Raw genomic sequence first — 55,757 nt, forward strand, 5'->3', positions numbered from 1 at the left:
GGCGGGGCAGGTCGGGCCGGGGTCGCGCGGGCCGCCGGCGAGGCTGTGGACCGTACCAGAGGGCTCCGGAGCTGCACAGCTCCGTGCCACAGAGTGGCAACTAGTCCTATATGCAGCCCACTTCGGGCGATGGCCGCTGAGATGGCGTTCGGCCACCCGGACGGGGAGATCAGGACGACGGCGTTCGGGAGGCGGTCCTTGACGGCTTGGAGCACCCACCGTCAGGTACTACGCGGCCATGACGACGAGCCCCCGCTGCTGGCCACCGCCCATGCCGGCGCATGTATCGGCACTGCCGTCGGCACGTGGCTTCCCCTAAGCTGGCGGGCCATCAGGTGCACATCCAAGGCAGGGCGGAACAAGAGATATGCGCGGCCTCACCGAGGCGAACCTCAAGACGCTGGCCGGTGCCCGTTCCTTCGAGCGTGGGCGTGGATACGTCGACGCTGTCTCCGGGGTCGAGGTCGGTGACGGCTGGGTCACCGCGAGCGTTCACGGTACGGAACGGTACGAGGTGCAGCTGACGCTGGAGGGAGCCGGCGGGTTGTCCGGTGAGTGCGACTGCCCGTACGGCATGGAGGGCAACTTCTGCAAGCACCTGGTCGCCCTCGGGCTGACAATGCTCGCCCAACGGGAGAGTCTGCCGCGGCAGCGGAAGGCGGCCCGGGACCGTGCACAGGACCTCGATGGGTGGCTGTCCGCGCTGTCCAAGGACGAACTGCTCGCTCTGGTGCGGGAACAGATCGGCGAGGACCCGCAGTTGCGGCGCCGTATGGAACTGCGGGTCGCGAGCGCCCGAGGGGATCTCGCCACAGTCCGAGCCCGTATCCGTGATCTGCTCGACATCGGCGCCTTCGCACAGTACGGGTACGTCGAGTACGCCGATGCCCGCGCCTATGCCGATCAGGCAGGGCAGGCAATTTCCGCGATCCGCGGGCTCACCGGTTCCAGCCGTGCGGTGGACGCGATCACTCTGGCGCGTGAGGCGATGCGACTGCTGGCCGAGGCGGTCGAGAGCGTCGACGACTCCGACGGCCGGCTCGGCGAGGTCGGCGCTGACCTCGCCGCCGCGCACCTCGACGCGTGCCGCGAGGCGCACCCCGACCCGGAGGAACTGGCCCGCTGGCTGGTCGGCCACGCGCTCGGCGACATGGACGACGGCCTCACCGATCTTGATCCGCTCGACTACGAGGACATCCTCGGTGAAGAGGGAATGGCCGTTCTGCGGAGGCTGGCGGTCGAGGCATGGCAGGGCAACCGCCGCGGCTGGGCGGAGAAGTACCTGATGGAGCGTCTGGCCAAGGCGGGCGGTGATGTCGACGCGGTGATCGCCGTGCACGCGGCCGACCTCTCGCCGAACGGCCATACGCACCTGCTCATCGCCCGCGAGCTGGACACCGCCCGGCGCCCCGACGAGGCCCTGAGCTGGGCGGAACGCGGCATCGGGGAGGCCAGGGATGCCCGGGAGCTCTCCGCCGTCGACACCGCACTCATCGACTACCTGTGCGACCGCTACGCACAGGCGGCCCGGCACCCCGACGCCGTCGCCCTGCGCCGTGACCACTTCAGCGCCCGCCGCTCCCTGCTCACGTACCAGCAACTGCGCGCCGCCGCGCGTGCCGCAGACTGCTGGCCTGCCGAGCGCGAGGGCGCACTGACCCAGCTGCGGACCGACACAGGGCGGTGGCAACAGGGTCCGTACGGCAGGTCCGTCCTGGTGGACGCCCTGCTCGACGACGAGGACGTCGATGCCGCCTGGCAGGCCGCCACCGACACCGGCGCCCACGACCGGCAGTGGCTCGCCCTCGCCGACCAGGCCCGGGCCACCCGTCCCGCCGACGCGCTCGGCGTCTACCTGCGCCTGGCCGAGCCGCTGACCCGGGAGACCGGCAACACGGTCTACGAGCGGCTTGTCAGCCTGCTGCTGAGCATCCGGGACTGCCACCGCCGCCTGGGCACGCCGGACGATTTCACCGGGTATGTCACCGTCCTGCGCACCGCCCAGAAACGCAAGCGGAACCTGATGCGTCTGATGGACGAGCACAGTCTGTGAGCCACGAGACGGTGCTTTTGCAGCTTGAGGCTGGCGGCTTACTTGGACTCGACTCGTCCGAGCGGGTTGGGGTCGGCCGTCAGCGCGTCACGCGCCGCCTGCCAGGCGGAATCCCCGGGGTAGAGCTCGGAGCGGAGGTAGGCGCAGGTGAGCCGCTGAACTGTGGACACTCGTTCGGGGTTCTCGTCCGTGGTCTCGGCGACGTCGTATCCGGCGACTCCGCCGAGCCCGTGCTCCGCGTCGAACAGAGTGAGCAGTGATTTGGGGCCGGGGGAGAGGAAGTACGGGTCGGTGTGCCAGTCCGGGCCACGGACCGTCAGGTGGGCAGAGCTGTCCTTGTCGCCGGCGACCACGAGCGCGGGCGTTGTCATCGTGGAGAAGTCCGTGGTCAGGAAGAACGAATAGTTCTCGGCCACGAACTCGGTGACGGCATCACCGCCCCGGCCGGGCGCGGCAAGCAGTACACCCGCCTTGATGCGGGAGTCGGCCAGGTTCGCTTCCGTACCGTCGTCGGGATCGGTGAGCCGGGCGCCCAGTAGCAGGCTCGCGGTGTGCCCGCCCATCGAGTGCCCGGCCACGGCGACCCTGCTGGGGTCCAGGCGCCCGAGGAGTTGCGGGACGGCGGCCTCGATCTCGTCGAGCCGGTCGAGGATGTGCTGCATGTCCTCGGCCCGTGATCGCCAGTACAGAGGCGCCCCGGGGGTATCGGGATCCAGGCTCAGCGTCCTGGAGCTCAGATGGGTGGGCTGGATCACGACGAAGCCGTGCGCCGCCCAGAAGTTGGCGAGGGGAGCGTAGCCGTTCAGTGAGGAGAGGTGGTTCGAGTAGCCCTGGCCGTGCGAGAGGAGGATGACTGGCAGATCGTTCCCGGTCACGGGCGCGGAGACTCGTAGCTGCAGGTCCACGGCCCGGCCGGGAGTCGGCAGCACTACCGGACTGACCGAGAGGACGGGAGTGGGCGAGCTGGAGGGGTCGGCTGTGTAAGCCGGTTCAGTCATGGTGCGTGTCCTTTTCGAGGGCCTCTGCCTCTGCTGCCGGTCTCATTCGGCCGGCGGCGGGGGAGGCGGTCAGGAGCGTCCGGCTTCAGCTAAGCTGAACCGGAGCGTTGTTCCGATTAATATACGGAACAGTGTTCCGTTTCGTCAATGGCCGTCGGAAGGAGAGCACTGTGTCCCCTGAAAGCCAGTCCGGGGAGGTGCCGGCCCGAAGCAAGCGGGCCGACGCGGTGCGCAACCAGCAGACGCTGCTCGCCGCTGCCGCTGAGGTGTTCGTCACCTCCGGCGTCGACGCGCCGATCCGTGAGATCGCGGCCAGGGCGGGCGTCGGGATGGGGACGATCTACCGCCACTTCCCGACTCGGGCTGATCTCGTCGTCGCCGTCTACCGCCACCAGGTCGAGGCATGCGCCGAGGCCGGCCCGAACCTGCTGGACAGTGCCGGCTCCCCGCTCGCGGCACTCCGTCAGTGGGTCGACCTCTTCGTGGATTTCCTGGTCACGAAGCACGGACTCGCCAACGCGCTGCAATCGGACAGCAGCGGCTTCGAGGCGCTGCACGCCTACTTCCTCGACCGCCTGGTGCCCGTCTGTGAGCAGTTGCTCGACGCCGCGGTCGACGCCGGTGAAGTCAGGCCCGGTACGCACGCCTACGAACTGATGCGCGGTATCGGCAACCTCTGCATCGGACGTGACAGTGATCCCCGCTACGACCCCCGCCGATTGGTCGAACTGCTGCTTCAGGGACTACAGCGACCGCAGTCGTCCTGAGCCACGTACTGGACCCACCCTCGGGCCGTGCTGGCGAGCCCGGACGTTGGACCTTCCTGCCGTTTGGTCCTGGCGCTGGTCCGTCCTGCCGTTCGCTCCGTCCTGGCGTCGAGCGCCCGTGCCGTCAGTCGGAGACAACGTGGAGGATCGCCGTGCCGTCCTCGCCGGTCGTGGCCTGGATCACCACCGCGCCGGGCTGGGGGCTCGGGCGGGTGGCGTTCACCAGGCCACCGCAGGAATGGTCGCCCCCGTTGCTGCGGAGGACCGTGATGCACCCTTGCCCGGTTCCGGTCGCTCCACCCTTGGACTGGCTGTGGCCCGACCGCACCGTGTATTCGACCTTGTTCGCGCCGACCTCGGTCACGGACAGCGTCGCCGGACCGGCCGGGCCCTGGAAACGGATCGTCACCGGCTCGGATACCGCGATCTCGCAGTTGCCATCCGCGCAGGCGCCGACACCACGCCCGTCCGCCGCCGACACCGGTGGCTCCCCCGAAGAGGGCTGCCCGGAAGGGGACTTGGAGGTCCACCAATTGGGTGAGGACGCCTCGTCTCCCTCGTCCGGGCTGCAGCCGGTCATCGTCAGGGCGACCAGTGCCGCGACCACGATGCCCGTTCCCCACTGATACGAACGCTCTCCTCGCCGCCTGCGTGTCGATGTCGTCGTGGTCATGGTGCTTCCCTGCCATTCCGGCGTGCCTGGTTCGGTGTTCAGCGGCCAGTCTTCCCTCTTGCCAGCGGCGTCGGGCGCTGCGACAGCAGGAAGGACAGGGACGTACACCCAGGAGGGTGAACCGGCGGCGATACTGTCGTGAGTGAGGCAACGGCTCTCCGGGCAGATCGTGCCGGTCGCAGCCTCAGTCCTCAACAAATTGCTGTGAACAGCACGTTCCCAACAGACCCTAGCCCGCCCTCTCCTCCATGCCGTGAGCGATCGACCGCTCACGGCCCCAGGCGGCCAGTGGCTGGAGTGCGTCGTTGAGGCGCCTGCCGTCGTCGGTCAGCGAGTACTCGACGCGGGGCGGCACCTCGTCGTAGGAGACGCGGTGCACGATGCCGTCCGCCTCCAACTCGCGCAGGTGCGACGCCAGCACCTTCTCGGTGATCCCCGGAAGCAGCCGCCGCAGCTCGCCGAAACGGCGGAAAGGCTGCTCATGGAGCGCCCAGAGGATCAGCACCTTCCACTTGCCGCCGATGACCTCCATCGCCATGTCGATCCCGCAGACGTGTCCGTCCGGTGCGCCCGGCCGGTTCAGCGTTGCCATACCCCACCCTTCCGCATCCGTCGGCACCCTTCCGACGTGCTCGCTAACCCCAAGGTAACCACCCACTCCGAAGTACGTACTTGATCATCTCCGGGCCTGTGACCAGCCTGATCGGCATGACACAGAACACCGTTGAGAAGACCAGGACCTCCGTCACGATCCTCGGCCTCGGCGCGATGGGCACCGCGCTGGCCCGTACCTGGCTTGCCGCCGGCCACCCGCTCGCCGTCTGGAACCGCACCCCGGCCCGCGCCGCGGTGCTCGCCGCCGAAGGCGCCAGGGCCGCTGACAGCGCCGCCGAAGCCGTCGCAGCGAACAGCCTCGTCATCGCCTGCCTGCTGGACGACGCCTCGGTCGACGAGGCACTGGCCGGCACCGACCTGGCCGGCAGGGACCTGGTCAACCTGACCACCAGCACCCCTGCTCAGGCCCGCGCTCGCGCCGAGTGGGCCCGCGAGCGCGGCGCCCGCTACCTGGACGGCGGGATCATGGCGGTCCCCCCGATGATCGGCGTCCCTGAAGCCGGCGGTTACGTCTTCTACAGCGGCTCGCGGGAGCTGTTCGAGCGGCACCAGGAGACTCTGGGCGTTCCGGTCGGCACCAGGTACGTCGGCGAGGACGCGGGCTTTGCGGCCCTGTACGACGTGGCCCTGCTCAGCGCCATGTACGGGATGTTCGCCGGAGCCGCACATGCCTTCGCCCTGATCCGCAAGGAGGACATCGACCCCGCCTCGCTCGCTCCGCTGCTCGCCGACTGGCTCGTCGCGATGGCCCCGTCGGTTCACCAGACCGCCGGCCAACTGCGAAGCGGCGACTACACCAAGGGCGTCGTCTCCCATCTCGCGATGCAGGTGGCCGGTATGCCGACCTTCGTGAGCACCGCCGAGGGGCAGGGCGTGAGCCCGGAACTGCTCAGCCCCTACTTCGAGCTGATGCGCCGCCGCCTGTCCGAAGGCAGCGGCGAGGAGGGCCTGACGGGCGTGATCGACCTACTGGTGCACTGACCGATCGACCGCTTGAAGCACTGGGACGGTACCGCTCACCACGGTTCTTCGAACGTGCTGCCGAGGTGCTGGAGGAGGCCTTCGCGCTGCTCGGCCGTGGCCAGGACCATGACATCGTCGATGGACTTGGGGCGGAAATCGGGGCCGTGGTCGACGCAGCGGAAGGACCGGGGATCGTCGTCGGGGCTGAGTGCTTCGATGGCGGCCTGGGGCGCGCACATGTCGAGGTAGTCGTTCGACATCTGCTCTACGACGAAGGAGAGCTCTTTGCCGTTGCGTTCTATGTGAGAGCGCGGCCTCGGTCCTTCGAGTGCGAGCGATTGGTTTTTCGCCATGGCTTCATCCTGCCAGTCGGAGAACTGTCCCAAGGCGGCATCGTTGCCTCGTGAGCGGTGCCGGAACCGGCCATGGCGACGGTCGAGAGCATACGTTCGGGCACCTTGCGCCGACCAAAGCTGACATGCTCACACCTGGTCCCTGGTTTCCGAGTCCCGTCCCGCACACGGAAGGAACGACGGCCCGTGTTCGCACGCATGCCCCGCCGCACTCCAGGCACTCTGCTCGCCCTCACCGCCGCCCTGCTCACCGGACTGCTCGCTCTGTTGGCCACGCACCCCTCGACCGCCGCGCCGCCGGGCTCGGACGGGGCCTGGACCGGCACCTGGGCGTCCGGGGTGAGCGGAGTTCCGGCCAGTATCGACACCGTCTTCACGGACCAGACCGTCCGCCAGATCGTGCACACCAGTGTCCCCGGACACAGGGTCCGGGTCCGACTGACCAACGAGTACGGCACGAAGCCTCTGGTCGTCGGCGAGGCACGCCTCGCGCTCGGCGCCGACGGACCGACGGGCACCGAGATCGTGCCGGACAGCGATCGCGTCCTGCGCTTCGGCGGCCGCCCGTCCGTCACCCTCGCACCGGGCGAGCGGCGCTGGAGCGACCCGGTCGCCCTGCGCACCCCAGCCGCCGCGGACCTGGTCGTCAGCTTCCACCTCCCGCACCGGACGCGCGCCACGACCGTCCACTCCAGTGCCTTCGAGCGGACGTACGTCGCCGCGGGCAACGTCACGGGCAAGCCGAGCGTGGAGCCGACCACGACCACGGCGAGTTGGTACTTCCTGTCCGGGGTGAGCGTGACCGGCGGCGCCGCACGCTCCTCCCTGGTCGCCTTCGGGGACTCGATCACCGACGGAGCCGTCACGGAGACCGGCGCCAACCACCGCTGGCCGGACCTGCTGGCCGAGCGCCTTCGCCAGGACCCCGCACTGGCCCGGATCGGCGTCCTGAACACCGGCATCGGGGGCAACCGCCTGCTGCGCGACCCGAACCCGCCCACGGGCAATCCGGCCGAGACGTTCGCCGCGTACTTCGGCGAGGCCGGTCTCAAGCGCTTCGACCGCGACGTCACCTCCCAGCCGGGCGCCCGCTACGCGATCGTCCTGATCGGCGTCAACGACCTCGGCCACCCTGGGAACATCGCCCCCGCCGATGAGGAAGTCACGGCCGCGGACCTCATCGCCGGGTACCGGAAGCTCATCCAGCGCGCCCACGATCACGGGCTGAAGATCTTCGGCGCCACGATCCTGCCCTTCGAGGGCGACACCCTGAACTTCTACACGCCCGGGCGGGAGGCGGCCCGGCAGACCGTGAACCAGTGGATCCGCACCAGCGGCGCCTATGACGGTGTCGTCGACTTCGACGCCGCGGTACGCGACCCCGAGCACCCCGGCCGACTGCTTCCGGCGTACGACAGCGGCGACCACCTCCACCCGAACGACGCAGGCATGGCCGCGATGGCCCGGGCGGTACCGCTGCACCTGTTCCGCTGATCGCTCCCAGTGCGGCGGTGGTGATGGGCGCCTCGGGGTGAGCTGCGTGGCGGGTGGCTCAGGCGGCGTACACCCTGCCCTGCTTCACGACGAAGTCTGTCGGCTGTGAGCAGCCGAGGGACGGTGTGAGCAGCAGGCTCACGGTGAGCGGGGCGGGCTCGGTGCCGGCGGTCGAGAACTGGCAGACGGCACCGGTGCCCGTGAGCGGATACCAGAACCAGCCGTTCACGTCGCCCACGGTCACGCGGTCCGACTCCTTCCAGGCGCCACCCGCCCGTGTGTAGACCTGGAGGAGCACAGAGGCGGCGTACTCGTCCTCCGTCGAACGCTGCGCGGTCAGGGTGATCTTGTAGTCGGTTCCGAGGACAGAAGAGGCGATCTGTCGTGTCTGCTGCGCGTCCGCGTCCGCGTCCGCGTTCGTGTTCGCGTTCGAGGCGCCGGCACCGGTGCCTCCGAGGACAGCTGCCATCAGGACGGTGAGCGCTGCGGCCGCGCCGCGGCGGGCGTGTGTGCGAGGCAAGCTCATGTGATCCCCCGTTGGAGCGAGTTGGGATGGAAGGTCGGATTGTTCCCTTCGGTGGTGAAGACGGGCGGCATGGCCCAGGGGTTGTACGGCTACCGGTCGGCTGCTGCCTCGCAGGGAGGTGAGGTGGCGCGGGAGCCGGGTGCGCAAGTGGCGGGCTCGGCGGGGAAGCGCCACCGGAAGCGGACACCGTTGCAGTCGTCGGCGAGGTGACGATCGGATTCGGGGCCGAACAGGATCAGCAGGCCCCAAGGGCGTTGAGGTCCCATCAGGCTCCGGGCACGGAAACATCCGCGGCTTGGCCGTTTGCTCGATCCCCGGCCCTGCACGATGTCCTGGGGTATGCGCCGCCGGCGTCCCCGTGCCGTGCCTGGCACGGCCCGTTTCAGGTGCGTGGCGGTTCCAGGGTTGCGGGGGTGGGGCCGTCGGGGCGGACGGTGATGCCGTACAGCGTCTTCGTGGGGGTGGAGTGGAAGGCCACCGTGTGCACCGGAAGCAGGTGTTCGAGAAGGACGGTCGATTCACGGAGCGCGAATTGCAGACCGAGGCAGGCGCGGGGACCGAGGCCGAAGGGGTAGTAGGCGCCTGGGTGGGTGGGTCGGCTGTCCGGGGTGATGAAGCGACGCGGGTCGAAGTGCTCGGGGTCTGGCCACAGTTCGGGATCGCGATGCGTGAGGTACGGGCTGATCAGGATGTCGGTGCCCGCCTCGACCGCGTAGCCGCCGGCGAGGATGTCGTCCTCGGTGGCGTGGCGGGGCAGGATCCAGGCGGACGGGTAGAGCCGGAGCGTCTCGTGGACCAGGGCCTGGATCGCCTGGCGGCGTTGTGCCGAGCCTTCACCACCGGCGGTGAGAGCGTGTTCGCGGGCGGCCGGGTGCCGGTCGAGGAGTAGATAGAGCCAGGTCAGGGTGGTGGCGGTGGTCTCGTGCCCGGCCACGAGCAGAGTGACCAGCTCATCACGGATCAACCGGTCGGTGTACTCGGGGCGTTCGTTGGCGGCGTCGATCAGGACGTGCAGCAGGTCGGGGCCGTCGGGGCCGACCGCCCCGCTGCGGGCGGCCTCGATGGCGTGCCGGGCGATCGCATCGATCCGGGCGAGATCGGCGGCGACGGCGTCGTGGGCGTCGGTGACATCAGCGGGCAGAGTGGGAAGGGCCGCCGCCACCGTTGCCACGGCGCCCACTTCGCGCTCGGTTTCGTCGTCGAGAGGGTGCCCGGTCAGGGCGCGCCAGATGGCGTCCAGGGCGAAGCTGCGCATCTCCTGCCCGACATCGAGGGTCTGCCCGGTACGGGCGTACTCGCCCCAGCGCCCGGCGGCGGTCCGGGCAGCCTCGGTGATCCGCTGTTCGTAGCGGCGCATTCCCGTACCGGTGAACTGGGCCTGCAACAGGCGGCGTTGCCGTTTCCACGCCGCACCGCCGGCAGCGAGGACACCGTCGCCGATCAGTAGACGGGCACGGTGGGAACGCTTGACATACCGCTCCGGGTGACGGGCGAGTACATGTTGGACCGCCTGCGGCTCGGTGACGAGAACAGTGGGGGCCGGCCCGAGACGGAACGAGACGACGACGCCGAACCGCTCGCGCACCTGGGACAGCAACTCGACCAGTTCGCCTCCCTGTGAACGCCACCGCTCCACGAGCCCCGGCTCGGCTTCGGGGACCGGCCGCTCTGTTCCGGGAACGTCACGAAAGGAGTCGGGAGTGGCTTCGGGGTTCATGCTCTTCTCCTGGTCAACCGCTGGGCTCGGCCGTAACGGAGCGCTGGCACCACGGACTGAGCGCTGGCACCACGGACTGTACGGGAGTAGCCACATCTGGTGACAGTCTGCCTCTGGGCGGTCGCAGTCCGGGCGTGCCTGGATTCCGCAGCCCCTGAGCCACGCGGCCGGACCCTGGAAGAACAACGGCCATGAGCGTCGCGGGCGGTGAACAGCGGCGGCGGGAGGGGACCGGGGCGGGTCCCGTGGGCCGTGCCGCCGCTGTCACCAGGTGGGCTCAGCAGCGCTTGTTGGAGTGGCCCGAGACGGGTGCGGGGTCGCCGGCGGCCCGTACGGAGCCCGTCGCGGCCGTGCACTCGGTGACTGTGCTGGTGCCGTTGGACCAGAACTCCTGGGCGGTGGTGTTGGTCCAGGAGCGCTTCCCCAGGATCTCGTCCCGCGAGTAGCTGTAGACGGCGGCGGTGACGTCGTAGTCTCCGGCGATGTCGCGGAAGCTCTGCCAGACCCAGACGTAGCCGTAGTTCTCGGCGCAGGACGGCGAGTAGAACTGCTTGACGGAAGCGATGGTTTTGCCGCTGCGGGTGACGTAGCCGGTGGTGCCGATCTGGTAGGCGTCCGTGCACACCCCGGCGGCCTGCGCCCGCGTGCTTGCCGGGTTCCCGGCCGGGGACGGCGCGGTGGACGTGGCCGCTTTGGTGGCGGGTGAGCCAGGAGCGGGCGCGGGGCCGGTTCCGGCGGAGGCGATTCCGGCCGGGATGAGCGCGAAGGCGCAGCTCAAGGCTACGGCGGCGGTCTTCAGGTAACGCATGGTGAGATCCCCCTGGTGTGGTGTTGGCCAAGGCGCAACGTCCGTGGCGGGAAACACGCAAATACGTCGTGCGTGGTCGGCGCAGGTCCAAGTTGCGCGAAGCGGCGGTTTCCGGATGACCGGGAATGCTTCGGACATATGGTGAGACCTGCGGGGCGGCCGAAGGGTTGTACACGATGACGTGCGCCCGCTCCTCGCAACGGTGCACGACGCCGCGACCCTCAGGGTGACCGAGGGGTCCGTCTGGGACTGAGGGAGCCCGGCGGCGGTGTCGTGCGGGCCCTCGTCGCCACCAGGCCACTGCCACACGCCGCCACCGCCACACGCCGCCGCTACAAGTGGCGCGCCGACGAACACCAATCTCACCCCATGACGGCCCATCAGCTCCCGACACTCGGGAACAGGCTCCTGACCAGCGCTGACAGCCAACTTCAACTGGAGTACTAGGAGTTCTGCAGTGCCTTCAGCAGGGCTACGCCGTCGGGTACGCCCCAGCCGGTGACGGCGTCGTACCCGGCTGTCACCGGGTAGCCCATCGCCGGCGGATGGGAGCGGTTGTCATGGCCGGTCGCGATGTCGCGACAGGCGGCCCGCGCGAGAGGACGGCCGTTGGAGCCGCTCCGGTAGAGCAGCGGCGTGAGGAATCGCTGCTGCTTGCTCGCCGGCAGCGAGGCGTTGACGCGGGCGATCATGGAAGCCCACACTGGGGCGGCTGCGCTGGTGCCGCCGTTGGGGGCGGGTTTGCCCAGCAGCGTCAGGTCGTACCCGGGTGGGCCGGCGAGTGCCGCCACGTCCGGCACGACCCGCCCCTTGATGCCGTCCGGGTTCAGAGAGTCCACCTGGATCTGCTGTTGCCACTCAGGGCGTTGGACCAGGGCGCTGACGCCTCCTCCACTCGCGCCGGTGCCGCCGACCGTGTTGGTCCGGTGACCGGGCGCCTGCCACCAGGCCACCTCCTGGCCGGACGTGTCGATCATCGTGCCGCCGACACCCAGTACGAACGCGCTGACGCTGGGGAAGTCGGCATGCGCCCGCCCGTCCGCCAGCCCGTCCCCGCATCCGTCGTCGCCGGAGGCGACACAGACCGTGATGCCGAGCTTCGCCAAACCTTCGAGGCGCTTGTCGATCTCGGCTGGGCCGATCTGTGCCCAGTCGGGATCGTCCTCCGGGAAACCCCAGCTGACGGAGAGGCACACCGGCCTGTCGGCGATGACCTGGTCGAGCAGATCGATCCACCCCTTCTGGCTGAACGGGGCGAAGTAGACCGAGATCTGGGCCTCCGGGCAGAGACCGGCGATAATCTGCACATCCATCATCACTTCGGGCAGACCCTCTGCCGCGTCCCGCATCTGCTGGGCCGGCAACTGCCGGAGGGCCTGAAGGCTTCGCGGCGGGTTGTAGCCCAGAGGCACCACGGTGACCTGGGGCGTCGGCAGGTTGTGCCCGGTGCAGAAGGCCTGCAGATCGTCGTCGAAGTAGCCGCCGGGAAACTCGGCGATGCCGATCTTCTGCCCCTCCCCGTGGCCGGCCGGGAAGTTGTACTGCTTTTCGAGATCGTCCGGTGTGAACGTTCCCATGAAGCCCGAGCCCTTGGTGACGGCGCGCCGGGCCACCCGCCGCTGATCCAGCCCGAAGACACCGGTCACGATTCCGTCGAGTTCGGCCGGGATCTTCAGCTCGCCCTCGCGGCCGCGGAACTCGCCCTGCTCGGCACTGCGGTAGATGCCGAGGTCCGCGTGGAAGGCGGCATTCATGGCGGACACCGAGCCGCTCGCCTCGATGCTGCCGGGCTGCAGCCTGACGTCGTCGACGGTGAGGCCGTACCGCTCGAGTACCGTCTTCGTCTTCTCGGCGTCCTCGCGCCGCTCGTTCGGGACCCCCTCGGTGGCCACCTTCCCGCGCAGGGAGACGGTCACTTTCACTGGCGCCTCAGGGTCCGCGTCCCTCACCCGGGTCGCGTCGGCCTTGGCCGGGCGGGCGCTCCCCACCAGCACCCTGTGCTGTTCACTCATCGTCATCTCCTCGGTGCTGACAGGTCTCGAGCAAGCCGACGGTGGGGTGCCTGTACCGCACTCGGCAGCCGCGCTCGCATCGCGCTTCGATCCGGACTGGCTCAGCGGAGACCGTTGTCTCCGGCGGAACCAGCAGGGGCACACCATCCGTATCCGGACGACGCCGGAATCACATGCCGGGAGCGGCACCGGCCACCTGGATAGGGGCATCGCTTGCTCGGGATGGAGTACGCGGGATGGAGTACGGGCCGGGGGTCGTTCCGCCAGAGGAGTACGGCGCCGTCAGCCCCCGGGAACCAGTGGGGTCATGCATGGAAGGCGTCAGAAGCCATCTACGCCCAGTTCGGTGATGCCTGCGTAGAGCCAGCTCCACACCATGCCGCCGGGCGTGTTCGGGTCGAGGAGGCCCGGGGCCAGTTCGTCGATCTCATCAAGGAACACCCGCGACACTGCCTCCTGGTCCTCCTCCACCGGATAGGGGTGCCAGCAGGCGTTGCTGTAGCGGTAGATGGCCTCAAGGACGCGAGTGAAGACATCGAGGTCCGGCGCGAGCGGCACCAGCACCTGGTTGGCCGGACCGTCCAGCCGGCTCCAGATGTGCACGGACCCGTCGTGACGGTGCAGATACAGCTCGCCATAGTCGCACACGGCGAAGGCGATCAGGTCCTCGGCGGTCACACTGGGCCATGAACCAGTTGGCCGGCCGCCACCACGCCCACACGGTTCGCCACGGCATCCCCGGTTCGGCCGTCGCGATCCGCTCGGCGTACTCCTCATGGCCGGTTGCCTTGGCCGCGAAGTGCAGCCAGGAGGCGAACTCGGCCGGCGTCACATCCGCGCCGCCGAAGATCGCTTCGGCTTGCAGGAAGACCTCGTGCCCCACACTCTCCGCGCCGTTCGCAGCGGCGATGTGATCCCGCACCGCCGCGCGATCAGCGGTCAACAGCCGTGCAGGGTTGGCCAGTCGTCCAGATCCTCAATCACACGGTCATCCTGTCACCGGCCGCCCACTGGCCTTGAACACGGCCACAATTCCAGGTATTGGCAGGGCCGAGATGTAGCTGACTAGGCGGATTGGCGTGCTGGGGGGCGCGTGGCATGGCAGGCGCGCTGGTATGTGGTGGAAGTGCGCCGGAGGTACAGGGGGTGTGACGCAGAACACGGCGGGATTGTGGAGAGTTGTTCGCCACGTCCCTCGGCCGGATTACGCCTGGCCAGAGGGATACGGAGGGTCACTAGCAGCGCTTGTTGAACATTGCACAGTGCTGTCGGCTGGGGACGCTCGGTGATTTTTCTGGGGGAGGGATGAGTGATCGGCCTCGTGAATCACTTAGGTAGTGGGCAGACCCAACGGGCCATCGGCGCATGCGAGTTGGTGCCGGTTCCCTGCTGACCCTCAATGGAGAGGATCTCTGCCCATGTCCCCTGTCGACGGGAGGCTGGCGTGAGCCACGACGACGCCCTGGAGGGCGACCCGCCTTCGGAGTACGGCCTGGGGCTGTCCCAGTCGATGTTCGTGCCGCTGGATCTGCCGCTGGACTTCGAGGCCTTCTACCTCGGCCACCAGACGGCCTTCCACGCGTACGCGGAGGTCCACTTCGGCACCCGCGCGGCCGCGGAAGAGGTCATACACGAGGTCTTCCTGGAGATCCACGCCGGCTGGACGGAGCTGCTGAGCGCGGGCAACCTCGAACAGGGCGCGTGGGCGATCGTGCGGCGGGCCGTGCACGACCGCCTGGAGCTGGAGGGGCGGGCACCGGCGTTCGTCATCAACGGCCCCATCGCCCAAGCCCTGGCCGCCACCCGGGACAAGCTGCAGAAGATGGAGTCCACCAGCGGCTTGTACGAGGCAATAGCGGAGCTGCCGAACCGCCAGTTCGAGGTGATCGTGCTGCGCTACCTGCTGGGCTACCCCACCACCAAGGTCGCCTGGTTCGTGGGCATCGACGAGCGCACCGTCGGCCACCATCTGCGGCGCGGCAAGGAACGTCTGCGGATCAAGCTGGGTCTGCCCGACGACCGAAAGAAGCCGAAGAAGAAGGGAGAAGGAACGTGACTGCCACCATCGAGGCCCTGCTGGCCGACGCGCAGATTCCCGTCTCCGCCCCGCGGCGCTTCGACGTCGCCGCCGCGCTGCGCCGTCTTGCCGCGGACGCATCCCGCCGTACGCCCACCGTGGAGATCGCCCGCGCGGCGCAGGCCGGGCAACGCCTGGGCGTGGTGTGCCGGTGGGTGCTGAACGAGCCCGACGCCGCCGAACACGTCGACAGGATCGCCGAAGGGCCGGACCGCGGGCCGCTGACCGGGGAGGAAATGGATGTCGAGGGGGCCCTGGTCTTCGCCTGCCTGCTGTATCTGACCGGGCATCCGGAGTCCGCGCAGTTCTGGTGGCAGCTCGCCGCAGGCGCGGGCAGCCGCGCCGCCGCCTACTGCCTGCACCTGTACCACCTCTCCATGGGCGAGTCGCGGCGGGCGTGGCACTGGTTCCACCAGCTCACCCACTCCATGGCCGACACCGCCCCGCCGGACGCCGCGTTCATCGAGGGCCTGGAGCTCTTCGCCCGGTACGTACGTACCAACGGCTCCCGTGCGATAGCCCCGACCGGCCTGCTGGAGTGCGAGGTCGACCGGCTCGCCGCGCGCACACCGGGCTCTTCCGTGATAGTTGCCCGGCCCGACCGCCAACTGGTCGCTCGTCTACAGGAGTTCGGCGCAGGCCGCTGAGACGGCATCCACCACACGCAGTGACGGAGAGGAGAGCCGTGTCCAGCCACCGGTTCCGAGGCCATGAGCCGGACAGGGCTCCCCATCACGACGCCATCAGAAGGAGACGTCCTCCATGCACCCTAGCCGTCGACCATCGCGGAGGGGCCCGAACCGCCTCGCCGACTGCCGCACGAAGAGCGCCCGCCGTAGGAGCGCGGCGCTCAACCAGATCCTGCACGGCGCCTGCTACGCCATCGGCACCGGCCTGATCGGACTCGCTTTCCTGTGGGCCGAACGCCTCTGGTGACCGGGAGCCAACCTCCGGGGCTTGGCCCTTTCCGTTCCCGGCGTCGGGCGGCCGCGGGAGTCGGGTGCGACGGTGCTGATCTTGATCGCGGGTTGTCCCTCCGGAACGCCGGTACGCCGGTACTCCGACATGCCGGTCGCGCGGTGACACCCGGAGAGCGTCGCCGCACGACCGACATACCGGTTCACCCGTCATCGTCGCGATCGCTCACCCCGCGATCGAGTCCAACTGCTCAGCCGCGGGCCTCAGAGCCCAGAGGTCACCGCCGGGCGGCGGCTCCAATCGGGCCACGACTGCCCGCGCTTCGGGGTTTCCGGCGTCCGCCGCCGCGTGCACCACGTCGGTGGCCGCGTACCGGCGGAACTCCAGGTCCGGATGCGGCCAGGGCGCCGCCCCGGAGGCGGCGGGCAGCAGGTAGTCGACCGCCTTGAACAGGCTCTGCCCGTCGGGCCCTTCGTACGACCACAGGTCCACGCCCACGTGCCGTCCGACGGCGGCCAAGCGTACGTACGCCACCAGGGCGAAGGTCGAGTAGTGCCAGCTCCGTGTCCGGGTGAGTTCCTGCGGCTGGCCTCCGTCCGGGGCGATCTGCGCGTCGATACGTTTGGCGCGGGCGTCGAGGACGATCCGGCGCGTCAGCGCCTTGTCGCCGGTCGCATGCGCGAGGGCGGCGAGTTGCATGTCGTAGAAGGTGCCGTGGTTGTTCTTCGCGGCGCCTTCCTCCTTGCCGAAGGCGCTGTACGCCAGCCAGTCGCGGAAGTCGACGTTCCACGCGTGCATCGCTGAACGGTCCTGACGGGTCCAGCCCGGTGCCCCCGTGTTGAGGATCGCGATCGCGTCGAGGACGCTGGTGAAGGACTGCGAGAAGTCGATGATGCCGATTGCCCGGCCGTCGTACTTGCAGGGGATGAACTGGGCGTGGTTCAGGTTGGGGTTCATCCGGGTGGCCGGGTCGAGGAACCAGGTGCGCAGCACCGATGCGGCCTTCTCCGCGTACTTCCGTTCCCCGGTGTAGTACCAGGCGAGGGAGAGGTCGTACGTGGAGTCGAAGACCTTCTCCACGTCCTGACGGTCGGTTCCGGTGTCGACCTCCGGGTTGCGCTCGCCGTCGCGCTGGACGTACGGGCAGCCCCAGGGGTTGTCGGTGGTCGCGGGCTGCGAGGGCCACCAGTACGGGGCCTGGCTGAGGTAGTCGTGGACGTCACCACTGGGCGCGGGCCGCGGCTTGTCGACGACGGTCCAGGGGCCCTTGTCGAGCCAGGTGTCGGCGCGCGTGGTCAACTGCTGGAGCGTACGTCGTAGTCGGTGATCGCCGCGGTCGAGCCGGAGCTTCGTCTGCTGGAGCCGCACGCCGTCGAGGACCGTCGTCTTGGGGACCCTCGGCGCCGGGTGGGCCGAGGCGGTGGGGAGGAGGACCGCCGTGAAGGTGGCCACCGCCACCAGCAGCGCGACCAATCGAGGTCTTGCACTCATCAAGCTCTCCAATCATCTATGTGAACGGAGTTCATGAGAAAGACCGCGTGAGCGTAGGGGCAGCTGATTGCCGTTGCAATGCATCTGGCAGAAGTTCATGGATGCGTTGGTTGGTTACGTAGGTGGTAAACCGGCGCACGGAGGCACTCAGTAGCGCCCATCGAGGCCGCGCACGAGTGGGACTTTCGGGCTTCCCCGTCAGGAAGGCAGCGATCGTCCTCTTTGGGTGAGAGACCGGCCGGACGGGCTGTGAAGCGACGAGAACTTCGCCGAACGGCACCCAGCCTTCCGCCCGCCCGGTTTGCCACCGTCTGTGTGCTGCTACATCGCAGTCGTACCGCCCGGGCCGCCGGCCCGCGCGCTGGTCAGGGACCGGTGTGAAGGTATGGCGCCCACAGAGTGGGAGCCTCGGGGCGGGCGTCTCGGAGCCTGCGGACCGCCTGGCGGAGGGCAGAGGCCGCGTGGAGTGTTTCATCGGTGGTGCGCGGAGTTGCTTGGAGTGCTCGATAGAAGTCCCTTGCGACCTGGGGAGCCCGCAGATCGCTGATGGACCACTGTGTCGCGATCACATGCCGGAAGCCGGCGATGTGGAGCCCGCCGGCCAGGTGGGCGAACTCGTCCGCCAGGCGGGCGACTCCGCTGGCTGTTTCGCATGCGGAGAGGAAGGCGAGTTCCGCCGTGGTCAGTCGGAGTGCGGTCACCTCACGCAAACTGATCACGTGGTCCGTGCAGTGCAATGCGGCACCGACGAGGGAGTACTGCGATCCGTGACCGGCGAAGTGCAGCCAGCTGTGGGAAAGCAACTGTTGCAGGACGGTGTCACGAGTCGCCTCAGGACCGAGGACGGCTGTCATCGTGGGGAACTCCTCGCGCAGGGAGCCGATTTCCGATACAGCGTGACGCAGCTCGGTCATTCCTGGAGCGCTGGGCACGGCGACGCCCAACAGTTCAGTCGTGACGGAGGTTGGGCGACTGTCGGCCTCCAAGAGTGCGCGAAGCGTGGGCGCGTAGGAGCAGATGGCGCGGTCGAGCAGGTTGCTGTTCGGGGTAGGGGACGGCGTGTCCGGCTCGTCGTCCGGTGCGGCGTAGAGACCTGCGGCGTGCAGGGGGAGCAGAGTCAGGGCGCCGGTGGGGCACCACCACAGGCGAGGTTCCTGGCCCTCCGCCGGCTGGGCAGGCAGGTCCAGCTTGGTCAGGACCGGGGCTGTGATGTCGTTCCAGAGCCAGGCGAGAATGGACCGGAGGATGTTATTCCGCTCTTGTGGGGCCGTCGTCTCGGGCCCACGCAACGTGGTGATCAGCTCTCGCGCCCGGCCGTTGACCACAGGGCGGGAGATCCGCTCCAAGCGGACGAGGAGAGGGGACTCTTCCGCGTCGGCGGTCACCAGCAGGGCGTCGCAGCGGTAACGGGCGATGTTGACGATGACGACCGGACCGTTGCGCGCCGCTTCACGGAGGCGGGCAAAGGGGCGCGGACGGAGAAAGTCCGGCACCAGGGTCCTGGCCCGCTCCAGGAGGCGGTCCCATTCGGCCGCCGCTTCCCGACGACGCTGGGACTCCACTGCCGCCTGGCCCGCCGAGACGTCACGCACCTCTCCACCGGCTCCGGCGGCGCCCACTGAGTCGAGTCGGCGCCGGACTCCGTCGACGGCCCGTGCCAGGTCATCGTCCAGGGCTCGGAGTTCGTCCAGGTCCGTACGAGCATCGAAAGCCTGCGCCAGCAGGACACCACGTCCCTGTTCCAGGAGCTCCACGGCCCGTGCGAGGTCCCCACGCTCGATGGCGACAGCGGCGGCGTCCGATGCGAGGCCGTTGGCCATGGACAGAAAGTGCTCGCGGTCTTCGCGTTCCAGACCGTGCCAGGCCGCCTGGGGCAGCAGCTCGATGGCGTACTCGTAGCCCCGCTGCGCCTCCTCCCACCGCTCGTCCGCCGAGGCCACCTCGCCCCAACTCCGTGCCGCACGGAGTCGTACGCTCAGCTGGCCCGTGGGGAGCTGGGCGGCTTCCCGGAAGGCGTCGATCGTCTCGGTGACGCGCCGCGCGTCGTGGAGGACATCCCCGAGGATCACCAGACACCTGGCACGGCTCTCGTGATCGGCAGGGCATCGTGCGACGGAGACACGGCCCACGCGTACGGCCTCGTCGAGATCGCTGTCCTGACCCGTGTGCTGGTACCTCTGATGCAGCATCCCGCTGAGGTTGGAGAGGAACTTCGCCTGGTCGGGGTGGTCGTCGGAGGCCTCGTCGATGGCTTCGCGGATGGCCCGGATCGCGGCTTCCAGATCGTCATGGTTCTGCGATTCCGAGAAGTGGGCACGGATGACGATCGCGAGATTGCACAGGTTCATCGGTCGCCGATGCGACCGTCGCGGTGTCGCTTCGACCGCGAGCCGCGCTGTTTCGACGGCCTTGTCGAGATCATCGCGCTGCCCGTGGCGGCGGTAGGAGGTTCCCAGGGCGAGGCTGAGGTTCGCGAGGTACCGATCCTGGTGCGGGTCACCGGCCCGCACGGTTCGTACGGCCTCCGCGCAGACGTCGATCGAGGCCGTCAGGTCCGCCGCGTCCCCGGTGTGTTCGAAGCGGGTTCTCAGCGAGTTGCCGAGTCCGCTGAGGTGCATTGCCCGTTGCGTGGCGGAGAGCCCGCCGGATCGCGTCGCCGCGCGTTTGGTGTCGATGGCCGCGTGCAGATCGTCGAGCGCGCCGCCATGCTCGTAGCGCGCCTGGAGGGCGCTGCCCAGGTTGTTCAGCGCGATGGCCCTGTCACGTCGGCCCAGCCCGGTGCCCCGCGCGCTTTCGCGTGCGAAGTCGACCGCGGCTGTGAAGTCGGCCCCGGCTCCGGTGTGCTGGGCACGAACCCGCAGTACGCCACCGACCGCGTTGACGACCAGCGGGCGGTACGGCGCGCTCGCGGGGGTGTCCCGCTCCGCCCGCAGAGCCGCCGCCACCGCGGCTTCCAGGTCGGCGGCGTCAGTGCGGTCCTCGAAGCGGCAGCGCAGGATCTCGCTGAGGGCCGACCGCAGGAGGGAGATCGCGTCGCTGCCCTCGGCGGAGAGGGAGATGCCTCGCCGTACGACGTCCGCCGCCTCGTCCAGGTCCCTTGCTTCCGCGATGTGTTCGTCGTAGAGCGTGTAAAGGGCCATCCCCTGAGCGAGCAGCATCCTGGCGAGGGCCGGTGACGAGTCCGGCAGGCCGCGGGCTGCGAGACACAACAGGTCCACGGCGGTGCGGAGGTCGCGGGCGTCGTTCGTCCGATGGTGGCGGAGCATGAGGCAGATGGCGAGGTCCTCGTGCGTGGAGTTGTGGCGGTCGTGCTGGGGGTACTCCGCGAGAAAGCTCTCGTAGCAGGCGACCGCCTCGTCGAGGTTCGCCTGATCGTCGGTGAGTTCACCGCGTCGGCGCAATCCACCGGCGAGGCGGAGGAGATGGTCGGCGCGCTCCGGGTCGTTCGGGTCGCCCTGTTCCATGGCGTGCCGCGCGGACTCGATCAGGTCATCGAGGTCGGCGCTGACCACAGCGCTCTCCTCCTCCACCGACTGGACCCTGAGCCACAGCCCCTTGGCCAACCCTCCCCAGGCCACGGCGCGTAACGGAGCGCCCGGCTGGGACAATGCGACGGCGCTGCGGGCCATGTCGATCGACTCGTCGAGAAGGGTGATGGCGTGCGTTTCCCGGTACGTCTCCCGCAGGAGCTCCCCGAGGTGAAAGCGGGTGAGGGCACCGCTCGGATGGCCCGGGGGCGTGTCCGCCACGGCTTCGCGCGTGACGTCGAGGGCTTCCCGGAGATGCGCGGGGGCGCCGGTACGTTCGTGCCTGTGCATGAGCATCTGGGAGAGGTTGTTACGGCGGAGGGGGCGGCGTTCGTGCCCTGGGGGAGTGGCGGCAATGCTGCGGCGCCCCGCGGCGATACCCGCTTCCAGGTCGGGCAGCCGGTGGCTTGTCCGGAAGCGCTCCCAGTGAGCCAGCGCGAGATTGGACAGCTGCTCGTCAAGGAACTTGTCGCCGAACGCCTCGGTCTCCCTCACCGCGGTCGCGCTCACCTCGACCGCCTGGTCGAGCGCGGCGTGGTCTCCGGTCAGCTGAAACCATCCACGCAGAGCCCGGCCCAGCTCCGTGAGGCAGACCGGCCGGAAGGGGGAGGCGGGTGGAAGTGCCTCGACGAGGACGGACCACAGCCGTAAGGAGGTGCGCAGGGCGTCGGGGTCGCCCAGTCCCTGCCATTTCTCAAAGCTCGCCACCGCCTCCTCGACCATCTGCTGTGCCGTCGCCCGGTCGCCCTGCGGGTGTGCCATGAACAGCCCCTGTCACCGGTACTCAAGTGCACGGTCTGGCGTAATTTCCCTATGATTGCACGCGGTTCACGGCAACCGGAGACGTGAGGAGTGCCCACGTGAGCGACTGGTCGGACGCCCTGCGAGACGCACGTTTCCTGCTGGGCACGCTGTCCGGGACAGCCCTCGCGGAACCCGCGGTCTGGACGCGGCTGGAGGTGACGCTCGCGGATCTGGAGAGTGCTCTGGACGACGGGGATGCAGACCGACTCCGGCTCGCCCTGTACACGCTGGAGGATTCGCTCGCGGGTGACAGGATGCGGATGCTCGGCGGGCCGGACACCCGGACGCCGCCTCCGCCCCCGCTGGCAGACCGGCTCGACCGGCTGGTCCACCAGATCCGAGTACCCGGGGCGAGGAATGAAGGTGCCTCCGCCCCACCCGGCTCGAACGCCCCCGCCGATTCGACCGGCTCCGCGGACGACGATGCGACGTAACCGCTTCGAAGGCCAAGCCCTGATCGTCCACACCTTCGCATCCCTGGCCCGTGTCGCCGAGGATGAAGAGAATGGCATCAACTCCGTTGGGCAGATGTGGTCACGGATGTGCGACCGGCTCGGCATGCGTGACCCGGTACCCCACTACGGCTCCGCCGACCTGCCCGCACTGGCGCCCCTCGCCCAGTCGCTTCCCGCCAACGGGCGCCGACTGCTCGCGGCCCGCCAGTGCACGGGGTCGCGTCCGGCGCAGGCTTTCGCCTACGTACGCCATGACGTCATCGGCATCACGGTGGTGCTGTTCCCCACCCCCGACGTCTCCTGGAGCGATCTGCGCTCCCGTTGGGAGGCCGCAGCGCCGCCCCTTCCCGAACAGACCGTCCTCGGCACCGCCTACATCTACCGAGCGCTCGACGGTCGGCGCGCCGGGCACGGCACCGGCGGTCTGAGCCGGCTCCTTGCCTCTGTACCCTCACCGGCCGCATCGCTGGACGGGACATGGCGACGGACCTCCGACAACTACCTGATCCTGTACTCCGACCCTCCCGGGCAGGCTCCATTCGTGTGGGAGGCAGTCGCGGTGGGGCCTGCCGCGCGGGAGGACGCCTTCGACGCCTGGACCTGGCACGTTCACCGCACCGGGGCTTCGGCTCCGTTCACCCGCTATCTGGAGGGTGCGGCACGCCTGCACCACCAGGCCTCGGTACACCGTGCACACCAACACAGCTTCCATGCCCTGTGTCAGCGCCTGTCAGTTGCCTCTCAGCGATTGGCGGAACTGTGCGGCGAAGTGCTGGCCAACGAGGCGGGACCGGACGACCTGCTCATGGCTGAGGCCGCCATCAGCGCGCTGTACGTGGGCGACCAAGGGCTCAACCAGGCGCTGCGGGACCTCCGCGAAATGCGGCACTCGGTACGGATCACAGTCGACACGATGGCCGAGCTTCTCCCACCCGATCCTGTCAACGACACCGGCGGCGAACGAGAGTTGGGCCGCGGCCTCATCGCCCTCCTCGACGACGACATCTCCCACGCGGAATCGGTCAAGCAGGAAGCAGACGAAATCACCCGCACCGCGGCAGTGATAGTGCAGCAGCGTCTGCACCTCCATCAGCAGCGTACGACCGTCATCCAGGGCGCGGTGCTCGGCTCCCTGCTCATGGCGCTTGCCGCCGTTCAGACCCTGGACTACCGTCTGCCGCTGCCCGGTTCCCTGCACGCGCCGCTGATCACCTGGCTCTCTGTACTGGCCCTGTTGCTGCCTGTGCAATTGCTCCGCTGGCGACGTGCGGACGGTGGGAATCGCCGGCCGACTTGGTTCGATCAACTGTCTCTGCTCAGCGTGGGTGCGGCGACAGGCTGGCTGGGCGCATCGGTGGGGGCCCATCTCCTGGCCGACGCATCGGCCACGCCCGCGGTGAGTGGTAGCTGCGCCGTGCTCCTGGGGCTTGCCGCACTACTGGCGGACTGGCTACGCACATCGCGCGGCGCATGAGGCTGGGGTGAGAAGCCGTCTGCGGCGGCCACCGCCGGATCGCCCACGTCGCGGGCAACCACGCAGCCGTCGTCGACATCCGCAGCCGGCCTACGAGACGATCATGCGCGAGCACGGCCATGAGGACGACATCCTCGTCGAGACCTGCGACACCACCGAGGACGGGCCCCCTTCGGTCGGGGAGCCGTTGCGCTGTCGTGGTCAGTCGTCGGTGGTGGCGAGGGCGGTGCTGTACTGCTCGTCGGTGACCGGCTCCAGCCAGGTGGTGCCGTCGCCGGTGCCGTCACCGACCACGAGGGCGATGTGGGCCATGAGGTTGGTGTCGGTGGCGCCGTGCCAGTGCTCTTCTCCCGCCGGGCACTTGACGATCTCACCGGCGCTGACCCGGATGGCCTTGCCGTCGCGGGTGCCGACCAGGCCGACGCCGTCGGTGATGTACAGAACCTGACCCAGGGCGTGGGAGTGCCAGTTGGTGCGGGCGCCCGGTGTGAAGCGCACCAGACCGGCGGCCAGGCGCGACGGCTCTGCGGGGGCCTCGATCATGTTGAGGTAGACATTGCCGGTGAAGCGCTCGGCCGGGGCCTTGAGGGTGGGGGTGTCGGTGATGTGTTCCATGGCTCTTTTCCTTGAACGGGCTGGATGACGGTGGGTCGGCGGACGTGGACCGGCGGAGGACGGCGGGACCGGCGTCAGGAGGCGTTCGCGTGGGCGAGGTTCGTGCCCAGCTCGCGTGAGGCATCAACCTGTGCGAGGAGTTGCCTGGCCTTGGCCTCGACGGCTTCGAGGCAGTCGTCGCCGGCGACGAACCGCTGCGGCGGCTGCTCCAGGCCGGCGACTCCGGCGCCGGTGACGAAGAAGACCTTGCGCATGAGGGGTATCGCGCTCCATGAGGTACTGGGGGGAGGTACTGGGGGAGATCCGTGAGGTAAATGGGAGATGGGTTCAGGCTGCGGTGCGCTCGTCGGTGATCTTCTTGAGCTGGTTGATCGCGCTCATCGCGTTGGGCCAGCCCGCGTAGAAGGCCAGGTGCGTGATCGCCTCGGACAGCTCCTCGACACTCAGGCCGTTGTCCAGGGCCACCCCCAGGTGGTAGCCGAGCTGCTCGCTGCGATACAGGGCGGACAGCACGCTCACCGTGACCAGGCTGCGGTCCCGCGGGGACAGCCCGGGGCGCTCCCAGACATCGGAGAAGAGGACGTTGTTGGTGACCTCGACCAGCTTCGGCGCGATCTCGGCAAGCTCCTGGGGTGCGGATTGCTGCGGCATGGGAACTCCTCGATCAAAACGGTACGAACCGGTAAGACCCACTGTGTGGCCAAGCCGGGCTTGCGGCAGCCGCCGCTGCCTCGAATCCGGTGACACCCGACGGCCTCAACTACTGCCACTGTCGAGGAAACCGCAGGTCAACAAGGTGGAGAAGGGTCTGCCGTTACAGGTACTGACAGACCCCCCCCGCACGCACATGCACCAGGCCGCCCAGCCCGGGATGCGTGATCACTGAGCGGACACTTCGCCGGAGCCTCCGGGAAAGTCCTCGGCGTCGTCGCGAACGCACTATGGCAATGGCCGCCAAGGAGCGGTGCACCCGTCCCGGCGCCGCGGTGCACCGTCCGCGAGCTCGTAGCCTCCTCGCGGAGCCTCGTTCTCGGTCCGCAGATCCTCGGCTGTCGGCCAGGGCGCCCACCGTTTTCTTCCTCCGCGTGCTCGTCTGCCCGGTGCGGAGGGCTGCGACAGCGTGACGGCGGCATACCTCATGCCAACCCGCCTGGCGGGCCGCGGTGTCACGCCAGGGGCGTTTGGCGTCCGACCGCCTGGTTGAGCTTGTCCTCGATCCGGTCCAGTACGCGGATCATGTTGTCCTGTTCCTCTGCGGCCAGGCCGGCGGCGACGCTGTTCTCGAGTTCCGCCCACACAAGCTCGACTTCTTTGCGCAGGGCGAGGCTGGCGATGGTCGGTTCGATGATGGTGGCGCGCTTGTCGGTCTCGCTGGGACGGCGGCGGACGAAGCCGGCGTTCTCCAGCCGCTTGACCGTACGGGTCATGGTGGCGGCGTCCGAGCCGAGCAGACGCACGAGGTCCGTCTGCCGTTGTGGGCCGAGATCCCACAGCTGCATCATCACGAGCTCCTGGCCCGGATGCAGTCCCACGCGCCGCAGAAGTTGTGCGGCGAGCAGCCGGTGGAGGCGGGCCACGCGGAAGATGGCGTGGGTCATGGCCCCGGCCTGAACCGAGGGCGGCATCGGGGGGCACGCGAGGTCCGTAGGGGACTCGGCGGCCGATTCGACTCCCGAAGCCTTCGCCACGTGGCCTCACGCCCTTCCCGAGTCACTGCCTGAACAGGTGGATTCTACCGCCGACCCTCTTTCTGTTTTCGTTCGCGTTCACTAGGAACGACGAGTGCAGAAGTGACGCAGCTCACATTCGCTCGGGAATCGTCGATGCGATTTACCTGTTCGAGCAAGTAATGGCATTGTGTGATGCCGCGTAACCGATTCGAACAGGACTCGATCATGACCACGGTCTTCGACCCCCACGACCTCGGCGGCCTCCGGCTCGCCAACCGCATCGTGATGGCTCCCATGACCCGCAGTCGCGCGTACGGCCCCGGGCAGAGCCCCACCGATCTGATGGCCACCTACTACGCGCAGCGCGCGAGCGCCGGGCTGATCGTCACCGAGGGCACGCAGCCGTCTGTCGTCGGTCAGGGCTACCCGGACACCCCCGGTATCCACTCCGCCGAGCAGGTCGCGGCCTGGCGCAAGGTCACCGACGCCGTGCACGCCGAAGGCGGCAGGATCTTCCTCCAGTTGATGCACACCGGACGCGTCGGCCACCCGAGCCTGATGGGCCTCACGCCGGTCGGCCCCTCCGCGGTCAGGGCCGCGGGCCAGGTGTACACACAGGAAGGGCCGCAGGACTTCGTCACGCCGTACGAACTGACCGATGCGGAGATCACGGAGACGATCGCGGACTTCGCCGCCGCGGCGCGCAACGCAGTCGAGGCCGGCTTCGACGGTGTGGAACTGCATGGCGCGAACGGCTACCTCATCCACCAGTTCCTCGCCCCGAACTCCAACCAGCGCTCCGACGCCTGGGGCGGCAGCCCCGAGCGGAGGATCCGCTTCGCCGTCGAGACCGCGAAGGCGGTGGCCGAGGCCATCGGCGCCGACAAGGTCGGCTTCCGTATCTCGCCCGCCAACCCCTACAACGACATCGACGAGAGCGACCCGACGGACGTCGAGGCCACCTACGCCGCCCTCGTGGAGGACCTCGCCCCGCTCTCTCTGGCGTACCTGCACCAGATGGAGGCCCCCGGCGTTCGCGACCTGGTCCTGCGGCTGCGCAAGGCGTGGCCGGGCACCTTCGTCCTCAACCCCTTCACGGGGACGGAGCCCACGGGCCCCGATGCCCTGTCGCTCATCGAGGACGGCACCGCCGACCTGATCGCCTACGGGGCCCTCTTCCTGGCCAACCCCGACCTCCCCGCCCGCCTCGCCGTCGGCGGCCCCTTCAACACCCCGGACCGTGCCACCTCCTTCGGTGGCGATCACCGCGGCTACACCGACTACACCACCCTCGGCTGACCCCGTCCCCGGCTGACACCGCCCGGGTGCGGGTGCCCAGGACAAGGGCACCCGCACCCGTGGTGCACCCTCGCGCAGTCATACCCGCAGCCTGCCGTGCCGGTCCGTCGTCGCACTTCTGCGCGGCAGGCGGCCCGCATAATTGTCCGAACAAGTAAATCCCTCGGCATGACATCCGGAGACACCATGACCTTCACCTCTCGACCCGGCACCTACGGAGCCCGGCAGCCTGGCACCGCGGTGCGCTGGCTGAACAAGCTGACCATGCGGCGCATCCTCCGCAAGGGCGGCGGGAAGATGCTCGGAGGCCTGGATGCTCTCGTCCTGACGACTCTGGGGAAGAAGAGCGGAGAGCCACGTGTCTCCCCGGTGTGCTGGTTCCCCGGCGACAGCGGAAGCTGGCTCATCGTGGCCTCGGCCAACGGAGCCCCGAAGAACCCCGCCTGGTACTACAACCTGGCCGCCCACCCCGACAAGGCGCAGATCACCATCGACGGCCGAACCGTGCCCGTCACCGCCGAACAACTCCATGGCGAAGAACGCGCACGTGCCTGGCAGAAGATCGCCGACTCGTCGGCACGCTTCGCCGCGTACCAGAACAAGACCGACCGTGAGCTGCCCGTCATCCGCCTCACCCCGCGCTCCGCTTAGGCCTCGTGTCCTGGGTGAGGCGTGGGTCGGCCTGTGTGGTGAGCGAAGTGCTACGGCTCTCACGGCTCATGCCGTGCCCAGGGGCCGACTCATCTCTCGTCGCCCGTACGCCGCTTCGAGCGGAGGGTCTCCAGAAGCCGGAGCCAGATCTCGCTGGCCGTCGGATAGCTGGGGACGATGTGCCACAGGGTGGAAACAGGAATCCGGCCCACGATCGCTGTGGTCGCCGAGTGCACGAGTTCGGCGATGCCGGCGCCGACGAAGGTGGCTCCCACCACCACGTCGTCGGTGCGGTCGACGACAAGCTTGGCAAGACCTCGGTAGTCCGCGCGCATGACGTAGGTTCCGGCGAGTGCGGCGAGGTCGTACTCGACGGTTTCCACGTCCAAACCGGCGTCTCGTGCCTGCTGTTCGGTCATTCCGGCGCTGCCGACCTCAGGGTTGGTGAAGACGACTTGGGGCAGCCCGATGTGTCCGACGGCGGAAGAGGGCAGTTCGGCGGAGCCTTGTGCGCGTGCGGCGATCACCTCTCCGGCGATACGGGCCTGGTACTTGCCCATGTGCGTCAGCAGTGCGCGGCCGCACGCGTCGCCGATGGCGTACAGCCAGCTGCCGTTCACCTGCCGCAGGCACTGATGGTCGTCGACAGAGAGGTATCCGCCGGGGTGGAGGCCCACGGTGTCGAGACCGATGTCGTCGGTGTTCGGGATGCGCCCGGTGGCTACGACGACCTCGTCGGCGACCATGATCGTGCCGTCGTCGAGCGTCACGCTGACTTCCCCGCCATGAATGCGACCGTGCCCGGTGTCACGGGGATCGGCCCGCTTGACCTGAGACAGGTTGAGCCTCGGGTACAACTGCACGCCACTGTCCTGCAGGGCCTGGCCGACGAGTGCGCCTGCGAAGGGTTCCTGCCGGGCCAGCAGCCGGTCGTCGCGATACACGATCGACACCTCGCTCGCTCCCAGCCCGCGCAGCCAGGTTGCCGACTCACAGGCGACCACGCCGCCGCCCTGGACGATCACCCGACGTGGCACCTCACGCATCGTGGTCACGTCGCGCGACGTCCATGGCAGAGCTGCACGTAATCCGGGAACGTCCGGCACGGCCGGGCGGGAGCCCGTGTCGATGACCACGGCATGGTTGGCGGTCAGCGTCGTGGTTGAACCGTCCGGGCGGACCACAACCACTGTGCGCTCGCCCGCCAGCCGTCCGTAACCGCGGACGACGTCGATACCGGTGGAGAGGGCCCAGGATATTTGCGAGCTGTCGTTCAGTTGATTGATCACACGGTCACGTCGTGCGAGAACCCCGGGGGCCTCCAGGCGGGCTGACAATCCCGGCAGATGCTCAGCCGAGTCCACGACCTCGACCGGCCGCAGCAGTGCCTTGCTGGGCATGCAGGCCCAGTAAGAGCATTCGCCCCCAAGCAGGCTGTTCTCAACAATCACCGAAGACAGGCCGGAGAACTGGCTTGCGTACTGAGCGGCGTTCTCACCGGCAGCGGCACCACCCAGAACGATGACATCCCACGTTGAGCGGTCCGGATCCACAGTCGCGGCCATGCGTATCCCTCCCATCACCGCTCAGTGCCCTTCACCTGCCTGTGCCTCATGGAATGGGGCGTACGAGGGCGGCGGGCGGTCAGTTCAGGTCACGGTCCCTTCTGGCAGTTGTGCGCGTCGCCTGTGGCCACGAGTCCCGTCTGGGCGTGGGGGTGCGCCTACGAAGCACCTGGTGGGGGTTGTGTGAGCACCGGAGCAGAGTTGTTGTGGAAGCCCCTGCCATGCGGGGTGCGCGCGCCGAAGAGTTTCCTCCACGATACTGCTCTGCCACAGCAGCGCCACTCGTGCCTCAGGGCAACGTCAGTCGGCAACCGCCGTAGCTGTTCGGGCCGCAGGCTGCCCCCATGGGTGCGCACGCCCGTCGCCCAGGAGAAGGAGAGGGTCAGCTACGGCCGGCCATGACTCCGCCGTCGACGTCCCAGACCGCGCCGGTCACCCAGCCTGCCTGATCCGACAGCAGGAACGTCACAGCGGTGGCGACGTCGTCCGGAGTACCTGTACGGCCGAGCGGGTGGAAGTCGTTGAACCCGTCCAGGGCGGTGTCGACCTCTCCCTTGGGGATGAACTCCTCGTAGATGGGGGTACGCACCACGGCGGGAGCGACCGCGTTGACCCGGATGCCGTTGGGGGCGAGTTCCATGGCCAGGTGCTGAGTGAGCGAGTGCAGACCGGCCTTCGCCATCGAATACGCCGAGGACGGCGTCGCCGCGATGGCCTGGTGGGCCCACATGGAACCGATGTTGACCACCGATCCCTTCGTGCCACGGGTGATCATGTTGCCGGTGACGGTCTGGGTGATGAAGAAGAAGGCCCGGTTGAGTGCTTGGTAGCGGTCGTAGTCTTCGGCCGTGTGCTCCAGGAAGCGCTTGGGTGCGAAGACGCCGGCAGCGTTGACGAGGAGGCCGGCGTCGGCGTGCTCGTCGTTGAGGATGCTGCGCAGACCCTCAACGGCTTCGGGGTCGTTGAGGTCGGCCGTCAGGGCGGTGACCTCGCCGGGCTACCCCGGCGGCTGGGCGACGACGATCACCGTTCCGGCCAACGCCCTGATCCGCATTCCGGAGGGGCGTTCCATGGCGGAGGCCGCACCCTTCGGATGCGCGGGAGTCACCACGTTCAACGCGCTGCGCTGCAGCGGAGCCGAGCCTGGCGACCGGGTGGCCGTCCTGGGAATCGGCGGCCTCGGCCACCTGGCCGTGCAGTTCGCGGCGGCCATGGGTTTCGAGGCCGTGGCCATCGCCCGGGGCGAGGACAAGCGGAAGGATGCCCTGGAACTCGGGGCCCACCGTTACATCGACTCCTCCCAGGAAGACGCCGGACAGGCGCTGCGCGACATGGGGGGCTGTCGGTTGATCCTGTCCACCGCCGCCAGCAGTAAGCCGCTGGCAGGCCTCGTCGACGGCCTGGTGCCACACGGCTGCCTCACCGTCGTCGGCTTCGACGGCACCCCGCTGCAACTGCCTCTGGACAAGCTTCGTCCTGGCTCCCGTCCACGCACCGCCCTGGCACGACACAACGGCACTGGGGCGATCAGACCGCCATGCCTACCATTCCGTCTGCTCTGAGCACAGACGCCCAGCCGCGACCAGAGATGAAAGGAAGGCGCGCATGCCACACCCTGACGAGCGTTCCGTCGTCGTGATCGGCGCGGGCGCCGCGGGACTGGCCGCGGCGACCGCCCTGATCGGCGCCGGATACGACACGTTGTGCCTGGAAGCGCGTGACCGTCGGCTTTCCTCAGCACACTGCCGGCAGCGCCCTCTACCAGGACGCAAGCGGCACCCGCAGGTTGCCGGGCAACCCCGTCGACGGCCCAGCCCATCGTTACACCGCGGGCGCCGATGCACTGACCGACCACCTCGCTGCCGCGCTGCCCGCAGGAACACTGCGTCTGAGTTCCCCAGTGACCGGCATCGGTGTCGCCGACGGAGGCATGGCCGTGCACACCGTCGACACGGTTCACCACGCCGCCTACGTGGTGCTCGCCGTGCCGCCCGCTCTGGCCCTTGCCCGCATCGACTTCGGGGGCGCTCTTCCCTCCGAGCTCGTCGGTCCTGCCCGTGCCACCCCCGTCTGGATGGGGGCTGTGATCAAGGTCGTCGCGGTGTATCGCGAGGCGTTCCGGCGCGCTCAGGGTCTTGCCGGTGCGGCGTTCTCACGGACCGGATCGCTGCAGGAGGTGCACGACATGTCGGGCCCGCATGGCAGGCCGGCGGCTCTGTTCGGGTTCGCCCCTGCTAGCGCCGGCGGCCCCGGCTTCCGCCTGGCCGTGACCGACCAGCTCACCGAGTTGTTCGGCCCGACGGCGGCGCACCCCGACGCGTTGTACGTCCAGGATTGGAGCGCCGAGCAGTGGACGTCACCGCCCGGGGTGGAACGCCTCAACGACTACAGCCTCCTCGGGCACGCGCTGTACCGGCAGCCGGCTCTCGGAGGACGCTTGCACTGGGCGTCGACAGAGACCGCGGCCGCCGAACACGCCGGTCACATCGAAGGTGCCCTGGCCGGCGGCGAGCGCGCGGTCCGTGCCGTCCTGACCGCGGCCACCTCCGAACCCACCGTCCCCCGTCAGACTCCCACTCCGATCACACACAGGTGACCTCCATGTACGAAGTAGAAGCACTCCTGCGGGAGTACGACCGAGCCCGCGCCTACACGGACGAACTGTGGAAGGACCTCAGCCCGGACGAGGTCGTCTGGCGCCCGCACGAGAACTCCAGCGCCATCGGCTGGCACCTGGGCCACCAGGCGCACGTCGCACACTTCATGATCCGCAACCTGACCGCGGCGGAGCCCAGCCCCGACCCCGCGCTGGACGCCATCATGGACTCCGCACAGCCCGAGCAGTTCCGGGGAGCACTGCCCACCATCGAACGGCTCACCGTGTTCCGCGACACCGTCGCCGAACGCGTCCACGCACGCCTCGGCGACATCGTCGGCGGACGGGTCAAGGCCCCTGACCAGCTCAGCGTCGTCGGGACTCACCTGCTGGTCGCCCTGATCAACCACGAATACCAGCACGACCAGTGGATCGGGGAAGTCCGCTCAGAGGCTCTCGGTCACCCTCTGCCGCCCGACCCGGAGACCAGCCAGGTCACCCGCCTGGACGGATACCTCGTCCTCAGCCCCCTCGCCTGAGCCTCGCTCGTCCGACGAGCAGCCCACCACCAACACTCAGTGAAGACAGGGATCATCACGTGAGGTGCGGACGTGCGCCGCACGCGCGCCGGGGCGGCCCGGCGCAACCTTGCTGTCGGCGCCCCCCTCGCGGCCGGCGAAACTCGTACCCGCTCCCGGAGCAGACTCCAGCAGCAAGATCACGAGCTGGCGCGATCTACAGCTGGGCGTCATGTTCCGCCTCACCGGGGCCTGTTCAGGCCGGGTCCGGGCGCTCGGGTTGCGTATCGCGGTGGCCCCGTCAGGATGGAAAGCGAAAGAGATTTCGTCACAGGTTGCCGTGCGGGGCGTGTCGTATGTGCGGATTCCCCCGCGGCCGGTTCGTCGCGTACCAGGGCAGCTCTGGCCGGGCGTCAGCGTGGGGACGGGCGAAGGACGTTCAGCGACTCGCACGACTCGCACGACGCGCCCAGCGGGAGGGCGTCGGCGGTGGAAAGTATTTCCTTTCTCCTGATCGCGGTCATTCTGACCGCATTGGCCTTCGATTTCACCAATGGTTTCCACGACACCGCCAATTCCATGGCGACCTCCATCGCGACCGGGGCACTCAAACCACGGGTGGCCGTCGCCGTCGCCGGCGTACTGAACCTCGCCGGCGCCTTTCTCTCCACCAAGGTGGCCGCGACGATCTCGAACGGGCTCGTCAACGACTCCAAGGTCTCCCTCGTGATGATTTTCGCCGGTCTGGTCGGCGCGATCCTGTGGAACCTGACGACCTGGCTCTTCGGATTGCCGTCCAGTTCGTCGCACGCACTGTTCGGCGGACTGATCGGTGCGGTGTGGGTGGGAGCGGGCGGATCGGCGATCCGCTTCACTCAGTTGGTGGAGAAGATCGTGATCCCGGCGATCGCCTCACCGATCCTGGCGTGTGGGGTGGCCCTGGTCGCGACGTACCTGGCTTACAAGATCACCCAGCGCACCGCCAAGCGCAAGGTCAACAAGGGTTTCCGTGCGGGCCAGGTCGGATCGGCCTCCCTGGTGGCCCTGGCTCACGGCACCAATGACGCGCAGAAGACCATGGGTGTCATCACCCTCGCGCTGATCTCCACCGGCATCCTGGCCCACGGCTCGCAACCGCCGTGGTGGGTGGTGCTCAGCGCCGGGCTGGCGATCTCCCTGGGTACCTACGTCGGCGGATGGCGGATCATCCGGACCATGGGCAAGGGCCTGACCGACATCCAGGCCCCGCAGGGATTCGCCGCGGAGACGACGGCGACGGCGGTCATCCTTGCCTCGTCGCACCTGGGGTTCGCACTGTCCACCACGCAGGTCTGCACCGGCGGCATCCTGGGATCGGGGCTCGGCCGCAAGCTGGCCAAGGTGCGGTGGGGCATCGCCGGGCGGATCGCGGTGTCCTGGGTTCTGACACTGCCGGCCGCCGCTGCGGCAGGCGGCGTCTCGGCATGGGTGGCCGACCAGGGCGACCTGGGGGTGGCCATAGTGGCGGGAGTGGCCGTGGCCGCTGCGGTCGGCTTCTACGTCCTGTCCCGGCGCCGGCCCGTCAACCCGGACAACGTCAACGAGGTGCCGTCCCGGGAGCGCGAGCTCGCCGGCCCGTCCACCGTGTGATCACCGCAGTCCCAGAAGGAGCGCGAGATGGGCATCAAATGGGACAACCTCGTGGATGTGTCCCTCGCCAGCTTCGGCATCACGATCGTGGTGGTGGTGCTGTTCTCGCTCGGTATCGCGGCCTGGAGTCGCGCCGGCGGCCCGAGCGACGACTCGGCGGGTGGCGGACCGGCGCGGGTGGCCGCAGTGCTCTGCTTTGCCGCGTGCCTGGCGGTGGCGGCGTACGGGATCGACATCATCGTGCCCGATTAGGCGGCACAAACAGACCCGTGAAATGGAGGCGGCCACGAGCGGAGGGAGCCCCCGGACGCGCCGCGGTTTCTGGTCCTCGCCATTCAGTCCAGGTCGGACATGTCGAGTACGAAGCGGTAGCGGACCTCGTTGCGCCGGAGACGGTCGAGGGCCTCGTTCACCTGCGTCGAGGGGAGCACCTCGATGTCGGCGGTGATGCCGTGTTCGGCGCAGAAGTCGAGCATGGCGGCGGTCGCGGGCCTGCCGCCGCTACCTCCGGAGCTGAGTTTCTTGCGTCCCGCGAGCAGGTCGGTGGTCTCCACAGTGATGGATCCGAGGTGCCCGAGGTGGCTGAGCGTTCCGTCCATGGCGACCAGATGCAGGTAGGGGCCGAGGTCGTGCGGGGCGGAGATGGTGTCGATCACGACGTCGAACCGGTCGCGGGCGTCAGCCATCTGTTCCGGGTTCGTGGAGACGATGAGACCGTGGGCGCCGAGACGACGAGCGTCATCGACCTTGTCCGGTGAGCGGCTGACAACCGAGGTGTCGGCGCCGAGCGCCACGGCGATCTTGACCGCGAGATGGCCCAGGCCGCCCAGTCCCGCCACGGCGACGCGGGTCCCTGGCCCCACTCCGAGGGCGTGCATCGGTTCCCAGACGGTGATCCCGGCACAGAGGAGAGGAGCGGCCGCGGCCGGATCCAGGCCGGCGGGAAGCGGGTAGGCGAAGCGGTCGCGGACGACGTACTCGCGGGAGTAACCCCCCAGGGTGGTCGATCCGTCGTGGCGGTCGATGCCGTCGTAGGTCAGAGTCGGGAACGCGTGGCAGAAGTTCTCCTGACCGGCCCGGCACATGGCGCACTCACCGCACGAATCGACGATGTTGCCCACCGCGACCGGGTCGCCGACGGTGAAGCGGGTGACCGCAGGTCCGGCCTCGGTCACCACGCCCGTGAACTCGTGCCCCGGTACCAGGGGCCGGCCTTCTTCGCCATCCCGGGCGCCGACGGCGTGTGCGTCGGTGTGGCAGACGCCGCAGTAGTCGACCCGGACCGCGATGTCGTCGGGGCGCAGGTCTCGCCGTTCCAGTGACGTCCGCCGCAGTGTCGACGACGAGCCTTCCACCTGCCAGCCAACCGTGCTCCTCATGACGCCTCCTCGTAGACAGACTGTTCGGTCTATTGACCGTAAGCGCATCCGGCCCGTGCAGGCAAACTGACTGTTCTGTCTGGTAGCGTCGGGGCATGGCTGATCAGCCCCTGACCTCGCGTGGAGCCGCGACGTACCAACGCATCCTCGACGTGGCGACCCAGGAGTTCGCCGAGCATGGGATCGCCGGTGCGCGCGTCGAGCGGATCGTGGCCGCGGCACGCACGAACAAGGCGCAGCTCTACGCCTACTTCGGCAGCAAGGAAGGGCTCTTCGACGCCGTCTTCTTCGGCTCGCTCGAGCGGATCGTGAACGTCGTCCCGATCGACGCCACCGACCTCGCGGACTGGGCCGTACGCCTCTACGACGAGTATCTCCGCCGCCCCGACCTCATCCGACTGGCCACCTGGGCACGTCTGGAGCGACGCCCGGCCGGCCACCTGGTCGACGACCCCGACCGCCTCGACGACCGCAAGCTGCGTGCCATCGCCGAGGCCCAGGCCGCCGGTCTGGTGCGCCAAGGCGACCCGTTCGACGTGATGGCCATGGTGATCGCCATGTCCATGGCGTGGTCACCGGTCAGCAACGTCTACGCGGCGACTGCGCAGGAGCCTCCCGAACTGCACGAGCAGCGTCGAACCCTGCTCCATGAGAGCGTCCGCCGTGCCATGACGGCCGACCACATCTAGTTTTGCCCCCTCCAGCCATCTGCGTGCCCGGATGAGGGCGGCCGCGCAGCGCGAACCACACGTGCGGGAACGCGACTGGGCGACCAGGGCCCTGTTGGAGGCGACTGCGACAAGACCGCCCGCGCGTTCGACGCCGCCGCAATCACCCACGCGGTGCTGCTGATGTGGCCATCACGTGCATGGAACCCGCGGCCTGGCCGCCGGACAGTGCCTAGGAACGTCCTCGCATCGCCAACGCAACGCCTGTCCCGATCCCCGCGATCAACAGCCCGAGCCCACCGAAGATCAGCGGCAGCAGCCACAGCGAGGCGAACCCGTTGATCCGCGCGTCCTCGGGGGAGTCTGCGCGGTAGAGCACCTCGACCTGCTCACCCACCTCGTACGACGGCGGATTGGAACCCGTGGAGTCCCGGAACTCCCTCGGCGTGCCATCCGCCGACGTGAACTCGACCACCGGGTACGCCGAGGGCTTGTCGTTCCCTCGCGTCTTGCGAGATGCGCCGTTGTGGTCGTCGTTCCGCCACTCCAGGGCCACCACCGAGCCCCGGGCACGCTCCGCATCCGTCAGGAACGAGACCGACACCCCGGCAAGGATCAGCCCGATGACGAAGAACAGCGCCCCGAACGCGATCGTCCCGATCGTGATCCACCGGCGAGCGCCCTGCCCACGTACCTGAACCTTCACGATGTCCCTCTCACTTGTCCGGAGTGAGAGGGACGCTATCCCAGGCAGCCCGGTCGCCGTGCTCCCGCCCTCCGGTGATCCGGCAACGGGCCGCCGGCTGCCGTTGAAAAACGGCGCGGCTCGGTCAGGTCCGCAACCCCTTCGACCAGTTGAGCCGCCCCACCTTCGTGACCCGGCGCGCACAGCCGGCCTCCTCCCGCCGTCTGCCCGGCCCTTAATTGCCTTTCGTGCCCTGGCGAACGGGAGCTAGTGTTCGCGCAGCGAGTGACTCACGAGGAGAGAAGACATGCCCGGTCGTCCGAGCACGCGTTGACGTTTGAGGCCGTGAGCGGCCCGTCATCGCGTGCTGCCCTTGATGCGCGGCACAGCGAGCCTTCCCTTCCCGCTGCCTGAAATGGTCGGCGCACCTGTCGTGTGCCGGGTGGCGGGTCTCGTCTTCGGTCACCCGAGGGGTCCCTGTGCCGTCTTCTTCCTCCGCTGTATCCGATTCCGGTCGACCTGTTCCGTCAAGCCTGTGGCGGGACGGCGACTTCCGCAGGCTCTGGGTGGGCCAGACGGCTTCCCAACTGGGTGAACATGCAAGTCTGGTGGTTCTGCCGCTCTTCGCCGTCCTGACACTCCACGCCGGTGCCGGCCAGTTGGGCGTCCTGCGCGCGGTGGGGCAGGCGCCGATCCTGTTGCTCTCGCTCTTCGTTGGCGCGTGGGTTGACAGGTGGCGGGCCAGCACGGTGATGGTGCTGACGGACGTCGGCCGGACCCTGGCACTGGGCGCCGCCGCCGTGGCCGGCTTCCTCGGTTGGCTGGGCCTGCCCGCGCTGTTCGTGGTCGCCTTTGCCGTCGGGGCCCTGTCAGTGTTCTTCGACGTGGCATACCAGGCGTCTTTGGTACGGCTGGTGAAACGCGATCAGTTGGTGCGGGGCAACAGCGCGCTTGAGGGCAGTCGGTCCGCTGCGCAGATCGGCGGTCCCGCCCTCGGCGGCGCGTTGGTGTCCGTGCTGTCGGCGCCGATCGCTGCCGCCTCCAGCGCAGTTTTTTTCGCGCTGTCGTTCCTGTCGATCCGACGGATCGGTCGCCGCGAATCCATCCCGGAACGCTCGGAACGTCCTCCTCGGGTCTGGCGGCGGATCCATGAGGGCCTTCGCTTTGTCGCCGGCGACACATCGCTGCGGACTGTGTGCCTCGCATCAGCCGCCTTCCAGTTCTTCTTCGCGGCTGTGATGACCGTCTATCTGCTGTTCCTGCCACGGGACCTGCACCTGTCGGGCACCGCCGTTGGGCTGGCACTCGCGGCGGTGGGGCCGGGCGCGCTCCTGGGCGCGCTCCTGGCCGCCCGCCTACCGAGCCGCTTCGGACATGGCGCTGTGCTCGTGTCCGCGGCAGCACTCGGCGACGGCGTGTTCCTGTTTGTGTCTGCACTGCACGGCCCCGCTGTGGTGACGGTTCCCGCGCTCCTTACGGTCAACTTCGTCTTCGGGATCTTCAGTCAGCTGGTGAATGTCACGGTCATGGCCGTCCGGCAGACTGTTACTCCCGACGGGATGCAAGGCCGAGTGGCCGCGACGATCAACTTTGTCGGCATGGGGCTGACCCCGCTCGGCTCGCTGCTCGGCGGCTTTCTCGCGGAAGTGTGGGGGACGCGCACCAGCCTCCTGGTAACAGCCGCAGGCATGCTGCTGTCGCCGGCACTGATGGCCCTGTCCCCACTCGCCCGCCTGGGACGGACGCTTCCCGCCCCGCCGGAGACTCCGGTCCGGTCTGTGTGACGGTTTCTATCGCCGGAACAGCCGACACAACTCCATCAGCGGGTAGCCCATGGCGATATCCACGCTGCCCCCTCGGCTGCGGTCCGGCGTTCGTCGATTCGGGCTGTGGCGCGCAACACATTCTGCCTGTGTCACGTCCAGGCCACCTGCTCCCCTCTGGTGGGTGTCAGCAAGCGGGCCGAGGAGGACGGAACGATGAGCGCACAGCGGGAGAACAGCACGGCGACCGCGCACCGTGTGGTGGTTCTGGGGGCTGGGTACGCGGGCGTGGCCGCGGCCGTCCAACTCGCGGCCCGGGTCAAGGGGCGCGAGGGGGTGCAGGTGTCCGTGGTGAACGCGCAGGAGCGGTTCACCGAGCGCATGCGGCTGCACATGACGGCGACCGGGCAGCGGCTCGCCGAGCTGAGCATCCCGGAACTGCTGGAGGGCACGGGGGCGCAGTTCGTACGCGGCTGGGTGACGGCGATGGACGCGGACGCCAAGACCGTGCGGTCGACGACGACCGGGTGCTGCCCTACGACACGTTGGTGTACGGATTGGGCACTGTGGCCGACACGTCGGCGGTGCCGGGGGGCGAGGACCATGCGTACACCCTCCCGCGAGCACGTGCGGGCCCGAAGGCCGCGCTTCGCCGCCGACCGGTCCCGGCAGCGCGAGGCCACCGAGCGGTTCTTCGCCGCCGCGACCGGCGGTGACGTCAACGCCCTGATGGAACTGCTGTCCCCGGACGCCACCCTGTGGACCGACGGCGGCGGCAAGGTCCGCCAGGCCCTGCGCCCGGTGGTGGGCGCGACCACGGTGGCCGCCTGGGTCGCGGCCATCGGCACTGTCACCGCGTGCTGCCACCGGGCCCGAGTAGGGCTTCTTGGGCCGGGACTTCGCCATGAGCATCAGCTGCGAGGCGCCCTGCACACCGAGGCGGGTCGGGGCGCAGTGGCGGTACTCGTGCACGCAGTCGTGGCCCGACTGCACCACCAAGCACGTCTTCCATCGCAGGGTCCATGTGGGCCGGCTTGCGGAAAGCGCAAGATTCCTCGCCACCTTGTGCCCCTCGGCTGAGACTGGCCACACCGAAACCGAGGGAAGGAACCCGATGGAGCGCGCTGACGCGGTGAGGTACTGGGACAAGGTGTATGCGGAGCGGCCCGCGCCCGCTGATCCGCAGCCGAACGACCGCCTCGTCGAGACGGCCACCGCATTGCCCCCAGGGGATGCGCTGGACCTCGGATGTGGTGGCGGCGGCGACGCACTGTGGCTCGCGCGCCGCGGCTGGCAGGTCACAGCACTCGACGTCTCGGCCGTGGCGACCAAGCGACTTGCCCAGCTGGCGCGCTCACGCGGCCTGAGTGACCGGGTCACCGCCCAGCAGCACGACGTACGCGACTCGTTGCCCGAACGGCAATTCGATCTGGTTACCGCCCACTACTTCCACACCCCCTACGCGCAGGACAGGACAGCCATCCTCCGCTCCGCCGCCCACCTGCTGCGTCAGGGCGGACGAATCCTGGTTGTCGATCACGGATCAACAGCACCGTGGTCATGGAATCAGGACCCGGACGTGCGGTATCCGAGTCCTCAAGAGGTCGCAGCCCTGATGCGCCTTTCCCCTGCGGGGTGGACGGTCGAACGCGCGGATGCGCCACACCGGACCGCGGTCGGCCCCGACGGCCGCACCGCCGAGGTCGTCGACCACGTCCTGCTCATCCGCCGGATCCAGTGATACCGATCCAACAAGCCCCCCAGGAGAACGCCGTGCCCACCGCCTCCCGTCGCCGTGACACCCCTCCGCCCCGCACCGCGAACAGCGAAGCCGAGGTCCTGCGCGGATTCCTCGACTACCTGCGTGCCTCGATCGCCACGAAAGTCGAAGGAGCCGCGGAACCTCAAGTCCGGACGCCCGCGGTGCCCTCAGGCACGAGCCTGCTCGGACTGCTCAACCATCTGATCGCCGTCGAGAGCGCGACCTTCCTCGGCGAAAAGGTCACTGACTGGCAGGCGACACTCCAGCCCGCCCCTCAGGACAGCGTCTCCGATGTCGTCACTCGCTACCAGGCCACCGTCGACCGCGCGAACAAGGTCCTCGACGAATGCACGGATCTCGGCGCACCACTGCCCCGACCTGGGCGTTCAGGCCCGTCGCCGAGCGTTCGCTGGGCACTTACCCACATGATCGAGGAAACCGGTCGCCACGCAGGTCACGCAGACATCCTCCGCGAACTCATCGACGGCACCACCGGGCGCTGAGCCGCGTTCCACCTCTCACGTCCACCTGGCACCAGCGCACGTCCGGCCTTCGCTCTGCTCCCGGCTCCGGCTCCGCTGGGCTGTAGGCAGCAAGGCAGCATGGCCCCCAGAACTCAAGTACCACCTATGGCCGGGTCGTTCGGACCCTGCCCGCCCACGCCGCATGCGCTGTGATCCGGTTGCGATCACGAGCCTCGACGGACACGTGGTCACCCTCGTGTCCGTCGCCGGAAACCAGGTGGAGCGCTACCGATCTTGCTGGTTAGTGTCGTGGGATGAGTACTCGTACCTTCCGTATCACCGTCCGCGGTGTCTTCGACGGACTCAGCGCCGATCAGCGGGCCGAGCTTCTGGCCCGCGCCGCAGAGCACGATGTCCTGCGCGCGGCCTTCACGCCCGAGGGGCATCTCAGTTACGACCTGGCAGCGCGATCCGCCTTCACCTTCCGTTTCCTGGATTCCGGGGAGGAAGAGGAGGACATCCTGGAGGCCTCCGAACGCGCTGAGGAGGCGGCGAAGACGTGGCTGACCGAGCGTGGCTACGGCTACAAGAACCTCAGGTCCCAGGCCGAGGACCTCTCCCAGGCGCCACTGGGCAAACGGCAGCGCCGCGCCGCAGCCCAGAAGAACGTCTGATCCTGCAGCTTCACTTTCGCAGCCCCGCCGGCGAGTGCTTTCTCGCCCCGCCGATCCTGGCACGCAGGCGGTTCGTCCCTTCAATCTGTGGAATCCATGGCCACCTGCTACTCCTTGCCACTCTTTCACCTCCGGACAGCAGGGAGCGGCCGCTACGGGCTGATGACCATAAGGGCTCGTGCCTACGGGGTGAGCGCTCGGTGCAGTGCCTGGTCCAGGAGGCGCCGCAGCCGGGTGGCGGTGTCGGCCACCACCGTGGCGAGGAGAGCCGGGCCGCCGAGGGGGACCAGCACGCCGTGGGCCGGGGTGTCGGGGTTGCCGAGGAGGACCGTTGGGCGGGCCGCGGGGGTGAGGGACGGGTCGACGACGAGGAGTTGGCCGCAGGCGCGGTGCGAGCCCACGACGGCCGGGCCGTTCCAGGCGGGGTGGGGATGACCGTAGGAGGTGTGCTGGTCGAGAAGGGGGCGGCCGGCGCGGAGCACGGTGAGGTGGGAGGTCAGGTGGCCGCAGGTCTCACCGGTGCGGCCGAGGACCTGTTCGTCTCTCAGGACGAGGCGGGCGGTGGGGGCGAGGTCGACGGCGCAGGTCTGGCGGAGGTTGCTGCCGGCGGTGCTGATCAGGGGCTGCGGTAGCCAGTGCAGGGCGGCGTCGTCGCCGATGGTGAGGCGGATGTCGTAGGTGGCGGCGTCATCGCTGGGGCCACGCAGGGCGATGGTGGAGGTGGCTGCGGTGATTTCGAGTCGGGCCTGCGGGCCGACGTCGGCGTGGAGGGCGAGTTGGTCGCCGCCGAGGGGGCCGCTCATGGCGCCGATGACGTCTACGCGAGCCAGGTCGCCGCGGGGGCGGAGCTTTTGAAGTTGGAAGGGACCGTCGCTGCTGAGCAGCGGGAGGGTGGTGGCGCGGCCGTTGTGCCCGGCGCGCACCCGGGCGGTCGCCACGACGCCGGATGTGTCCGGGAGGGGTGGGCGGTCTTCGGCGAGCGTGCTCATGTCTCCTGCCGGGTCGGTCAGTGTGCGGTGACGGCGGGTTCGGGGCGTGCGGTCTGCTCGCGCCAGGCGGCGAGGCGTTCGAGTACCCAGTCGGTGACCGGTCGGACGCCGTCGTCGGCGGTGAGGGAGGTGAAGACGACGGGGAGGTTGCCGCGTCGCTGGGCCGCGTCGGAGGCCATGGTGCCCAGGTCTGCGCCGACGTACGGGGCGAGGTCGGTTTTGTTGACGACGAGGAGGTCGGCGCTGGTGATACCGGGGCCGCCCTTGCGGGGGATGTCGTCGCCGCTGGAGACGTCGATGACGAAGATCTGCGTGTCGACCAGGCCCTTGGAGAAGGTGGCGGTGAGGTTGTCGCCGCCGGACTCGACGAGGATCAGGTCGACGGCGCCAAGGCGGTCTTCGAGCGCTTCCACGGCTTCCAGGTTGGCGGAGATGTCGTCGCGGATCGCGGTGTGCGGGCAGGCGCCGGTCTCCACGGCGGTGATCCGTTCGGGGGCCAGGACAGCCTCGCGGAGCAGGAACTCGGCGTCTTCACAGGTGTAGATGTCGTTGGTGACGACGGCCAGCGCATACCGGTCGCGCAGGGTGCGGCACAGTGCGGCGACGGTGGCGGTCTTGCCGGAGCCGACCGGACCGCCGAGGCCGATCCTGAGGGCGCGACGGGTGCCGTCGGGGCGGTGGGCGTCGGCGGAGACGGCGCCGGGGGCGTCGTGCGTGTGGTCGAGGTGCATGGGCGTGAGTTCCTTGGTTCCTTGTGATGTTGGGACGGAAAGGCTCAGGAGGCGAAGAGACGCATCGGCCAGGCGGCGTGCTGTTCGGCGGTGATGTCGAGCAGTGGAGACGAGGCGGCCGGCAGGACGCCGACTCCCTCGTCGGCGACACGAGCGGCGGCGTCGGCGGCCTGGCAGGCAACGGCGTCGATGTCGTCGCAGAGACGGGCGATGACCGCGGTGGCGTCGAACGGGTCGAGGCCGAGCAGCCGTACGGCCGCGGTCGCGGGGGTTGTGACGCTGTCGAAGGCCGCGGCGTGTGCGGCGTCCAGCGCGGTGAGGCCTGCGGCGTGGGCGGCGATGCCCAGTACGACGGGCTGGTGGGCGCCGCCGGGCAGGTCGCGTGCGAGCCGATCAAGCGCCGGGCACGGCCAGGCCGCGCGGGCCGCCCGCAGCATCTGCCGGCCCAGCTTGCGGGACGTGGCCCGCAGCGCCGGGGCGGGCGTACGGGCGTCGGCGGCCTCGTCCAGGACGAGCGGGTCGCATCCGGTGGTGGCCGCGGCGGCCAATGAGGCGGCGGTGAGGCCCGCGGTGTGCAGGCGGCCACGGCAGAACGAGTCGAGGGTGACAGGATCACGGACAGCTTGGGCGGCGACGGCGGCCTCGACGCCGCCGGAATGCGCGTGGCCTCCTGCGGGGAAGCGGCCGTCGGCGAGGACGAGGAGAGCGGTACGGCTCATGGACGACTGGCCATGCCTTTCGAGGGCGCGGCGGATGGGACGGGACGGGCGGCGTCCGGCCTGCTCGGGCCGCCCGTCTCGTCGTTCGCCAGGCGGTCAGAAGATGAAGTAGCGCTGGGCCAGGGGAAGTTCCGACGCGTAGTGCGTGGGGGCCGGCCGCTGGGGGCAGCGCGCCTCGGCCTGCGCCTGTTTCACCTTGCGTCGGCGCAGTTCGGAGATGCAGGTGTCCTCGATGAACACCTCGTAGGTGTCCGGGTCGACTCGGATGTTCGGGGTGGCGTTGTTGAGGATCATGTGCTCTTTGAACACCTGGCGGGTGTCCTTGATCTCGTACAGGGACTTGTTGATGCCGAGTTCCTGCGCGGTGACCGTGGCCTGTGGGCTGACGAAATTGAACGAGTTGACACCCGGCGCGTTCCCCGTGGCGCCCCACACCGGGCGGGGCAGGACGGGCTGCGGCGTGGGGATGGAGGCGTTGGCGTCACCGACCTGCGCGTAGGCGATCTGCCCGCCCTTGAGAACGAGGTGTGGCTTCACGCCGAAGAACTTCGGCTCCCACAGCACCAGATCCGCCAGCTTGCCTGTCTCCACGGAGCCGATCAGGTCGTCCACGCCGTGGGCGATGGCCGGGTTGATCGTGTACTTGGCGACGTAGCGGCGGGCGCGGAAGTTGTCCGCCTCTTCCCGCTGCTGCTTCTGCTGCGCGTCGAGGCCTTCGCGCAGCTGACCGTAACGTGTCCTCATCACATGGGCGGTCTGCCAGGTCCGCATGATCATCTCGCCGATGCGGCCCATGGCCTGCGCGTCGGACGACATGATCGAGATCGCGCCCATGTCGTGCAGTAGATCCTCGGCCGCCATCGTCGAGGGCCGCACCCGGGAGTCGGCGAAGGCCCGGTCGGCCTCCAGCTCCGGGTTGAGGTGGTGGCAGACCATCATCATGTCGATGTGTTCCTTGACGGTGTTGACCGTCAGGGGGCGGGTCGGATTGGTCGACGCGGGCAGGACGTTCTTCTCCCCGCACAGGGTGATCATGTCCGGGGCGTGGCCGCCGCCCGCACCCTCGATATGGAAGATGTGCAGGGGACGGTCCTTGAACGCCGCCTTGGTGCTCTGCACGAAGCCCGCCTCGTTCAGCGAGTCCGCGTGCAGGGCCAGTTGCACGTTGGTGGACTCGCACACCTTCAGGCAGGCGTCGATGACCTGCGGGGTGGCGCCCCAGTCCTCGTGGATCTTGAAGCCGATCACGCCGGCCTTCACCTGGTCGAGCATGGACGTGCGGGACATGGTGCTGCCCTTGCCCAGCACCCCGACGTTCACCGGGAAGTCGTCGAGCGCCTTGAAGAGACGTTCGACGTGCCATTTGCCCGGGGTGACCGTGGTCGCGGTGGACCCCTCGGCCGGTCCGGTGCCACCGCCGATCAGGGTCGTCACCCCGGACGCGAGGGCCTCGCCGACCTGCTCCGGGCAGATGAAATGGACATGGGTGTCCACCCCGCCCGCGGTCAGGATGCGGCCTTTCCCAGAGATCACCTCGGTCTCCGGGCCGATCACGAAGTCCGTCGGCCGGACCCGCGTCGGCCAGTCCGTCCGACCCTCATGGATCTTGTCCATGGTCTCCGGGTTGTACGCCTTGCCGAGGGCGGTGATCCTCCCGTCGCGGATCGCGACATCCGCCTTGACCACGCCCCAGTGATCCAGGATCACCACGCCAGTGATCACTGTGTCCGGAGGGCCGTCCTTCCCGTCGCCGCGTGGCGTAGCCGACTGGCCCATCGACTCACGGATCACCTTGCCGCCGCCGAAGACCATCTCGTTCCCGCTTCTGCTCACCAGCGGGCTGACCTTTTCCTCGTCCTCGCCCTGGCAGTCGTCCTTGCCGTCGGACGTGTCTTTGCCGTCGGGCGCGGGAACGACGGGAAGGCCTGCCCGCCGGTCTCTGGACAGACCGCCGGACCAGTCGTCGGTGACCTTGATACGCAGCGCGGTGTCCGCCAACCGGATCTCGTCCCCGGTCGTCGGGCCGAAGAGGTCTACGTACACCTCGCGCCTGGTCGTCCTGGTGTTCTTCCGCTCAACCACGGTCATCAGCTCCGTCACCGTCCGACTCGTCCAGGGCTCCGCTTCTTCAGCTGCCCGCCGACCTGCCCGCGCAGCCCCAGCACCTTCCGCTCGCCCTCGATGCGGACCAGCTCCACCGTGCGGCGATCACCCGGCTCGAACCGTTCGGACGTGCCGGCCGCGACGTTGAGCCGCTTGCCGTACGCCTGTTTCCGGTCGAACTCAAGCCCTTCGTTGACCTCGAAGAAGTGGTAGTGCGACCCGACCTGCACCGGCCGGTCGGTCGGGTTGTGCACCTCGATCTCAGTGACACCCGACTCCGGGTTCAAAGGCACCGACTCGTCGACGAAGTCGACTTTGCCGGGGTGGAGTTCGACCTCACCGCGCGGTGCGTCGAACGGGTCGTGGATCGTCACCAGCTTCGTGCCGTCCGGGAACGTCGTCTCGACCTGGACGTTGTCGATCATCTCCGGGACACCGTCCATGACGTCGTCCCGGGTCAGGACCCCCCGACCCGAGTCCATGATCTCGCCGACACTCCGGCCGATCCGCGCCTGGTCGTAGACGTAGGCAGTGAGCAGCGCGACCGCCTCCGGGTAGTTCAGCTTGATTCCCTGCTCCCTGCGCTGCCGTGCCACACCGGCCGCCACATGGACCAGCAGGCGTTCCTGCTCATGGGGACTGAAATGCATGGTGCCCTTCTCGGATCCAGCGACGAACGTATGTCGACGGCGCGGAGCGGGCCCACCGGATCCCAAAGCCGAACCACGCTGCGCCGCAGTCGATCGTCCTGGGCCGAATCGGTGCGTCGGCACCGAACCATCCCTTTCACCTCGGACGGACGGCGGGGCGAACACTTCGACGAGAGCAACAGGAGCCGGACTTCAGAGCGCGAATCAGCGATTCCCGGCCATCAGGGTTCGCCTCACTCGGGGGCGCAACACGCGAACGTTTCTCCGCCAGATCCCTGGGCGCCTCGGAGTGGGGGCGCACTCGCGGCAGGACAGGAGCCGCCCCCTACGGCTTTCACAAACGTTCCTTCTACTGCTCTCCGACTGCCGATGCCCGATCAGGAACCGGCATGCCACACGGATGTCCGGTCCAGGCGGTGGTCTGGGCAGTGGCCGGTTCACGCCCACCCAATCGAGCCTGCGCGAGCGGGAATGTACGCGTATGTGCCCCTACGCCGCCGACGGTCTTTGGCAGCTGGTGTTGAATTCAGGCGGCTTCGATTCATGCCGTAACGTGAGCCCGGCAAATCCAGCGCGGCACAGGAAGCCGCCCCGCTGTCCGGGTCCACGGCGCTGGTCATGGACCGCAGTGGGACCGGATCACAGCCACCCGCGTCGGCCGCGTACTTGAGCAGTACAACCTCACCTGGATCGAAGAGCCGCTGGACGCCTACGACGCGGAAGGACACGCGGCTTTCGCCGCCACGCTCGACACACCCATCGCGACCGGCGAGATGCTCACCGGCGTGGGCGAGCACACCACGCTCATCGAGGCCGGCTCCTCCGACTCCGTACAGCCCGACGCTCCTCGGGTGGGTGGCATCACTCCCTTCCTGCAGATCGCGGCGCCGGCCGACCACAAGGGCCGTGCCATGGCACCGCATTTCGTCATGGAGATCCACGTCCACCCGTCCGCCGCCTCCCCGCGTACGGCCTGGGTGGAGCACTTGGAGTGGCCTGAGCCGATGTTCAACGAGCGTCTGGAAGTACGGGACGGACGCAACGGGTGGCGGCTTCGCCGCACGGCCCCGGTGTCCGTAACGCTGGGGCAACTGCGGAACGTCGGGCGTTGATTGGGCGCCGGTTCCACAAGAGCCTGACGCTTCCGGCCATCGCGCGGATGCAATCCCAACAGATATCGTATGCCTTCGAGTTGAAGGGCTCGTTGAGCGTTCCGGAACGCATCCAACGTAATGTGCGTGCCGCCGACGGGCGTTTCAACTCCATCGAAAGATGTCCAGCTAGTGGATCGGTCGAGGGCGCCGCGCGTTGCGGTCTCCCCAAGCCCTCCCGGCCACCAGCCGAAACCTATTCATTGGTCGTTACACATTCGGTCAGAGCTCTGACATCAGGCCGTTGCGGAGATCCATAGATCCTTTCTGCGGGTCCGGACCCACTGAACCCCATGTCGATCCTTATGGATGCGAGGATTCCGGCCTTGTCGAACGATGAATCCGAACGCCCTGCCATGCAGGGGTCCAGCCGCCGCAACTTCCTGATCGTGTCGAGTGCCGCCGTGGCCGCCACAGCCGTCGGGGGAGTCACCGCCACCCCCGCCCTGGCCGCCACGACGGGCACGAGTCCCGGCATCGGTAACTTCAGCTCGTACCCGTTCTCTCTCGGTGTCGCCTCCGGCGATCCCCTGCCCGATTCGGTGATCCTCTGGACGCGTATCGCGCCCGAGCCGCTGATGATCGGCTCCGGGATGCCCAACCGGCCGGTACCCGTCCACTGGCAGGTCGCCGACGACGAGGCCTTCACCCAGATCGCGGTCGAGGGCGAGACCTTCGCCCGGCCCGAGAACAACCACGCCGTACACGTCGATGTGCGAGGCCTGCGGCCTGGCCGCTGGTACTTCTACCGCTTCCGTTGCGGCTCCGAGCTCAGCCCGGTCGGCCGTACGCGCACCCTGCCCGCACCCGGTGCGCCCGTCTCGTCCTTCACGGTCACCCACATCTCCTGCCAGAACTGGGCCGTGGGCTACTTCACCGCTCTGAAGTACATGGCCGAGGACAACATCGACCTGGCGTTCCACCTGGGTGACTACATCTACGAGGGTGCGATCAACGGCGTGGTGCGGGGCGGCGCCTACGTGCCCGACACGATCCGGGCCGCGTGCCGTTCCGTCGATGAGTACCGTCTGCGCTACTCGCTCTACAAGACCGACCCGGAGCTTCAGGCCGCGCACGCCGCGTATCCGTGGGCGATCGTCTGGGACGACCACGAGGTGAGCAACGACTACGCCGGCGGAGTCGACCACGGTCCGGCCCAGCTTGCCCGCCGGGCCGCCGGGTACAGGGCGTGGTGGGAGAACACCCCCACCCGGGTCGACCCGCCTGTCGGACCGGACGAACGCATCTACCGCCGGTTCGCGGTCGGCAATCTGGTGCAGTTCGACATGCTCGACAGTCGCGAGTACCGGACCGCCGACAATGACCCGCTGATCTCCAAGCTCGGCGACGAGCAGGAGACGTGGCTGATCGACGGCATCAACGCCTACGACACCACGTGGAACGTCGCGGCGGTCGGCCAGCAGCTCGGTGGCGTGAATGCCAACAGCCCCACTCGTAACCGCATTTACGAGGCCTACTACGACCGGGGTGTCGCCCCGGTCATCCTGGCCGGCGACCTGCACTGGACCATCGTGTCGGACGCGCTGCTCGCGATCCCGGACGCTTCCAGCCCGGTCGTGGGCGAGCAGTTCATCGTCACGTCCGTCACCTCGACGGGCGACGGTCCGGGTAGCCAGGCGACCAAGAACGGGTGGCTGAAGAACCCGTGGGTGAAGTACGTCGACGGCTACCGAGGCTACATCCGCTCGACGTTCACGCCGACCGGTGTTTACAGCACTCAGCGGGACGTCCAGTTCGTCACCCGGCCGAACGCGCCGGTCTGGGACGCCCAGAACTTCTTCATCGACGCCAAGAAGCCCGGCATCCAGCTGGCTTAGTACTCCCACCCGACGTCGCGATCTTGCGTCGGAACCCGGCGGGGTACAGGTGCGGCCACCGCGTGACGGTCGGGAGTCGTGTGGACTCCTGAGGATCGTGCGGTGGCCGCGGGCCATGGCACAAACCTGTCCGTTGGCGGGCTATGTCCTCGCGCTGCGGAGGCCGGACGAGTCGTGACTGGACCGTGCGCCGGCCGAGTGGGCGATCGTGGCGTAGAGGTGTGGCTACGATAAGTGACCTGGACGTGCTGCGGCCCTCGAAGGGCACCGGAATCAGGTCCGATAGACCGCCTGGGCTGCAGCGGCTCCGTCCGCGTTCCGGCGGCACAGGTGACGGCCGATGACGTGGGCCGTCCCGCGCGGTGAGTCAACCGCCGGTCGTTCCCACACGCCCCGGCCCAACCAACGCAACCACCGTTCCCACGGAAGGCCTTCTGGGCGCTGGACGTACGCACCCGCTGAACAGGGGGACTCGCGTGGCGGTTGTCGCTCCGTGCCCAGCCCCCTGTTCCCGTTCCCGATCCTGACTAGCGGACGTGGACGAAGACGGGGTTGGAGTAGAACCACAGATCGTCCCAGGGGTTTTCCAGCCCGTCGGCGAGCGGCTCGATCTCGTCGGTGCTCGTGCCGCGCACGCGCGCGTAGAGGTCACCTTCCACATTGCGCAGGGTGTAGCGGATCACGTAGTCCTTGCCCTGCTTGCGCCAGTCGCGCGGGCCGAACCTCGCCACCACCTTCGTAGTGGGGTTGGTGTCCGCGTCGAGGTCGGCGCTCGGGCCGGTGATACCGCCGACGATCAGGTCGACGCGCGTGACTTCCGGACGGTCTCCGTTGGCGTTCTTGCCGTCCAGCGGCCGGAACTTGATCTCTATGTCGACATCGGTGCGGTTGCGGGCACTGACGGTGAGCGTCTCGCCCATGGCTGCTTCCCGGTCCTGGTTGCTCGCCGTGAGGTCGAGGCTGGTGATCAGGTCCCCTGTACCGACCCACACGCGCCCGTTGCGGAGCCCGTCCATGATGTCGGCGTAGTCCTGCCGGGCCAGCACATGGGTCTTGCTGTACTCACCGGGCCAGAAGTCGGAGCCGCCGCGCGTCCAGTGCACGTGCGAATCCGAGGTCGCGGTGATCCACCAGCGCCGACCCTCGCCGAGCAGCGCGTCCCACAGGCCACCGACGCGAGCCGTCATCTGGTCGAAGCCACCGTGGGTGGGGTAGCTGCCGTAACCCCCGCGTGCCTCGCCGATGAGCGGGCCCGCCTGGTGACCGGGAGCCCCCTCGAAACCGACGTAGATGTCCGGTGCGACGTTGTTGCCGTTGCGGAACTCCCGGGGAGTGTCCTGCCCGTACACGCCCAGCCCCGTCGCGGAACGCGAGGCATGGTGTGCGATGACCAGCGGCTTGCGTCTCATGTCCTTCGCGGCCTTCAGGAACTCGATCATCTTGGCCTCGGTGTCACGGCCCGGATCGTTGGGGAAGGCGTCGCGCTTGGCGAAGCGGCTCTCCAGTTCGAAGAGCTGCTGGGCCTCGTCACGGTGGTGAGGGATCATCAGCGTGTGGTGGTCCAGGGCGGGCGCGTCGAACTCCATTCCCCAGAACTGAAGGACCTCCGGTACCAGGACGCGTGAGCGCAGGAGGTCGGGGTAGGCCTGCTCAAGGTTCACCTTGGAGTGCGTCGGTCCGCCGTGGTCGGTGCACATCACCCAGGTCAGACCGAAGTGCTTGGCCATGATCGCATTGGTGACGATCGGGTAGACGGCGTCCCCGCCCTTCTGGAACGTCGGCGGATTCGTCGTCGTGTCGAACGTGCCGCTGTATTCCGAGTGCACATGGTGGTCGCCGGCGCGCCACACCCTGCCACGAGAGCTGGAGCTGCCGTTCGTGCGCTCGGCATCGTCGGCCGCCGCCGCGGGGCCACCGCCCACCAACGGGCTTGCCGCTGCCAGCGTCGCCCCGGCGCCGGCGTACTTGACCAACCGGCGGCGCGAGATCGCCGCGCCCTCGGAACCGTCGAAACCCTTGTCCATCAGCCTTAGGCCCTTCAGTCAACTGGGGTGGGGACTACCGTCGTTGAGCCTCGAACGAGGAACCGAATGCGGCGTGAACGCGGAGCGGAGTCGCGACAAACAACAAAGGCCATGGCCGCGAGGCCGGGCAAGCGGGCCCAGTCGTACGCCCCGCTCCACAAGGCCGTGATGGCCCGCACGTCCGATGGCGCACAGCAGCGCGCCGCCTGGATGTGCACATCGACGGCACGACCCGGCGCAGCGGTACACGGAGTCGCCGGTCGGGCACCAGGCCCACCAGGACAGCCGGCGACGACGGGACCAACGGCTGGGGATGCCTGCCGGGAACCCAGCTCTGATGACCCCGGACGCAGTGGCAGCCGTCTACCGGCTGAAGATGAACTCCCAGGCCCAGACCAACCAGGACACCCTAACGCCGACCACCCCGAAGGCGAGCGGCTTACCGTGTGGAAGCCCGACGGTGCTCGACGCCCCGGCCCTGGCCACACGGGACAAGCCCGGCCTGATCGGTGGGACCCTGGTGTGGCTCAGCGGCATCGACCCCGCGCGGGAAGACCGGTGGCAGCCTCTGACCGGCTGATCACAGGAGAGGGGGGCCAGCCCTCGCGGACTGGCCCCCTTCCTGCTTCACTTGCCGGCGCTGAGACAACGTCAGCCGACCAGCCGACGTCACCCGCTCCCGCTGCCCGCAGCGGGGCTGACCGGCTGGCGTACGGCCGAACCCCTGGGCCGCACGTCAGTCAGTTGGACACAGGACCCCTACTGCGGACGCACGCCCGCTACTGCTGTGCCGGGGACGAAGGCAACCGGCACAGCCGATCAGTAACGGTCCAGGATCAGCTGGGTCTTGAGGATGTCGCCGCGATACAGCCAGCCGCGTGCCTCGGCGACCGCGATGGCGTCGCTGTGCAGTTGGGCGGCGTCGTTGTATTTGTCGGTCTTGAAGGACAACTCGATGACGTACTCGGTGCCGGTCCCGCTCGCGTTCACGACAGGAAGGACCTCGATGCTGGCGTCGTCCGAGGACTTCCACGCGCCCGACCAGACCTGCGAGGTCACCGGGCCGTGGGCGCGTGAGGCCTTGAGCGTGTCCGAACCCCAGTTGTTGTAGAGCCAGTCGTCGAGCTTGCCGGGGGTGTCGTTGACCAGCCAGTTGCGGCCGGTGCTGCTCGGCGGCATCGAGGTGCCGGAGTAACCGCTGGCGCTGTGGCTCTTCTCGTTGGAGAAGCTGAGGGTCTGCTTGGCGTAGCCCCAGTCCACCTCGGCGTCGTAGTTGGTGTCGCTGCTGTCGAACCCCGCGTCATTCGCCTCGTCCAGGGCGGCGTTGATGTCGCCGTTGACCACGGGGAACCGCTTCTTGTAGGTCTCCTCGAAGGACGAGCCCGACTTGTGGCGGAGGCGGACGCTCCAGCCCTCGGCGTTGAGGTCGAGTGCGTCGGTGTCGAAGTATTCGTACGACCGCACCTTGGCAGAGCCAGTGATGCCGAAGGCCGATTTCACGGCCGACGTCGGGTTGTGCGACGAGTCGAGCGCGGCAGTGGTCAGGTTGATCTTGACTTCGTACGTCGGCACAGCGTTGGACGCGGCGAACGCCGTCGGCGCGGGGGCGAGCACGGTGACAGCGACGGTGAAGGAAGCGGCCAGGGCGATCGCCGACGAGGTGCGCAGGCGACGGGCCCGCGAAGCGGTTATGTTCATGCCAAGATCGTGTGCTCGGTGAGTGGTCATCAGGCGAGCGGCTGGAGAGGACCTCCTGAACCCGGGATGTCGGGGAGAGAACGCGGCGCCCGTCTCACCGCCGCCGACCGCCTCCGCGGCGCCGGACGCCGCTCACACACAACTGATGCCCGTTCAGTCCCGCACGACGAGTGCTCCACCCGTTGGTCAACTCCGCGTCACTTGATCAGCGGGTGCCCGCAAGTCCCCTTTGCCGCACAGGACATGTGGGCTCGCGAAACTCGCCAGTCGTGCGTCCCGCAAGGAGACGCACGGACAGACGCACGGACCAGGAGGAACACATGTCTCGTCTGAGAATGGCGACTGCCGCGGCCACCGCTGTGGTGCTGGCGATGGTCGGCAGCAACTTGGCGGGTGCCGTGGAGACGGCCCACCACGGCGGAGAACACACGCTCGTGGCACGCGCCGACACCTACGCCGCCCACGCGGGCCGGACCCTGACCGTGCGCGGGCAGGGTTTCCTGGGCAACGACAGCGGCAAGCCGGCGACCCTCGTCTCGCACACGAGGACCGCGCACGGTTCCCTGACCGTGCATCAGGACGGCTCGTTCAGCTACACCCCGGACCCCGGTTTCAAGGGCACCGACAGCTTCGACTACACAGTCAGCGACGCCGTCCGGCTGTACCAGACCCATCTTCCGCCGCTCGCCACGATCGACGGGGTGAAGGTGGCGGGCGGGGCGTACGGATCGTCGCTGTACCCGGTGCCCGGCTCGAAGAACGAGTTCTACGGGCTCACCGACCGCGGCCCCAACGTGGACAGCCCCGACGGCAAGAAGGTCCTGCCGTTGCCGGACTTCACCCCGACGATCGCCAAGATCCGCATGGTCGGCACCAAGGCGGAGGTCGTCAAGACGATCCCGCTGCGCGCCGCCGACGGCACCCCGTACAACGGGCATGTCAGCACCGAGGCGAACACGGGCGAATCCCTGATCGACCTCGCCGGCAATGCGCTGCCGGCGTCGCCGTACGGCTACGACCCCGAGGGCCTGGTCGCCCTGCGCGACGGCACCTTCTGGGTGTCCGACGAGTACGGGCCGTACATCACGCACTTCGCCGCCGACGGCCGGGCGATCGAGCGCCTGTCGCCCTTCGACGGCTCGCTCCCGGCCGAACTGGCCAACCGGATGCCGAACAGGGGCATGGAGGGCCTGACCATCACCCCTGACGGCAGCACGCTCGTCGGCATGATGCAGTCCGCGCTCCAGCAGCCCAGTCTGCCCGCCGGTGTCAAGGCCAAGAACGTCACCGCGCTGCGCATCGTGACGTACAACCTGCGCACCCATGCCACGCACGAGTACGTCTACCTGCTCGACAACCCCAAGACGAACGTCGGGGCGGTCAGCGAGATCACCGCGCTCAGCGACACGACCTTCCTGGTCGACGAGCGGGACGGCAACATGCAGCCCGGCGGGTACAAGAAGCTGTTCAAGATCGACATCAGCGGCGCGACCGATGTGGGGCCCTCGGCCAACGTACAGGGGAGCACGTACGACGGATCCAAGGGCGGGCTGCTCGTCGGCCAGGACCGCCGGACGATCGAGGCGTACGTCGGCGAGGGCGACACCGCCACGGCCCAGGCTGCCCTGAAGACAGCCGGCATCACCCCGGTCACCAAGACCACGTACCTGGACCTGGGAGCCCTGGTCACCGGTCTCGACCCGGCCGGCGGTTTCTTCGGCCACGACAAGATCGAGGGCGTCGCCACCACCGACGGCGGCCGTACGGTCGTCATCAGCAATGACAACGACTTCGGCATCGATGGTGTCACCAACGACACGGCGCCCTACACCCTGCACCGCAAGACCCTGCCCGACGGCCGACAGGACGACGGCGCGTTCCTGGCTGTGGACACCACCAGGCTGCCGGCCGCGACCAGCACGGCCAAGGTCACCATCCAGGTACGGTGACGACGCCCCGCAGCAGCGGCTGAGGACGGCGGCTCCCACACGTCCCGGCCTGGCGCCAGCGCCGGTCCTCCCAGAGCCTCCGGCTGAGAGCGCGATCGGGGTGATCCACCCGCCGCGGAGGGTCACATCGAGTCACCACGAGGCCCGGCAAAGCGCGTAAACGGCCCGGAACGCTCCGAGGAGCGACCGGGCCGATTACCGTCCGACCTGCATGACAGGGCACTCGCACTGCCGACACCAAG

General features: G+C 68.7%; 52 protein-coding genes and 1 pseudogene. 27 read left to right on the forward strand and 26 right to left on the reverse strand.

What is annotated here, in order from left to right; all coding sequences use genetic code 11:
- Window positions 1-367 precede the first annotated feature (367 nt).
- Entirely contained in the window at window positions 368-2,053 is a 1,686-nt protein-coding gene (locus tag FPZ41_RS02680) for an SWIM zinc finger family protein (protein WP_152858681.1), read from the forward strand.
- A 38-nt stretch (window positions 2,054-2,091) separates the two neighbouring features.
- Here FPZ41_RS02680 and FPZ41_RS02685 read toward each other — a convergent pair whose 3' ends face one another.
- Window positions 2,092-3,051, reverse strand: a complete 960-nt coding sequence (locus FPZ41_RS02685; protein WP_152858684.1) for an alpha/beta hydrolase family protein — start codon at window positions 3,049-3,051, stop codon at window positions 2,092-2,094.
- A gap of 170 nt (window positions 3,052-3,221) precedes the next feature.
- Between FPZ41_RS02685 and FPZ41_RS02690 the strand changes: the two genes are divergently transcribed.
- On the forward strand, window positions 3,222-3,818 hold the full coding sequence (locus FPZ41_RS02690) for a TetR/AcrR family transcriptional regulator (protein WP_309505165.1): 597 nt from the start codon (window positions 3,222-3,224) through the stop codon (window positions 3,816-3,818).
- A gap of 124 nt (window positions 3,819-3,942) precedes the next feature.
- Here FPZ41_RS02690 and FPZ41_RS02695 read toward each other — a convergent pair whose 3' ends face one another.
- Both FPZ41_RS02695 and FPZ41_RS02700 read right to left on the reverse strand, forming a co-directional pair.
- The gene (locus FPZ41_RS02695; protein ID WP_152858691.1) at window positions 3,943-4,491 is read right to left on the reverse strand and encodes a hypothetical protein; all 549 of its coding nucleotides are present in this window, start codon (window positions 4,489-4,491) and stop codon (window positions 3,943-3,945) included.
- A gap of 229 nt (window positions 4,492-4,720) precedes the next feature.
- Window positions 4,721-5,083 carry a winged helix-turn-helix transcriptional regulator gene (locus FPZ41_RS02700; protein WP_152858694.1) on the reverse strand — a complete coding sequence of 121 codons (363 nt, stop codon included), beginning with the start codon at window positions 5,081-5,083 and terminating at the stop codon, window positions 4,721-4,723.
- A 116-nt stretch (window positions 5,084-5,199) separates the two neighbouring features.
- Here FPZ41_RS02700 and FPZ41_RS02705 point away from each other — a divergent pair, with 116 nt between their 5' ends.
- The gene (locus FPZ41_RS02705; protein ID WP_152858697.1) at window positions 5,200-6,087 is read left to right on the forward strand and encodes an NAD(P)-dependent oxidoreductase; all 888 of its coding nucleotides are present in this window, start codon (window positions 5,200-5,202) and stop codon (window positions 6,085-6,087) included.
- A gap of 35 nt (window positions 6,088-6,122) precedes the next feature.
- Here FPZ41_RS02705 and FPZ41_RS02710 read toward each other — a convergent pair whose 3' ends face one another.
- A complete protein-coding gene (locus FPZ41_RS02710) occupies window positions 6,123-6,422 on the reverse strand; it encodes a hypothetical protein (protein ID WP_152858700.1) in 300 nt (99 codons plus the stop codon).
- A 186-nt stretch (window positions 6,423-6,608) separates the two neighbouring features.
- On the opposite strand from FPZ41_RS02710, the gene FPZ41_RS02715 reads away from it, so the two are divergent.
- A complete protein-coding gene (locus tag FPZ41_RS02715) occupies window positions 6,609-7,916 on the forward strand; it encodes an SGNH/GDSL hydrolase family protein (protein WP_322619749.1) in 1,308 nt (435 codons plus the stop codon).
- Window positions 7,917-7,974: 58 nt separating this feature from the next.
- On the opposite strand, the gene FPZ41_RS02720 is transcribed toward FPZ41_RS02715, so the two are convergent.
- The 5 genes from FPZ41_RS02720 to FPZ41_RS47825 all read right to left on the reverse strand — a co-directional run bounded on the left by FPZ41_RS02720 (window position 7,975) and on the right by FPZ41_RS47825 (window position 13,657).
- Window positions 7,975-8,442 carry a hypothetical protein gene (locus tag FPZ41_RS02720; RefSeq protein ID WP_152858703.1) on the reverse strand — a complete coding sequence of 156 codons (468 nt, stop codon included), beginning with the start codon at window positions 8,440-8,442 and terminating at the stop codon, window positions 7,975-7,977.
- Between the two features lie 382 nt (window positions 8,443-8,824).
- Window positions 8,825-10,159 carry a cytochrome P450 gene (locus tag FPZ41_RS02725; RefSeq protein ID WP_152858706.1) on the reverse strand — a complete coding sequence of 445 codons (1,335 nt, stop codon included), beginning with the start codon at window positions 10,157-10,159 and terminating at the stop codon, window positions 8,825-8,827.
- Window positions 10,160-10,436: 277 nt separating this feature from the next.
- Complete coding sequence (locus FPZ41_RS02730; RefSeq protein ID WP_152858708.1) at window positions 10,437-10,967, reverse strand: hypothetical protein; 531 nt, start codon at window positions 10,965-10,967, stop codon at window positions 10,437-10,439.
- A gap of 443 nt (window positions 10,968-11,410) precedes the next feature.
- Entirely contained in the window at window positions 11,411-12,979 is a 1,569-nt protein-coding gene (locus FPZ41_RS02735) for a S53 family peptidase (RefSeq protein ID WP_194235962.1), read from the reverse strand.
- 321 nt (window positions 12,980-13,300) lie between these two features.
- Complete coding sequence (locus FPZ41_RS47825) at window positions 13,301-13,657, reverse strand: hypothetical protein (protein ID WP_228022383.1); 357 nt, start codon at window positions 13,655-13,657, stop codon at window positions 13,301-13,303.
- 766 nt (window positions 13,658-14,423) lie between these two features.
- Between FPZ41_RS47825 and FPZ41_RS02745 the strand changes: the two genes are divergently transcribed.
- The 3 genes from FPZ41_RS02745 to FPZ41_RS46835 all read left to right on the forward strand — a co-directional run bounded on the left by FPZ41_RS02745 (window position 14,424) and on the right by FPZ41_RS46835 (window position 15,992).
- On the forward strand, window positions 14,424-15,035 hold the full coding sequence (locus FPZ41_RS02745; protein ID WP_322619750.1) for an RNA polymerase sigma factor: 612 nt from the start codon (window positions 14,424-14,426) through the stop codon (window positions 15,033-15,035).
- The gene (locus FPZ41_RS02750; protein WP_322619751.1) at window positions 15,032-15,703 is read left to right on the forward strand and encodes a hypothetical protein; all 672 of its coding nucleotides are present in this window, start codon (window positions 15,032-15,034) and stop codon (window positions 15,701-15,703) included. The genes FPZ41_RS02745 and FPZ41_RS02750 overlap by 4 nt, the downstream gene beginning before the upstream one ends.
- A gap of 115 nt (window positions 15,704-15,818) precedes the next feature.
- Window positions 15,819-15,992, forward strand: a complete 174-nt coding sequence (locus tag FPZ41_RS46835) for a hypothetical protein (protein WP_194235963.1) — start codon at window positions 15,819-15,821, stop codon at window positions 15,990-15,992.
- 207 nt (window positions 15,993-16,199) lie between these two features.
- On the opposite strand, the gene FPZ41_RS02755 is transcribed toward FPZ41_RS46835, so the two are convergent.
- Both FPZ41_RS02755 and FPZ41_RS02760 read right to left on the reverse strand, forming a co-directional pair.
- Window positions 16,200-17,465, reverse strand: a complete 1,266-nt coding sequence (locus FPZ41_RS02755) for an alginate lyase family protein (RefSeq protein ID WP_152858717.1) — start codon at window positions 17,463-17,465, stop codon at window positions 16,200-16,202.
- Window positions 17,466-17,830: 365 nt separating this feature from the next.
- Window positions 17,831-21,754 carry a CHAT domain-containing protein gene (locus FPZ41_RS02760; RefSeq protein WP_152858720.1) on the reverse strand — a complete coding sequence of 1,308 codons (3,924 nt, stop codon included), beginning with the start codon at window positions 21,752-21,754 and terminating at the stop codon, window positions 17,831-17,833.
- A 98-nt stretch (window positions 21,755-21,852) separates the two neighbouring features.
- Between FPZ41_RS02760 and FPZ41_RS02765 the strand changes: the two genes are divergently transcribed.
- Both FPZ41_RS02765 and FPZ41_RS02770 read left to right on the forward strand, forming a co-directional pair.
- Entirely contained in the window at window positions 21,853-22,230 is a 378-nt protein-coding gene (locus FPZ41_RS02765; RefSeq protein ID WP_152858723.1) for a CATRA system-associated protein, read from the forward strand.
- Window positions 22,220-23,725, forward strand: coding sequence for a CATRA conflict system CASPASE/TPR repeat-associated protein (locus FPZ41_RS02770; protein ID WP_152858726.1), 1,506 nt, complete (start codon window positions 22,220-22,222; stop codon window positions 23,723-23,725). Before FPZ41_RS02765 ends, FPZ41_RS02770 begins: the two co-directional genes overlap by 11 nt.
- Before the next feature lie 201 nt (window positions 23,726-23,926).
- Here FPZ41_RS02770 and FPZ41_RS02775 read toward each other — a convergent pair whose 3' ends face one another.
- The 4 genes from FPZ41_RS02775 to FPZ41_RS02790 form a co-directional block, all read right to left on the reverse strand.
- Window positions 23,927-24,340 (reverse strand): (R)-mandelonitrile lyase, encoded by a 414-nt coding sequence (locus FPZ41_RS02775; protein WP_152858729.1) that lies wholly within the window; start codon window positions 24,338-24,340, stop codon window positions 23,927-23,929.
- Between the two features lie 74 nt (window positions 24,341-24,414).
- Window positions 24,415-24,594: a hypothetical protein gene (locus tag FPZ41_RS02780; protein WP_194235964.1), complete on the reverse strand. Its 180-nt coding sequence runs from the start codon at window positions 24,592-24,594 to the stop codon at window positions 24,415-24,417.
- 73 nt (window positions 24,595-24,667) lie between these two features.
- Complete coding sequence (locus FPZ41_RS02785) at window positions 24,668-24,991, reverse strand: carboxymuconolactone decarboxylase family protein (RefSeq protein WP_152858732.1); 324 nt, start codon at window positions 24,989-24,991, stop codon at window positions 24,668-24,670.
- A 515-nt stretch (window positions 24,992-25,506) separates the two neighbouring features.
- Window positions 25,507-25,965, reverse strand: a complete 459-nt coding sequence (locus tag FPZ41_RS02790) for a MarR family winged helix-turn-helix transcriptional regulator (RefSeq protein ID WP_152858734.1) — start codon at window positions 25,963-25,965, stop codon at window positions 25,507-25,509.
- Between the two features lie 270 nt (window positions 25,966-26,235).
- Between FPZ41_RS02790 and FPZ41_RS02795 the strand changes: the two genes are divergently transcribed.
- Entirely contained in the window at window positions 26,236-27,309 is a 1,074-nt protein-coding gene (locus FPZ41_RS02795) for an alkene reductase (protein WP_152858893.1), read from the forward strand.
- 186 nt (window positions 27,310-27,495) lie between these two features.
- On the forward strand, window positions 27,496-27,960 hold the full coding sequence (locus FPZ41_RS02800; protein WP_152858737.1) for a nitroreductase/quinone reductase family protein: 465 nt from the start codon (window positions 27,496-27,498) through the stop codon (window positions 27,958-27,960).
- An 89-nt stretch (window positions 27,961-28,049) separates the two neighbouring features.
- On the opposite strand, the gene FPZ41_RS02805 is transcribed toward FPZ41_RS02800, so the two are convergent.
- On the reverse strand, window positions 28,050-29,525 hold the full coding sequence (locus FPZ41_RS02805; RefSeq protein WP_152858740.1) for a dihydrolipoyl dehydrogenase family protein: 1,476 nt from the start codon (window positions 29,523-29,525) through the stop codon (window positions 28,050-28,052).
- 382 nt (window positions 29,526-29,907) lie between these two features.
- Complete coding sequence (locus FPZ41_RS02810) at window positions 29,908-30,504, reverse strand: SDR family NAD(P)-dependent oxidoreductase (RefSeq protein WP_152858743.1); 597 nt, start codon at window positions 30,502-30,504, stop codon at window positions 29,908-29,910.
- 4 nt (window positions 30,505-30,508) lie between these two features.
- Here FPZ41_RS02810 and FPZ41_RS02815 point away from each other — a divergent pair, with 4 nt between their 5' ends.
- The 6 genes and pseudogenes from FPZ41_RS02815 to FPZ41_RS02835 all read left to right on the forward strand — a co-directional run bounded on the left by FPZ41_RS02815 (window position 30,509) and on the right by FPZ41_RS02835 (window position 34,520).
- The gene (locus tag FPZ41_RS02815) at window positions 30,509-31,087 is read left to right on the forward strand and encodes a zinc-binding dehydrogenase (RefSeq protein ID WP_322619753.1); all 579 of its coding nucleotides are present in this window, start codon (window positions 30,509-30,511) and stop codon (window positions 31,085-31,087) included.
- Window positions 31,088-31,130: 43 nt separating this feature from the next.
- Window positions 31,131-31,343: pseudogene (locus FPZ41_RS50135) on the forward strand (FAD-binding protein); the annotation flags it as partial.
- Entirely contained in the window at window positions 31,243-32,121 is an 879-nt protein-coding gene (locus FPZ41_RS46840; RefSeq protein WP_322619754.1) for a flavin monoamine oxidase family protein, read from the forward strand. The pseudogene FPZ41_RS50135 and the gene FPZ41_RS46840, both read left to right, overlap by 101 nt.
- Window positions 32,122-32,126: 5 nt before the next feature.
- Window positions 32,127-32,660 (forward strand): DinB family protein, encoded by a 534-nt coding sequence (locus tag FPZ41_RS02825; RefSeq protein ID WP_152858748.1) that lies wholly within the window; start codon window positions 32,127-32,129, stop codon window positions 32,658-32,660.
- 468 nt (window positions 32,661-33,128) lie between these two features.
- On the forward strand, window positions 33,129-34,268 hold the full coding sequence (locus tag FPZ41_RS02830) for an inorganic phosphate transporter (RefSeq protein WP_322619755.1): 1,140 nt from the start codon (window positions 33,129-33,131) through the stop codon (window positions 34,266-34,268).
- 27 nt (window positions 34,269-34,295) lie between these two features.
- The gene (locus tag FPZ41_RS02835) at window positions 34,296-34,520 is read left to right on the forward strand and encodes a hypothetical protein (protein ID WP_152858751.1); all 225 of its coding nucleotides are present in this window, start codon (window positions 34,296-34,298) and stop codon (window positions 34,518-34,520) included.
- Window positions 34,521-34,603: 83 nt separating this feature from the next.
- Here the strand turns inward: FPZ41_RS02835 and FPZ41_RS02840 are convergent, their stop codons facing one another.
- Window positions 34,604-35,647: an NAD(P)-dependent alcohol dehydrogenase gene (locus FPZ41_RS02840; RefSeq protein ID WP_152858754.1), complete on the reverse strand. Its 1,044-nt coding sequence runs from the start codon at window positions 35,645-35,647 to the stop codon at window positions 34,604-34,606.
- A gap of 95 nt (window positions 35,648-35,742) precedes the next feature.
- Here FPZ41_RS02840 and FPZ41_RS02845 point away from each other — a divergent pair, with 95 nt between their 5' ends.
- Window positions 35,743-36,336, forward strand: coding sequence for a TetR family transcriptional regulator (locus FPZ41_RS02845; protein WP_152858757.1), 594 nt, complete (start codon window positions 35,743-35,745; stop codon window positions 36,334-36,336).
- Between the two features lie 211 nt (window positions 36,337-36,547).
- On the opposite strand, the gene FPZ41_RS02850 is transcribed toward FPZ41_RS02845, so the two are convergent.
- The gene (locus FPZ41_RS02850) at window positions 36,548-37,021 is read right to left on the reverse strand and encodes a DUF3592 domain-containing protein (RefSeq protein WP_322619756.1); all 474 of its coding nucleotides are present in this window, start codon (window positions 37,019-37,021) and stop codon (window positions 36,548-36,550) included.
- 458 nt (window positions 37,022-37,479) lie between these two features.
- Here FPZ41_RS02850 and FPZ41_RS02855 point away from each other — a divergent pair, with 458 nt between their 5' ends.
- The 5 genes from FPZ41_RS02855 (at window position 37,480) to FPZ41_RS02885 (ending at window position 41,663) form a co-directional block, all read left to right on the forward strand.
- Window positions 37,480-38,784: an MFS transporter gene (locus FPZ41_RS02855; protein ID WP_322619757.1), complete on the forward strand. Its 1,305-nt coding sequence runs from the start codon at window positions 37,480-37,482 to the stop codon at window positions 38,782-38,784.
- Window positions 38,785-38,979: 195 nt separating this feature from the next.
- The gene (locus FPZ41_RS47835; RefSeq protein WP_228022384.1) at window positions 38,980-39,843 is read left to right on the forward strand and encodes a sigma-70 family RNA polymerase sigma factor family protein; all 864 of its coding nucleotides are present in this window, start codon (window positions 38,980-38,982) and stop codon (window positions 39,841-39,843) included.
- Between the two features lie 34 nt (window positions 39,844-39,877).
- Window positions 39,878-40,504: a class I SAM-dependent methyltransferase gene (locus FPZ41_RS02875; RefSeq protein WP_152858760.1), complete on the forward strand. Its 627-nt coding sequence runs from the start codon at window positions 39,878-39,880 to the stop codon at window positions 40,502-40,504.
- A gap of 32 nt (window positions 40,505-40,536) precedes the next feature.
- A complete protein-coding gene (locus tag FPZ41_RS02880) occupies window positions 40,537-41,028 on the forward strand; it encodes a DinB family protein (protein ID WP_322619758.1) in 492 nt (163 codons plus the stop codon).
- A gap of 275 nt (window positions 41,029-41,303) precedes the next feature.
- Window positions 41,304-41,663 (forward strand): DUF6204 family protein, encoded by a 360-nt coding sequence (locus FPZ41_RS02885; protein ID WP_152858764.1) that lies wholly within the window; start codon window positions 41,304-41,306, stop codon window positions 41,661-41,663.
- Window positions 41,664-41,845: 182 nt separating this feature from the next.
- Here FPZ41_RS02885 and FPZ41_RS02890 read toward each other — a convergent pair whose 3' ends face one another.
- The 5 genes from FPZ41_RS02890 to FPZ41_RS02910 form a co-directional block, all read right to left on the reverse strand.
- Window positions 41,846-42,652, reverse strand: a complete 807-nt coding sequence (locus tag FPZ41_RS02890; RefSeq protein ID WP_152858767.1) for an urease accessory protein UreD — start codon at window positions 42,650-42,652, stop codon at window positions 41,846-41,848.
- A gap of 17 nt (window positions 42,653-42,669) precedes the next feature.
- Complete coding sequence (gene ureG / locus FPZ41_RS02895) at window positions 42,670-43,383, reverse strand: urease accessory protein UreG (protein ID WP_152858770.1); 714 nt, start codon at window positions 43,381-43,383, stop codon at window positions 42,670-42,672.
- A gap of 44 nt (window positions 43,384-43,427) precedes the next feature.
- Window positions 43,428-44,102, reverse strand: a complete 675-nt coding sequence (locus FPZ41_RS02900; protein ID WP_152858773.1) for an urease accessory protein UreF — start codon at window positions 44,100-44,102, stop codon at window positions 43,428-43,430.
- Window positions 44,103-44,198: 96 nt separating this feature from the next.
- The gene (gene ureC / locus FPZ41_RS02905; protein ID WP_152858776.1) at window positions 44,199-46,190 is read right to left on the reverse strand and encodes an urease subunit alpha; all 1,992 of its coding nucleotides are present in this window, start codon (window positions 46,188-46,190) and stop codon (window positions 44,199-44,201) included.
- A gap of 8 nt (window positions 46,191-46,198) precedes the next feature.
- Entirely contained in the window at window positions 46,199-46,855 is a 657-nt protein-coding gene (locus FPZ41_RS02910; protein ID WP_152858779.1) for an urease subunit gamma, read from the reverse strand.
- A 566-nt stretch (window positions 46,856-47,421) separates the two neighbouring features.
- Between FPZ41_RS02910 and FPZ41_RS02915 the strand changes: the two genes are divergently transcribed.
- Entirely contained in the window at window positions 47,422-47,967 is a 546-nt protein-coding gene (locus tag FPZ41_RS02915; protein ID WP_407698742.1) for an enolase C-terminal domain-like protein, read from the forward strand.
- A 365-nt stretch (window positions 47,968-48,332) separates the two neighbouring features.
- A complete protein-coding gene (locus FPZ41_RS02920) occupies window positions 48,333-49,844 on the forward strand; it encodes an alkaline phosphatase D family protein (RefSeq protein WP_194235965.1) in 1,512 nt (503 codons plus the stop codon).
- A 527-nt stretch (window positions 49,845-50,371) separates the two neighbouring features.
- Here the strand turns inward: FPZ41_RS02920 and FPZ41_RS02925 are convergent.
- Window positions 50,372-51,868, reverse strand: coding sequence for a CehA/McbA family metallohydrolase domain-containing protein (locus FPZ41_RS02925; RefSeq protein WP_152858785.1), 1,497 nt, complete (start codon window positions 51,866-51,868; stop codon window positions 50,372-50,374).
- A 337-nt stretch (window positions 51,869-52,205) separates the two neighbouring features.
- On the opposite strand from FPZ41_RS02925, the gene FPZ41_RS02930 reads away from it, so the two are divergent.
- Complete coding sequence (locus FPZ41_RS02930; RefSeq protein WP_152858788.1) at window positions 52,206-52,448, forward strand: hypothetical protein; 243 nt, start codon at window positions 52,206-52,208, stop codon at window positions 52,446-52,448.
- 239 nt (window positions 52,449-52,687) lie between these two features.
- Here the strand turns inward: FPZ41_RS02930 and FPZ41_RS02935 are convergent, their stop codons facing one another.
- Window positions 52,688-53,566 (reverse strand): hypothetical protein, encoded by an 879-nt coding sequence (locus FPZ41_RS02935; RefSeq protein ID WP_152858791.1) that lies wholly within the window; start codon window positions 53,564-53,566, stop codon window positions 52,688-52,690.
- 320 nt (window positions 53,567-53,886) lie between these two features.
- On the opposite strand from FPZ41_RS02935, the gene FPZ41_RS02940 reads away from it, so the two are divergent.
- Window positions 53,887-55,515 carry an esterase-like activity of phytase family protein gene (locus tag FPZ41_RS02940; RefSeq protein WP_152858794.1) on the forward strand — a complete coding sequence of 543 codons (1,629 nt, stop codon included), beginning with the start codon at window positions 53,887-53,889 and terminating at the stop codon, window positions 55,513-55,515.
- Window positions 55,516-55,757: the final 242 nt, after the last annotated feature.

It is taken from the genome of Streptomyces acidicola (genome assembly GCF_009377235.1).
GTDB lineage: Bacteria > Actinomycetota > Actinomycetes > Streptomycetales > Streptomycetaceae > Streptomyces > Streptomyces acidicola.

What these genes read in the sequence shown, in the direction of transcription:
- FPZ41_RS02935 (WP_152858791.1), bottom strand. Translation starts at nt 53,566, where the DNA reads ATGAACATAACCGCTTCGCGGGCCCGTCGCCTGCGCACCTCGTCGGCG.
- FPZ41_RS02930 (WP_152858788.1), top strand. Translation starts at nt 52,206, where the DNA reads ATGACCCCGGACGCAGTGGCAGCCGTCTACCGGCTGAAGATGAACTCC.
- FPZ41_RS02695 (WP_152858691.1), bottom strand. Translation starts at nt 4,491, where the DNA reads ATGACCACGACGACATCGACACGCAGGCGGCGAGGAGAGCGTTCGTAT.
- FPZ41_RS02800 (WP_152858737.1), top strand. Translation starts at nt 27,496, where the DNA reads ATGACCTTCACCTCTCGACCCGGCACCTACGGAGCCCGGCAGCCTGGC.
- FPZ41_RS02805 (WP_152858740.1), bottom strand. Translation starts at nt 29,525, where the DNA reads ATGGCCGCGACTGTGGATCCGGACCGCTCAACGTGGGATGTCATCGTT.
- FPZ41_RS02725 (WP_152858706.1), bottom strand. Translation starts at nt 10,159, where the DNA reads ATGAACCCCGAAGCCACTCCCGACTCCTTTCGTGACGTTCCCGGAACA.
- FPZ41_RS02900 (WP_152858773.1), bottom strand. Translation starts at nt 44,102, where the DNA reads ATGAGCCGTACCGCTCTCCTCGTCCTCGCCGACGGCCGCTTCCCCGCA.
- FPZ41_RS02875 (WP_152858760.1), top strand. Translation starts at nt 39,878, where the DNA reads ATGGAGCGCGCTGACGCGGTGAGGTACTGGGACAAGGTGTATGCGGAG.
- FPZ41_RS02835 (WP_152858751.1), top strand. Translation starts at nt 34,296, where the DNA reads ATGGGCATCAAATGGGACAACCTCGTGGATGTGTCCCTCGCCAGCTTC.
- FPZ41_RS02680 (WP_152858681.1), top strand. Translation starts at nt 368, where the DNA reads ATGCGCGGCCTCACCGAGGCGAACCTCAAGACGCTGGCCGGTGCCCGT.
- FPZ41_RS02735 (WP_194235962.1), bottom strand. Translation starts at nt 12,979, where the DNA reads ATGAGTGAACAGCACAGGGTGCTGGTGGGGAGCGCCCGCCCGGCCAAG.
- FPZ41_RS02700 (WP_152858694.1), bottom strand. Translation starts at nt 5,083, where the DNA reads ATGGCAACGCTGAACCGGCCGGGCGCACCGGACGGACACGTCTGCGGG.
- FPZ41_RS02760 (WP_152858720.1), bottom strand. Translation starts at nt 21,754, where the DNA reads ATGGCACACCCGCAGGGCGACCGGGCGACGGCACAGCAGATGGTCGAG.
- FPZ41_RS02910 (WP_152858779.1), bottom strand. Translation starts at nt 46,855, where the DNA reads ATGCATTTCAGTCCCCATGAGCAGGAACGCCTGCTGGTCCATGTGGCG.
- FPZ41_RS02845 (WP_152858757.1), top strand. Translation starts at nt 35,743, where the DNA reads ATGGCTGATCAGCCCCTGACCTCGCGTGGAGCCGCGACGTACCAACGC.
- FPZ41_RS02940 (WP_152858794.1), top strand. Translation starts at nt 53,887, where the DNA reads ATGTCTCGTCTGAGAATGGCGACTGCCGCGGCCACCGCTGTGGTGCTG.
- FPZ41_RS02705 (WP_152858697.1), top strand. Translation starts at nt 5,200, where the DNA reads ATGACACAGAACACCGTTGAGAAGACCAGGACCTCCGTCACGATCCTC.
- ureG (WP_152858770.1), bottom strand. Translation starts at nt 43,383, where the DNA reads ATGCACCTCGACCACACGCACGACGCCCCCGGCGCCGTCTCCGCCGAC.
- FPZ41_RS02890 (WP_152858767.1), bottom strand. Translation starts at nt 42,652, where the DNA reads ATGAGCACGCTCGCCGAAGACCGCCCACCCCTCCCGGACACATCCGGC.
- ureC (WP_152858776.1), bottom strand. Translation starts at nt 46,190, where the DNA reads ATGACCGTGGTTGAGCGGAAGAACACCAGGACGACCAGGCGCGAGGTG.
- FPZ41_RS02885 (WP_152858764.1), top strand. Translation starts at nt 41,304, where the DNA reads ATGAGTACTCGTACCTTCCGTATCACCGTCCGCGGTGTCTTCGACGGA.
- FPZ41_RS02825 (WP_152858748.1), top strand. Translation starts at nt 32,127, where the DNA reads ATGTACGAAGTAGAAGCACTCCTGCGGGAGTACGACCGAGCCCGCGCC.
- FPZ41_RS02720 (WP_152858703.1), bottom strand. Translation starts at nt 8,442, where the DNA reads ATGAGCTTGCCTCGCACACACGCCCGCCGCGGCGCGGCCGCAGCGCTC.
- FPZ41_RS46835 (WP_194235963.1), top strand. Translation starts at nt 15,819, where the DNA reads ATGCACCCTAGCCGTCGACCATCGCGGAGGGGCCCGAACCGCCTCGCC.
- FPZ41_RS47835 (WP_228022384.1), top strand. Translation starts at nt 38,980, where the DNA reads ATGAGCGCACAGCGGGAGAACAGCACGGCGACCGCGCACCGTGTGGTG.
- FPZ41_RS02840 (WP_152858754.1), bottom strand. Translation starts at nt 35,647, where the DNA reads ATGAGGAGCACGGTTGGCTGGCAGGTGGAAGGCTCGTCGTCGACACTG.
- FPZ41_RS02770 (WP_152858726.1), top strand. Translation starts at nt 22,220, where the DNA reads ATGCGACGTAACCGCTTCGAAGGCCAAGCCCTGATCGTCCACACCTTC.
- FPZ41_RS02710 (WP_152858700.1), bottom strand. Translation starts at nt 6,422, where the DNA reads ATGGCGAAAAACCAATCGCTCGCACTCGAAGGACCGAGGCCGCGCTCT.
- FPZ41_RS02755 (WP_152858717.1), bottom strand. Translation starts at nt 17,465, where the DNA reads ATGAGTGCAAGACCTCGATTGGTCGCGCTGCTGGTGGCGGTGGCCACC.
- FPZ41_RS02780 (WP_194235964.1), bottom strand. Translation starts at nt 24,594, where the DNA reads ATGCGCAAGGTCTTCTTCGTCACCGGCGCCGGAGTCGCCGGCCTGGAG.
- FPZ41_RS02730 (WP_152858708.1), bottom strand. Translation starts at nt 10,967, where the DNA reads ATGCGTTACCTGAAGACCGCCGCCGTAGCCTTGAGCTGCGCCTTCGCG.
- FPZ41_RS02795 (WP_152858893.1), top strand. Translation starts at nt 26,236, where the DNA reads ATGACCACGGTCTTCGACCCCCACGACCTCGGCGGCCTCCGGCTCGCC.
- FPZ41_RS02685 (WP_152858684.1), bottom strand. Translation starts at nt 3,051, where the DNA reads ATGACTGAACCGGCTTACACAGCCGACCCCTCCAGCTCGCCCACTCCC.
- FPZ41_RS02790 (WP_152858734.1), bottom strand. Translation starts at nt 25,965, where the DNA reads ATGCCGCCCTCGGTTCAGGCCGGGGCCATGACCCACGCCATCTTCCGC.
- FPZ41_RS02925 (WP_152858785.1), bottom strand. Translation starts at nt 51,868, where the DNA reads ATGGACAAGGGTTTCGACGGTTCCGAGGGCGCGGCGATCTCGCGCCGC.
- FPZ41_RS02775 (WP_152858729.1), bottom strand. Translation starts at nt 24,340, where the DNA reads ATGGAACACATCACCGACACCCCCACCCTCAAGGCCCCGGCCGAGCGC.
- FPZ41_RS02785 (WP_152858732.1), bottom strand. Translation starts at nt 24,991, where the DNA reads ATGCCGCAGCAATCCGCACCCCAGGAGCTTGCCGAGATCGCGCCGAAG.